The 48,767-nt window shown below is 63.4% G+C and carries 46 protein-coding genes, 1 tRNA gene and 2 pseudogenes; 6 read left to right on the top strand and 43 right to left on the bottom strand.

All coding sequences use genetic code 11. The annotated features are described in order from the left end of the window. The 16 genes from I6F35_RS36370 to I6F35_RS36300 all read right to left on the bottom strand — a co-directional run. A partial coding sequence (locus tag I6F35_RS36370; protein ID WP_225122440.1) for a transposase occupies positions 1-904 on the bottom strand: 904 nt, incomplete at its 3' end. A 573-nt stretch (positions 905-1,477) separates the two neighbouring features. Then, positions 1,478-1,553, bottom strand: a tRNA-Lys gene (locus I6F35_RS36365). A gap of 173 nt (positions 1,554-1,726) precedes the next feature. Beyond that, on the bottom strand, positions 1,727-2,275 hold the full coding sequence (locus I6F35_RS36360; protein ID WP_225122439.1) for a Spy/CpxP family protein refolding chaperone: 549 nt from the start codon (positions 2,273-2,275) through the stop codon (positions 1,727-1,729). Between the two features lie 112 nt (positions 2,276-2,387). Further along, positions 2,388-3,713: a TRAP transporter large permease subunit gene (locus tag I6F35_RS36355; protein ID WP_225122438.1), complete on the bottom strand. Its 1,326-nt coding sequence runs from the start codon at positions 3,711-3,713 to the stop codon at positions 2,388-2,390. Continuing rightward, positions 3,710-4,285 carry a TRAP transporter small permease gene (locus tag I6F35_RS36350; RefSeq protein ID WP_225122442.1) on the bottom strand — a complete coding sequence of 192 codons (576 nt, stop codon included), beginning with the start codon at positions 4,283-4,285 and terminating at the stop codon, positions 3,710-3,712. Before I6F35_RS36350 ends, I6F35_RS36355 begins: the two co-directional genes overlap by 4 nt. Positions 4,286-4,399: 114 nt before the next feature. Further along, positions 4,400-5,401: a TRAP transporter substrate-binding protein gene (locus I6F35_RS36345; protein WP_225122437.1), complete on the bottom strand. Its 1,002-nt coding sequence runs from the start codon at positions 5,399-5,401 to the stop codon at positions 4,400-4,402. Positions 5,402-6,596: 1,195 nt separating this feature from the next. After that, positions 6,597-7,181: a lytic transglycosylase domain-containing protein gene (locus I6F35_RS36340; protein ID WP_225122436.1), complete on the bottom strand. Its 585-nt coding sequence runs from the start codon at positions 7,179-7,181 to the stop codon at positions 6,597-6,599. Between the two features lie 179 nt (positions 7,182-7,360). Beyond that, the gene (locus I6F35_RS36335) at positions 7,361-7,852 is read right to left on the bottom strand and encodes a hypothetical protein (protein WP_225122435.1); all 492 of its coding nucleotides are present in this window, start codon (positions 7,850-7,852) and stop codon (positions 7,361-7,363) included. 264 nt (positions 7,853-8,116) lie between these two features. Next, positions 8,117-8,596, bottom strand: a complete 480-nt coding sequence (locus I6F35_RS36330; protein WP_225122434.1) for a hypothetical protein — start codon at positions 8,594-8,596, stop codon at positions 8,117-8,119. A 344-nt stretch (positions 8,597-8,940) separates the two neighbouring features. Next, positions 8,941-10,500 (bottom strand): 2-isopropylmalate synthase, encoded by a 1,560-nt coding sequence (locus I6F35_RS36325; RefSeq protein WP_225122433.1) that lies wholly within the window; start codon positions 10,498-10,500, stop codon positions 8,941-8,943. Positions 10,501-10,609: 109 nt separating this feature from the next. Beyond that, positions 10,610-10,732, bottom strand: a complete 123-nt coding sequence (locus I6F35_RS40345) for a hypothetical protein (protein ID WP_275945533.1) — start codon at positions 10,730-10,732, stop codon at positions 10,610-10,612. Positions 10,733-11,229: 497 nt separating this feature from the next. Further along, positions 11,230-12,168 (bottom strand): polyphosphate kinase 2 family protein, encoded by a 939-nt coding sequence (locus tag I6F35_RS36320; protein WP_225122432.1) that lies wholly within the window; start codon positions 12,166-12,168, stop codon positions 11,230-11,232. A gap of 10 nt (positions 12,169-12,178) precedes the next feature. Next, positions 12,179-12,880 (bottom strand): NUDIX hydrolase, encoded by a 702-nt coding sequence (locus I6F35_RS36315; protein WP_225122431.1) that lies wholly within the window; start codon positions 12,878-12,880, stop codon positions 12,179-12,181. A gap of 10 nt (positions 12,881-12,890) precedes the next feature. Continuing rightward, entirely contained in the window at positions 12,891-13,916 is a 1,026-nt protein-coding gene (locus I6F35_RS36310) for an ABC transporter substrate-binding protein (protein ID WP_225122430.1), read from the bottom strand. A gap of 132 nt (positions 13,917-14,048) precedes the next feature. Next, the gene (locus tag I6F35_RS36305) at positions 14,049-14,831 is read right to left on the bottom strand and encodes an ABC transporter permease (protein ID WP_225122429.1); all 783 of its coding nucleotides are present in this window, start codon (positions 14,829-14,831) and stop codon (positions 14,049-14,051) included. Next, a complete protein-coding gene (locus I6F35_RS36300; protein WP_225122428.1) occupies positions 14,831-15,655 on the bottom strand; it encodes an ABC transporter ATP-binding protein in 825 nt (274 codons plus the stop codon). Before I6F35_RS36300 ends, I6F35_RS36305 begins: the two co-directional genes overlap by 1 nt. Positions 15,656-15,780: 125 nt before the next feature. Here I6F35_RS36300 and I6F35_RS36295 point away from each other — a divergent pair, with 125 nt between their 5' ends. Together I6F35_RS36295 and I6F35_RS36290 are read left to right on the top strand one after the other, a co-directional pair. Further along, positions 15,781-16,569: an ATP-binding cassette domain-containing protein gene (locus I6F35_RS36295; RefSeq protein ID WP_225122427.1), complete on the top strand. Its 789-nt coding sequence runs from the start codon at positions 15,781-15,783 to the stop codon at positions 16,567-16,569. Then, a complete protein-coding gene (locus tag I6F35_RS36290; RefSeq protein ID WP_225122426.1) occupies positions 16,566-18,125 on the top strand; it encodes an ABC transporter permease/substrate-binding protein in 1,560 nt (519 codons plus the stop codon). Before I6F35_RS36295 ends, I6F35_RS36290 begins: the two co-directional genes overlap by 4 nt. Before the next feature lie 150 nt (positions 18,126-18,275). Here I6F35_RS36290 and I6F35_RS36285 read toward each other — a convergent pair whose 3' ends face one another. From I6F35_RS36285 to I6F35_RS36270, 4 genes and pseudogenes are all read right to left on the bottom strand, one after another. Next, positions 18,276-19,985, bottom strand: a complete 1,710-nt coding sequence (locus I6F35_RS36285; RefSeq protein WP_225122425.1) for a sulfatase-like hydrolase/transferase — start codon at positions 19,983-19,985, stop codon at positions 18,276-18,278. Positions 19,986-20,162: 177 nt separating this feature from the next. Continuing rightward, positions 20,163-20,738 carry a TetR/AcrR family transcriptional regulator gene (locus tag I6F35_RS36280; protein WP_225122424.1) on the bottom strand — a complete coding sequence of 192 codons (576 nt, stop codon included), beginning with the start codon at positions 20,736-20,738 and terminating at the stop codon, positions 20,163-20,165. 298 nt (positions 20,739-21,036) lie between these two features. Then, on the bottom strand, positions 21,037-22,719 hold the full coding sequence (locus tag I6F35_RS36275; protein WP_225122441.1) for an arylsulfatase: 1,683 nt from the start codon (positions 22,717-22,719) through the stop codon (positions 21,037-21,039). A gap of 29 nt (positions 22,720-22,748) precedes the next feature. After that, positions 22,749-22,895: pseudogene (locus I6F35_RS36270) on the bottom strand (SUMF1/EgtB/PvdO family nonheme iron enzyme); the annotation flags it as partial. Positions 22,896-22,999: 104 nt separating this feature from the next. On the opposite strand from I6F35_RS36270, the pseudogene I6F35_RS36265 reads away from it, so the two are divergent. Continuing rightward, a pseudogene (locus I6F35_RS36265) lies at positions 23,000-23,648 on the top strand (transposase); the annotation flags it as partial. Positions 23,649-24,039: 391 nt separating this feature from the next. Here I6F35_RS36265 and I6F35_RS36260 read toward each other — a convergent pair. Further along, entirely contained in the window at positions 24,040-24,813 is a 774-nt protein-coding gene (locus tag I6F35_RS36260; protein ID WP_225122423.1) for an MBL fold metallo-hydrolase, read from the bottom strand. Positions 24,814-24,925: 112 nt separating this feature from the next. Here I6F35_RS36260 and I6F35_RS36255 point away from each other — a divergent pair, with 112 nt between their 5' ends. Beyond that, positions 24,926-25,780, top strand: coding sequence for a LysR family transcriptional regulator (locus I6F35_RS36255; protein WP_346283237.1), 855 nt, complete (start codon positions 24,926-24,928; stop codon positions 25,778-25,780). Positions 25,781-25,834: 54 nt separating this feature from the next. Here the strand turns inward: I6F35_RS36255 and I6F35_RS36250 are convergent, their stop codons facing one another. Then, on the bottom strand, positions 25,835-26,575 hold the full coding sequence (locus tag I6F35_RS36250) for an SDR family oxidoreductase (RefSeq protein ID WP_225122421.1): 741 nt from the start codon (positions 26,573-26,575) through the stop codon (positions 25,835-25,837). 183 nt (positions 26,576-26,758) lie between these two features. Next, complete coding sequence (locus tag I6F35_RS36245; protein ID WP_225122420.1) at positions 26,759-27,007, bottom strand: hypothetical protein; 249 nt, start codon at positions 27,005-27,007, stop codon at positions 26,759-26,761. 240 nt (positions 27,008-27,247) lie between these two features. Here I6F35_RS36245 and I6F35_RS36240 point away from each other — a divergent pair, with 240 nt between their 5' ends. Beyond that, positions 27,248-28,363: a DUF2336 domain-containing protein gene (locus I6F35_RS36240; RefSeq protein ID WP_225122419.1), complete on the top strand. Its 1,116-nt coding sequence runs from the start codon at positions 27,248-27,250 to the stop codon at positions 28,361-28,363. A gap of 206 nt (positions 28,364-28,569) precedes the next feature. On the opposite strand, the gene ilvC is transcribed toward I6F35_RS36240, so the two are convergent. The 8 genes from ilvC to miaA all read right to left on the bottom strand — a co-directional run bounded on the left by ilvC (position 28,570) and on the right by miaA (position 36,898). Beyond that, entirely contained in the window at positions 28,570-29,589 is a 1,020-nt protein-coding gene (gene ilvC / locus I6F35_RS36235; RefSeq protein WP_027578129.1) for a ketol-acid reductoisomerase, read from the bottom strand. A gap of 148 nt (positions 29,590-29,737) precedes the next feature. Then, positions 29,738-30,343, bottom strand: a complete 606-nt coding sequence (locus I6F35_RS36230; protein WP_225122418.1) for a LysE family translocator — start codon at positions 30,341-30,343, stop codon at positions 29,738-29,740. 8 nt (positions 30,344-30,351) lie between these two features. Beyond that, a complete protein-coding gene (locus tag I6F35_RS36225; RefSeq protein WP_225122417.1) occupies positions 30,352-31,227 on the bottom strand; it encodes an EamA family transporter in 876 nt (291 codons plus the stop codon). A gap of 177 nt (positions 31,228-31,404) precedes the next feature. Further along, on the bottom strand, positions 31,405-32,094 hold the full coding sequence (locus tag I6F35_RS36220) for a class I SAM-dependent methyltransferase (RefSeq protein WP_225122416.1): 690 nt from the start codon (positions 32,092-32,094) through the stop codon (positions 31,405-31,407). Between the two features lie 3 nt (positions 32,095-32,097). Next, a complete protein-coding gene (gene ilvN / locus I6F35_RS36215; protein WP_225122415.1) occupies positions 32,098-32,640 on the bottom strand; it encodes an acetolactate synthase small subunit in 543 nt (180 codons plus the stop codon). A 150-nt stretch (positions 32,641-32,790) separates the two neighbouring features. Next, a complete protein-coding gene (locus I6F35_RS36210) occupies positions 32,791-33,780 on the bottom strand; it encodes a threonine dehydratase (protein ID WP_225122414.1) in 990 nt (329 codons plus the stop codon). A 9-nt stretch (positions 33,781-33,789) separates the two neighbouring features. Further along, the gene (locus tag I6F35_RS36205; protein ID WP_225122413.1) at positions 33,790-35,565 is read right to left on the bottom strand and encodes an acetolactate synthase 3 large subunit; all 1,776 of its coding nucleotides are present in this window, start codon (positions 35,563-35,565) and stop codon (positions 33,790-33,792) included. Between the two features lie 331 nt (positions 35,566-35,896). Beyond that, positions 35,897-36,898, bottom strand: coding sequence for a tRNA (adenosine(37)-N6)-dimethylallyltransferase MiaA (gene miaA, locus I6F35_RS36200; RefSeq protein ID WP_225122412.1), 1,002 nt, complete (start codon positions 36,896-36,898; stop codon positions 35,897-35,899). Between miaA and serB the strand changes: the two genes are divergently transcribed. Beyond that, on the top strand, positions 36,897-37,787 hold the full coding sequence (gene serB, locus I6F35_RS36195) for a phosphoserine phosphatase SerB (RefSeq protein WP_225122411.1): 891 nt from the start codon (positions 36,897-36,899) through the stop codon (positions 37,785-37,787). The two genes, miaA and serB, sit on opposite strands and share 2 nt — an antisense overlap. A gap of 129 nt (positions 37,788-37,916) precedes the next feature. Here the strand turns inward: serB and I6F35_RS36190 are convergent, their stop codons facing one another. From I6F35_RS36190 to I6F35_RS36135, 12 genes are all read right to left on the bottom strand, one after another. Next, positions 37,917-39,422 (bottom strand): Do family serine endopeptidase, encoded by a 1,506-nt coding sequence (locus I6F35_RS36190; RefSeq protein WP_225122410.1) that lies wholly within the window; start codon positions 39,420-39,422, stop codon positions 37,917-37,919. A gap of 195 nt (positions 39,423-39,617) precedes the next feature. Then, the gene (locus tag I6F35_RS36185; RefSeq protein WP_225122409.1) at positions 39,618-39,818 is read right to left on the bottom strand and encodes a DUF2065 domain-containing protein; all 201 of its coding nucleotides are present in this window, start codon (positions 39,816-39,818) and stop codon (positions 39,618-39,620) included. 92 nt (positions 39,819-39,910) lie between these two features. Beyond that, positions 39,911-40,813 (bottom strand): protease modulator HflC, encoded by a 903-nt coding sequence (locus I6F35_RS36180; RefSeq protein WP_225122408.1) that lies wholly within the window; start codon positions 40,811-40,813, stop codon positions 39,911-39,913. After that, on the bottom strand, positions 40,810-41,958 hold the full coding sequence (gene hflK, locus I6F35_RS36175) for an FtsH protease activity modulator HflK (RefSeq protein ID WP_225122407.1): 1,149 nt from the start codon (positions 41,956-41,958) through the stop codon (positions 40,810-40,812). Before hflK ends, I6F35_RS36180 begins: the two co-directional genes overlap by 4 nt. Positions 41,959-42,120: 162 nt before the next feature. Further along, complete coding sequence (locus I6F35_RS36170) at positions 42,121-42,633, bottom strand: dihydrofolate reductase (protein WP_225122406.1); 513 nt, start codon at positions 42,631-42,633, stop codon at positions 42,121-42,123. Further along, entirely contained in the window at positions 42,633-43,118 is a 486-nt protein-coding gene (locus tag I6F35_RS36165; RefSeq protein WP_225122405.1) for a GNAT family N-acetyltransferase, read from the bottom strand. Before I6F35_RS36165 ends, I6F35_RS36170 begins: the two co-directional genes overlap by 1 nt. A gap of 10 nt (positions 43,119-43,128) precedes the next feature. Continuing rightward, entirely contained in the window at positions 43,129-43,923 is a 795-nt protein-coding gene (locus I6F35_RS36160; protein WP_225122404.1) for a thymidylate synthase, read from the bottom strand. 196 nt (positions 43,924-44,119) lie between these two features. Then, complete coding sequence (locus I6F35_RS36155; RefSeq protein ID WP_225122403.1) at positions 44,120-45,103, bottom strand: tripartite tricarboxylate transporter substrate binding protein BugD; 984 nt, start codon at positions 45,101-45,103, stop codon at positions 44,120-44,122. Between the two features lie 208 nt (positions 45,104-45,311). Continuing rightward, positions 45,312-46,826 carry a tripartite tricarboxylate transporter permease gene (locus tag I6F35_RS36150; protein ID WP_225122402.1) on the bottom strand — a complete coding sequence of 505 codons (1,515 nt, stop codon included), beginning with the start codon at positions 46,824-46,826 and terminating at the stop codon, positions 45,312-45,314. Positions 46,827-46,833: 7 nt separating this feature from the next. Continuing rightward, the gene (locus I6F35_RS36145) at positions 46,834-47,598 is read right to left on the bottom strand and encodes a tripartite tricarboxylate transporter TctB family protein (protein WP_225122401.1); all 765 of its coding nucleotides are present in this window, start codon (positions 47,596-47,598) and stop codon (positions 46,834-46,836) included. A gap of 89 nt (positions 47,599-47,687) precedes the next feature. Next, entirely contained in the window at positions 47,688-48,221 is a 534-nt protein-coding gene (locus tag I6F35_RS36140; protein WP_225122400.1) for a chromate transporter, read from the bottom strand. Continuing rightward, positions 48,218-48,766, bottom strand: a complete 549-nt coding sequence (locus tag I6F35_RS36135; protein WP_225122399.1) for a chromate transporter — start codon at positions 48,764-48,766, stop codon at positions 48,218-48,220. Before I6F35_RS36135 ends, I6F35_RS36140 begins: the two co-directional genes overlap by 4 nt. Between the last annotated feature and the right edge of the window lies 1 nt (position 48,767).

Below are 48,767 nucleotides of genomic sequence, written 5' to 3'. Positions count from 1 at the left end.
GTGTTCTTCCCGAGATCGATGCCGATTGTGACAAGGTTCGTATTCGACATGGCTTGCGCTCCTGCTGCTGCCCCCCGCCGGGCTGCACGTTGCCGCTGAGAGCGGGCGTGGTCCATGCCATTAACTCGTAAGGCCGGTGGGCCTTGCCTTTGCCGATGCATTCGACCTCCGGCGCATGCAGGGAATAGACCTTCGGCCCACGCTGACGTTGCTGCTGCTCGCGCACGCGCCGCGCCAGCGCCAGCAGCTTTATGAACGCCGCTTCGAGTGCGCCGTTACCCTCGATTTTGCGGCCGATATCGCGGATCACGCGGCCCAGATAGGTGCGCAGCTTCTTGAGCATGCGGTTGGCGCGCTTGAACTGCTTGGCGTGGGCATAGCGCTGATGCTGGATCAGGGCGAGCTTGCCCACCCGCGCATAGGACTGGCGTAATGCAACCCCGTGAAGCTGCGCCAGCCGCACCAGTTTCTCGCGCGCCCGGTTCAGAAGCTTCGCATCGGTGGGGAACGTCACGTTCTTCGGCTGAACCGTGGTGTCGACGATCACCCGCGACATCCGGTTGCGCCAGCGCGTCAGCGACGAGCGGTCGAACACCAGCCGGTGCTGGAAGAACTCCTCGCCGCAGAAGTATTGGTAATAGGGGTTCTCGACCCACCGCTCGCACAGCATCTTGTCGGACAGGTCGTAGGTGTGCTTGAGGATCGCAAGCCCCGCCATCAAGCGCGTCGGCAGCGGCGGGCGGCCGGGATCATCGCTGTAGACCTCGCCGAACCGTTCCTCCAGGAACCTCCAATCCACCGTACGGCCCAGCGTTACCAGCGGATGCTTCATGTCGATGATCTGATCGAGCCGGGAGCGGAACAGGTCCCCTTCACCCGTCTCTCGTCGTTCTCGCGGCCGCATCGCGTCCCCCGCCGAAGTATTCCAAGGCGAGTGAATCACAAATCAAATTTGCAAGGAATCCCCTCCCGCAAACCCACTTTCCGGCAAATCCAGTCACGGCAAAATCCCGTTTCTGGATTCCAAATCAATGCCTTGGGAATTCTTCACGGACGACTATCTGATCAGGCGTCGAGCGAGCTCTTCACACGAGCGGCACAGCATCAATAAAGACGACTATTTCGCCCCGGCCGCGCTACGGAGTTGGCTGAAGTATCACGCTGTCGATAAGCCTCGTGCTGCTTTCGGGCCTTGGTTTTTCTGCGACCGTACTGATGAACCAGATCGAACGAGCCTTGCTCGATTGGCAGTGACAGTACATCACGTAAACACCCCTAGCTCCGACTATGTCCCAATAACTCGCCTCAATATCCTATTCTACGACGCGCGGATTTCGATCTTTATCGCGTTCACCGACGCATGCATCTTGCCGAGACGAAAGGCGCGGAGACCACATTCGGCTTTGGCATGATCGCAAATGAAAGTGGCCATACAGCCGTTGATCGACTGTCGGAATCCCTAAGCTATTGAAAAGCTTGGTGGGCGCACCAGGGCTCGAACCTGGGACCCGCTGATTAAGAGTCAGCTGCTCTACCAACTGAGCTATGCGCCCGGAACCGGTCCGGAAAACCTCACCGGGAGGGCCGTCGTTTAGCAAAGCGACCCGGCGATGTCCAGCAAGGTGGATGAGGTTTTCCCGTGCTTTGGAGGGGACGTCCCGGAACATGAGAACCGCCGGATTGCGGCGGTTCTTCCGATGGTTAGGCCGATTGCCGCTCGGCGGGGTCAGAGCCGGCCGGAACCGCGATCGTCGCGGTCGCCCCGATCGTCCCGGTCGAAGCCGCGCTCGAAGCGGTGGCGGCGCCAGCCCTCGCCACCGGGGCCGAACCGGCGGTCCATATGGGTCAGGACGGTGAGCCGCCGCTTCTGGTTGTCGTCGAGCGTCTTGTAGAGCGGATCGGCGGCATCGGCGATCTTCTTCAGCGCGGCGGCGCTGGCGGCCATATTGTCGGCGCGCTCGCGGAGCCGGGTGACCGGATCCGGCTTCTGCTGCGCATCCGCGCTCTTCTCCGCCTCCATCCGCGCATTGGCCCGGTCGATCCTGAGCTTGGCGAAATCGCGCACCGCGGCCTCGACCGGCGGCCACAGCTTCTCCTGATCGGCGTTGAGCTTCAGCCCGGCATGAACCGCGGCGATCCGTGCATCGAGGAAGGCCGCGCGGTCTTCCGGGTTCATCCGCATCTGGCCATGCATCCAGTGGCGATGCTGGGCGTAGGCGACCGTCGAACCGGCGATGGTGAGCGCGGCGACGCTGGCGAGCAGAACTTTCTTCATCCGAACCTCCTTTGGAGCTGCCTGAAGATGAGACCACCCTGCCCCCGCCGCAACTTACAGTTTGGACAGGGAACGTTCCCTTACCAAGATGTCATTCCCCATGGTTAAGCGTTCACAGCATGCCGAGCGCGCGCGGCAGCCACAGTGAGATCTCGGGAACGTAGGTGACGAGGCCGAGGAAGATCAGCATGGTCAAAAGCCACGGCCAGACCGCAACCGTCAGCTCCGTGATGCCCATCTTGGCGATGCCGGAGGCGACATAGAGGTTGAGGCCGACAGGCGGATGGCACATGCCGACCTCCATGTTGACAACCATCAGGATGCCCAGATGCACCGGATGGATCCCGAGCTTCACCGCCACCGGAAACAGGATCGGCGCCATGATCAGCACGATCGAGGAAGGCTCCATGAAGTTGCCGGCGACCAGCAGCAGCACATTGACGACGAGCAGGAAGATGATCCAGTCGACGCCGACGGAGGTAATCCAGGCCGCGATCTGCTGCGGAATGTTTTCGTTCGCCATCAGGAACGAGAACAGCACCGCATTGGTGATGATGTAGAGAATCATCGCACTCATATTAGCCGAGCCGAGCAGCACCTTCGGCACGTCCTTCAGCGACATGTCGCGATAGACAAACACCGCAATGACGAAGGCATAGACTGCACTGACGGCTGCCGCCTCCGTCGGAGTGAACCATCCAGCATAAATGCCGCCAAGTACGATCAGGATCAGCAGCAAGCCCCAGACGCAGTTGCGGAAGGCAGCAAATCGCTCCGCCCAGCTTGCGCGCGGCAGCCGCGGATAGTCGTTGCGCCAGGCGCGGTAAAATGTGGTGACGCCGAGCAGCGTCGCCAGCATCAGGCCGGGAATCACGCCAGCGATGAACATTTGGCCGACGGACGCCGATGATACGCGGTGGCCGGCAGGATCCAGCGCGATGCTGCCGCCGGTTGCCACGCAATAAATCACCATCACGATCGACGGCGGGATCAGGATGCCAAGCGCGCCGGATGTGGTGATGACGCCGGCGCCGAAGCGCTTTGGAAAGCCCTGGTTCACCATCGCTGGCAACATGATCGATCCGATCGCGATCACGGTTGCAGGCGAGGACCCCGACACCGCGGCAAACAGCGCGCAGGCCATCACGCCGGCGAGCCCCAGCCCGCCGTGCCAATGGCCGATCATCGAAGTGGCAAAGTTGATCATGCGCCGCGCGACGCCGCCATGGGTCAGGAAATTGCCGGCCAGAATGAAGAACGGGATCGCCATGATCTCGAAATTGTCGATCCCCGTGAACAGTTTCAGCGCCACCGACTCCGTCGGCACGTTGGTCATGGTGAAGATGAAGGTGAGCACCGTCAGGCCAAGCGCGATCGAGATCGGCATGCCCGTCAGCATCAGGGCGATGAGGAGCCCGAAGATGAAGAGGCTCGTCATCGCGTCACCTCCGCTACGCCAGCGCCGGGCGCATCGACGTCGACGCCCTCGACCCGGGCATGATCGTGATGCGGAAGTTGACCGGTCCAGTAATAGTGGTAGGCGACCTGCAGGAAGCGGAAGCACATCAAGTAAGAGCCGAGCGGAATGCAGAGGTAGACAAACCAGCTCGGTATCTCGAGGTCGGGCGAGACCTGGTCGGTCTGCATCAGCCCGTAGACAAATTTCGCGCCCATGGTGCCGATCACGGCCGTGAACAACGCGCCGCAGAACAGGCCGAACAGCACCACGATGTTGCGCCAGGGCGACCTCAACTGGTTGACCGCGACGTCGACGCCGACATGAATGCCGGTGCGCACGCCATAGGCCGCGCCGAACTTCGCCACCCACACGAACATGTAGATGCACAGCTCCTGCGCCCAGGACAGGTTGATCGGGAACAGGATCGGGTAGAGCAAGGGAATGCCGATCAAATAGCGATGGCAAACGGCCACGAAGATGATGAGCGTCGCGGCCGCCATCAGCGTCGCGATCAATATCTCCTCCAGCCGGTCGAGGATGCGGAGCAGTATCAATGGTCCCCCAGGAGTTAGCTCTCGGCGCCTTAGCGCGTGCTCCCTCTCCCCGTTCTTGCGGGGAGAGGCGATCGAGCTCGCTTTACGATTCGACGCAAGACCATCACGCGATCAGTTGGTCGCGCCCTTGGTCTCCTTCACGAATTCATCGATCAGGCCCTGGCCGACGCGCTTGGCGACATCCTTGTAGACCGGCTCCATCGCCTTGCGCATCGCGGCGTCCTGCTCCGCCGTCAGCGTGATGATCTCGCTCTTGCCGGTCTTCTTGATCTCGGCGAGCGCGTCGTCATTTTCCTTCTGCGACTGGCCGTTGCCGTAATCGGTCGCTTCCTTCATCGCCTTCTCGCAATTGGCCCGGATGTCGGCCGGCAGGCCTTCCCAGAACTTCTTGTTCACGACCACGATGTAGCCGATATAGCCGTGATGCGTGTTGGTGATGTACTTCTGCACCTCGTGCATCTTCTGGGTATAGATGTTCGACCAGGTGTTCTCCTGGCCGTCGACCACGCCGGTCTGCAGCGCCTGGTAGACTTCGGAGAACGCCATCACCTGCGGGATCGCACCGAGATTTCGGAACTGCGCCTCCAGCACCTTGGAGGACTGGATGCGGAATTTCAGGCCCTTGTAGTCAGCCGGTGCGATCAGCTTCCTGTTGGCGCTCATCTGCTTGAAGCCGTTGTCCCAGTAAGCGAGGCCGATCATGCCCTTCGGCTCGAGCAGCTTTAAGAGCTTCGCGCCGAGCGGACCGTCGGTGACTTTACGCAAGGTCGGGAGATCAGGGAGGATATAGGGGAGATCGAACACCTCGAACTCCTTCACGCCGATCGGGCCGAACTTGGCATTCGAGGGTGCCAGCATCTGCACGGCGCCGAGCTGCAGCGCCTCCAGCTCCTCCTTATCCTTGTAGAGCTGCGAGTTCGGGTAGACCTCAACCTTGACCTTGCCGCCCGTGTATTTCTCGGCCAGTTCCTTGAACTTCTCGGCCGCCTGCCCTTTTGGCGTGTTGGTCGCCACGACGTGGCTGAACTTGATGACGATCGGATCGTCCGCTGCCGCCGGCCCGGCAAAAGCAATCACTGCAACCGACGCCGCAGCCAACATCAACTTGCGCATGTATCCTCCCGCTTTACTGGGGAGCGCGCTCATGATCCCGCGCGCCCCGAGTTTTGTATGCCAGCCGAACCAATACAGAGAAGCCGGCGAAATTGCCATTGTCCGTTAGCAGGGTTTCGGCATCGAGCTGCATGCTGCGCCGCAAAAGTGCGACGTTCTGTCCGGACTGCTCATGATTGACCATCGTGCCGTCGTGTCTTGCACCGCTGTCGTCCGGCCGAAGGTGGTTGTTGTAGTAGCCCGTACGATGGGTAGAGCGCAGCGAAACCCATCGCGATGGAGCAAGCGGCGCGGATGACGGGTTTCGCTGCGCTCTACCTATCCTGCCGCTGTCGTCCTGGGTTTGGCCGGGGACAATGGGAGGAGAGATCTGATTCAATTGTCAAACAGCTTCTCCGCGGTCATCGTCCGGCTTGACCGGACGATCCAATATTCCAGAGGCGGTCGTGCTTACGCCGAGAGGGCGGTGGTTACTGGATGCCCCGCCTTCGCGGGCATGACGGTAGAATGGATGTGAGTTCGCGTTCTCGCGGCATGATGTGCCCGAGCTTTGCATCTCGTTTCACCCTCTCATTGAAGTGAGGGCGCAGGGAAAGCCGGGTGCCGGTTGCACCCGTGGGCCCCGTGCAACAAAAAGCACGGGGGTAGGACCACAGGTCAACCGAAGCAACTCCGGCTTTCCCTGCGCAGTGGTTTTACGGCTTACTTCGTGCTCTTCTCGGTGACCGGGCTTTCTTGCCACCGTCGCCTCTCGCGCAACCTTGTTTGCGCAAAAAACTTAGCGCCAGCGTCGGGGCGCCAGAACCACACGACTTCGCCGTCCGTGATGCCTGTGCTCGTCAGTCACACCTATCACGTCCACCGCATCTCACCGCAACGTTCGTGACGATCGCGAGCCGCCCCTCATTTGGATGAGACGCGCGGAGTCATAATGCTGATTTGCCCGACGACGGAAGCGGAATGTTTTTTGCGCGAGGGCTGGACGGGGCAAATCACGTTGGAATCACTCGCTAAATTCGTCTCGCCGCGCGCGCCATGTTAGACCCTCATGGTGAGGAGGCGCCCTTGCGCCGTCTCGAACCATGAGGCCCGATTCTCACCCGTGGCCCATCCTTCGAGACGCCGCTTCGCGGCTCCTCAGGATGAAGGTGTCGTCCTGGGCAATTCGAAGCGCGGCGCGGAATGACGGGAGCTGTCACGAGCGCCCTGGTGCATTGGCCACCGCCATCTTGCGATCGGCCCAGAGCTTGAGGTCGCGCACGGTCAACATCTTCAGGAATGGGTTGGCAGTGACCAGCTTCTCGCGGGTGGTCCGACCTGTCACGTCGGCGGCAGCCATCAGCGAAGCGGCGTCGGCGCCCTCTTCCGCGGTCAGCAACGCCACCGCGCCTGCCGGTCCGGCAAAATGCACAAGGTAGAGAGAACCCGGCGTGATCGGCAGGCCGCGCTTGCTCAGCATCGTGACATTTCGCTCGATCGTGCGCGCGGTGATTTCTCGCGCAAGCCCGGCGTCTCGACGCAGCTCCAGCACTTCCTTGTCGCTGCGTCCCTGGACCAGATCGCGTCGATGTCTGCGAACGGCCTCCAGCCAGGTATCGTCGAGAAACTGAGCGGCTCCGGTCGCACTGGAGCGCTTGTTCCTGGCATTCGGGTCGCCGCTGGATTCGGCGGCGATAATGCGCTCAACCAGCGCTCTGATGCCGGCCTGGTCAATCGGTTCGCTCGTCAGTGGACGATCGCGAAACAAGAACGGGCTCGCCGCGACGGCCAAGGCGATCACGACCGCCAGCGCAATGGCAATGACTTCCGCCGACCACCACCCCCGCTTCGGTGCAATGGCCCGACGTTCATCCGGATTGGGCGGCCTGATTTCATTGGCGCGGCTTGTCTGTCTCGACCTGGGCATGGGACGCTGCGGCTGAGCATCAGCCGCTTCCTCGAAGCAGAAGGATTGTTGGACTAGGTTTGACATCCCAGTGGAAGGTTCAATGCCTTGAACAGGCCGTCGAAAGCGCCGGGCTGACAGGACTTGGCCTCGACCGTCGGTTTGGCACGCGTGGTCTTCGCCGTCGCCTTGGCAACCTGGTGCTTGGGCAAAGGCTTGGACGGATGCTTGGACAGATTCTTCGACAGATCATTGGACAGACCCTTGGACAAATCCTTGGACAAATCTCTGGGCCGAGGCTTGGGCAGCACGACCACGGACTTTTCGGCGGGGACTGCGCGCTCAGGCTGTTCAACAATCGGCGCGGGTTCCGGTGCGGCAGCGGCGGGTTGAACCGGCGGCGCGATCGGCTCGGGCGAGAAGATCTGCTGCGTCGATGGCTGCTGTTGCGTGTGCGGGATTTCGAGTCGGTCTGCCGGCGTCAGCGTATCGCCGGAGGCGGCAATCCCCACGGTGCGAGCCAGCGGCGCATCGACAGGCTTGGTCGCGCGCGGCGGAGTCTGCATCTCCATCACCGCAAGCGTACCGAGGCCAACAAGGATGAGAGCCGTCCTCATCTGATCTCGCGTTTCATCGGGAGACCCAAGGCTAGGTTTCAATGCGGCGGCTTGGCGGCGGAAGTGAACGCCTTGGAACGCGGAGCGGAAAGATCAGGGATTAAGGTTAACGTGGGTCACACGTTCGCTCACCTCTCCCGCAAGCGGGAGAGGTGACGCATAAGCAAAACCTCTTCTCACGGCACTGGAGTTGCCCGAGGCGCGGTTGTCCTATTACGTACCGGGCGTTTTAACGACCAGTTTTATGTTCAAGAGGTTGACGCCCTTGAACGGGTTCGGCGCGCTTTCGATAGTGCCCGTGCCCGTAGCGTTCGCATAGGTACCCGTGCCCGAGAGGATCGTATACTCGCCCGTCGACTTGCCGTCCTTGACCGCGCCGGTATAACGCGCCGTGATCGAGCCGTCCTCGAAGGTGTAGGTGCTGTAGCCGAAAAAGGATCCCGCGCCTTTGAGCATGTCTGAGGCATTGACGAACTCTTTCACTCCGATACGGCCGTCCTTGAAAACGGCGACGCCGAACAATTTGCCGGACGCGACCGTCTGGCCTTCGATGTTTGCTGCCTCTGTTACTTTGAAATCGATCGGCTTAGTGACCAGCTTGAACTCAAGCACCTGCTCACCAGCGAGAGCATTCGAAGCCGCGGCGGCGGCAAGCGCGGCTGACAAAAAATAAGAAGCGGAGCGCATTCGCATGGTTTCCCCTCCAAAATAAATGGAAAAAAATAACGTCACGCTTTTGCGTGACGTCGATTTTTAGCACAACCACAAGGAGAGATGGGCCAGTGGTCCTGACGCGGATATTGGTTTTTCTGAAAGGCCCGCGCCGGCTTGGGTCCTTCAGATAGATCAGCGCGAGGCGCTCGCCGCAATTTCCCGTAGCGCCGGGTAAAAGCTCTCTCACAAAGATGGTGAATCGCAGAGACACTCCCGCCCCCGCCCGCAAGCGGGAGACGGAAGGCAGTAAGCCGAATGTTGGAGGGTGAGCACGCTTCGCCGTGCCCACCCTACGATTTTCGCGATGACGGAGACGGTCGCGATCAACCCGCGACGGCGGCCGGGATGTCGCGCTGGCGCTTCATGACGATCTTGTTGAGGGCGCCGAGATACGCCTTCGCCGAGGCAACCAAGGTGTCCGGATCGGCGGCGCGGGCGGTCATCGAGCGGCCGTCATGAGCGAGGCGCACCGACACTTCGGCTTGCGCGTCGGTGCCTTCGGTCACCGCGTGCACCTGGTACAGCTCGAGCTTCGCATCATGCGGTACCAGGCGCTTGATACAGTTGAAGACGGCATCGACCGGGCCGTTGCCCTCGGCTTCCTCGATCCTGACCTGGCCGTCGACGTCGAGCTTCATGGTTGCGCGCTGCGGGCCATGGGTACCGGCGATCACGGTCAGCGAGGTCAGCTTGATGCGGTCGTGGGCGGCCGCGATCTCCTCGTCGAGCAGCGCCTCGATGTCCTCGTCGTAGATGTCCTTCTTGCGGTCGGCCAGCGCCTTCATCCGCGCGAACGCATCCTCCAACTGGTTGGGGCCCAGCTTGTAGCCCATCTCCTCCAGCTTATGGACGAAGGCATGGCGGCCGGAGTGCTTGCCGAGCACCAGCGACGACTGCTTCAACCCGACCATCTCGGGCCGCATGATCTCGTAAGTGGAGGCATCCTTGAGCACGCCGTCCTGATGGATGCCGCTCTCATGCGCAAAGGCGTTACGGCCGACGATAGCCTTGTTGTACTGCACCGGGAACGAGGTCGCCGCCGACACCAGCTTCGAGGCACGCGTCAATTGCGTGGTGTCGATCTTGTTCCAGTACGGAAACTTGTCGTTGCGCACATTGATCGCCATCACGATCTCTTCGAGCGCGGCGTTGCCGGCGCGCTCACCGATGCCGTTGACGGTGCATTCGACCTGACGGGCACCGCCGACGATGCCGGCCAGCGAGTTCGCCACGGCCATGCCGAGGTCGTTGTGGCAATGGACCGAGAAGATCGCCTTGTCGGAGTTCGGCACTCGCTCGATCAGCGTGCGCATGAAGTGGGTGTATTCGTCGGGCGTGGTGTAGCCGACCGTATCAGGGATGTTCACAGTGGTGGCGCCGGCCTTGATCACGGCTTCCACGATGCGGCAGAGGAAATCCATCTCGCTGCGGGTGCCGTCCTCGGCCGACCATTCGACGTCGTCGATCTGGTTGCGGGCGCGGGTGACGTTGGCGATCGAGGTCTCGATCACCTGCTCCGGCGTCATGTTCAGCTTCACCCGCATGTGCAGCGGCGAGGTCGCAATGACAGTGTGGACGCGGCCGCGCTTGGCGAATTTCACCGCTTCCGCACAGCGGTCGATGTCCTTCGGATGGGCACGGGACAGGCCGGCGATGACAGCGTTCTTGGAGCGGCGGGCGATCTCGCTGACCGCCTGGAAGTCGCCCTCGGAGGTGATGGGAAAGCCGGCCTCGATGACGTCGACGCCCATGTCGTCGAGCAACTCGGCGACCTCGAGCTTTTCCTCGAAGGTCATGGTGGCGCCGGGACACTGCTCGCCGTCACGCAAGGTGGTGTCGAAAATGATTACACGGTCCTTCTCGGACTTGCTCGCGGTGGTCATCTGCAAAGTTCCTTTGGGTAGATCGCGCTATCTTATCACTGAGCGCTAAAGGGTTTCTGATGTTCTCACGCAACCCCTGAGTGCCCAGGCGCAACCGCCCAGACGGCCCTCAGGGGCCGATAAGAAGCAGAATCCCGCCAAGAAGGAGGGTCGGCAGCGACGCAGCCGGAATCGCCGGGGCGGCTTTGGCCGTTCCCGTCAGAATTCCATGGTTTTCGCTGCGAATCAGCATTGCCGGTACCCTGTGGAGGCCAAAATCCTCGGTCAAAACCGTTGATGGTTGGTTGCCAAGGCATCTCCGCGCCGTTTCTAGACGAAGACGGCGGCCGCAGGCAACGGTAAAAAGATGGTCAGTGGGACTGACCTAAATACTCCAAATTCCACTGTCATTGTCCGGCTTGACCAGACGATCCAGTATTCCTGCGGGAGTTCGAGCCGAGAGGCCGGCGCGTACTGGATTCCCCGCCTTCGCGGGGAATGACGGCGGCAACGCCAAATCAACGCCGTCATTCCGGGGCGCGCTTGGCGCGAGCCCGGAATCCGTCGACCCGCGGCCGGCGGCGGAGCAATGGATTCCGGGTTCTCGCTTCGCGAGCCCCGGAATGACGGCTCACTCCACTGTCATCGTCCGGCTTGACCGGACGATCCAGTATTCCAGAGACGGGAATCTGAGCCGAGAGCCCGCCGCGTACTGGATTCCCCGCCTTCGCGGGGAATGACGGCGGGGAGCTACTTCGCGCTCTTGCCGGCCTTCCTCGCACCGTTCTTCCCCTCCGCCAGCAGCGCCTCGCGGACGCGCTTGAATTCGCTGCGTTCGGACTTGTCGACCGTCGGGAAGTGCAGATCGAGCTTCTCGAGCGCGCTCACGATGGTGGAGCCGATCACCACGCGGGCGAACCATTTGTGATCGGCCGGCACCACGTGCCAGGGCGCGGCGCGGGTTGCGGTATGGCGGATCATGTCCTGGTAGGCGGCCATGTAGCGGGGCCACAGCGCGCGCTCGCTGACGTCGGCCATCGAGAACTTCCAGTTCTTCGCCGGCTCCTCCAGCCGCTCCAGGAAACGCGCGCGCTGTTCCTGCCTGGAGACGTTGAGGAAGAATTTCAGGACCACGATGCCGTTGCGCGAGAGGTAGCGCTCGATCGCCGAAATATCCTCGAAGCGCTCGCGCCAGATATTCTTGGTCACCAGCCGCGGCGGAATCTTCTGCTTGGCGAGGATTTCGGAATGCACGCGCACCACCAGGCATTCCTCGTAATAGGAGCGGTTGAAGATGCCCATGCGGCCGCGCTCGGGCAACGCGATCATCGAACGCCACATGAAATCGTGGTCGAGCTCCCTGGACGACGGCTGCTTGAAGGAGGTGACCTCGCAGCCCTGCGGATTGACACCCTCGAACACGCTCTTGATCGCCGAATCCTTGCCGGCGGCATCCATGCCCTGGAAGACCAGGAGCAGTGACCAGCGGTCCTGGGCATAGAGCTTCTCCTGGAAATCGTTCAGCCGCCTGCGATTGGCGTCGATGATCTCTTCGCCCGCGGCCTTGTCGATGCCGCCCTTCTCGTCGGTCTTGAGCGATTTGAGGTGAAAGTGGTCCGATCCGTCGACGCGGAACGGCGCCACGAAAGGCTTCAACTCGTCGGCCAGCAGCTTCGATTTCTTGCCCATGGGCCCTTTCTTACCTGCTCAGATGCATTTCGATAAAAGCGGTGACGAAGCGCGGCATCGCGGCGGTGAAGTCAGAGACATCCCGCACCAGGCGGATCGCCGCAAGTTCGGGGTCTTGCTGCATGGCCAGATTGCGTTCAATCCGCTCGCGCAAGGCATCGCCGGGCATGTCGACATACAGTATCCGCATCATGGCGATGGCGACGCCGGTGAAGACGCAATCCCAATGTGCATCGGGGCGGTAGTCGGCGGGCGTCAGCCCGGTCTCCTCCTCCACCTCGCGCGCGACGCTGGCGGCGATATCGAGCGTATCGCCCCTGATGTCGTCGAGATCGGGCGTGCCCGACGGGAAGTAGACGCGCCCAGGATTGGAGGTGTGGTGGCCCATCTCACCGAGCACGAACGCGCCATCGCTTGCGAGCAGCGCCCCCATGCCAAAGCCGTTGAACACGCCTTTGTCCGGATAGCCCCAGTCACGCCAGGAGAGGAAGCTCGCGAAATCGGTCTCGAAATAGCTCGCGCTCAGGCGCTCGCCTTCGAACGTGGCGCTGCGCCCGAGCAGCACCCGGCCGTTCCAGAGGTTCGGCCGTTCGCGCTGCGCTTCCGCGAAATGCGCATCGATTTCGGCGCGGCGCGCCTCGGCAAACGGCCACGCCGATGGCTGCACCTTCAGATCGAGCGCGGTGACGCGATGAATGGAGGGTGGCGTCATCAACGCTAAGCTACTTCGCACCCTGCCCTGTGGTCTTGGCCTGCTCGACGAACCTGTTGGTGTAGGTCTTGCCGACGTCGATATTGGCCTTGGCGACTTCCGGCGAGCCTTCGCTGAACACCGCCAGCACCGCGTCGGCGCCCTTCGGGTCCATCCTGCCGGTCTCCGAATACATCGCAAGCGTGTTCTTCAGCGCGGCGAGATAGAGCTCCTTGTTCTTGCCGACCATCTGCTCGGGCATCTTCGCCATGATGTCTTCTGGCGAATGCGAGTGGATCCAGGCCAGCGTGGCGAGGATCGCATTGGTGAGCGCCTGAGCTTCCTTCTCGTGTGACTTGACCCAGGCCGCGGTCGAATAGAGCGCGCCGCCCGGATATTCGCCGCCGAACACGGCGAGCGTGTCGTGCTGGGTGCGGGTGTCGCTCAGGATCTTCAGGTCGGCATGGCTGCCCTGCAGCACGGTGACGGAGGGATCGAGCATCACGGCGGCATCGATCTGGCCCTGCTCCATCGCCGCGACCGCGGTCGCCCCCAGGCCGACGCCGATCACGGAGGCGCTGGTCGGGTCGAGCCCGTTTTTCTTGAGCAGATATTTCAGGAAGAAATCGGTCGAGGAGCCCGGCGCGCTGACGCCGACCTTCTTGCCGGCGAGATCCTTGATCGAATTGATCTCTGCGGTGTGCTTCGGCGACACCACCAGCACGAGGCCCGGATAGCGGTCATAGACCACGAAGGATTGCAGCTCCTGGCGCTTGGCGGCGAGGTTGACGCAGTGATCGAAATAGCCGGAGACGACGTCGGCGCTGCCGCCGAGCACGGCTTTGAGCGCATCCGAACCGCCCTTGAGATCGACCAGCTCGACCGCGAGCCCCGCCTTCTCATATTCGCCGAGCTGCTTGGCAAGAACCGTCGGCAGGTAGCACAGGCAGGCGCCGCCGCCGACCGCGATCGTGACCTTGCTTTGCGCCGCGGCGAGACCCGAGCTCAGCACCAGCGCGACAAGCGCGCCGGTGAGACGGCCAAACAGTTTTGTCATGGTATACTCCATTCCGTCGGATGCAGGATAAAGCAGCGCGTGAGCGTTGAGAAGGCTCCGCCGTCATTGCGAAGTGCAGCTCCCGCAGGGTGGGCAAAGCGCTTCGTGGTGGTCACGATTCGCTTTGCCACCCTATGACTCGCGCACCGTCGGCCGCCAGACCAGCAACCGCCGCTCGACTAGCGTTACGGCCATGTCGATCAGGATCACGAAGGCCGACAGCACGAACATGCCGGCGAACACGCCGGCGACGTCGAACACGCCCTCCGCCTGCTGGATCAGATAGCCGAGGCCGGCGGCCGCGCCGAGATATTCGCCGACGACGGCGCCGACCACCGCAAAACCCACGGACGTATGCAGCGAGGAGAACATCCACGACAGCGCCGACGGCCAGTAAACATGCCGCATCAATTGCCGCTCGTTCATGCCGAGCATGCGGCCATTGTCGAGCACCGTCGTGCTCACTTCCTTGACGCCCTGATAGACGTTGAAGAACACGATGAAGAAAACCAGCGTCACGCCGAGCGCGACCTTGGACCAGATGCCAAGTCCGAACCACAGCGCGAAGATCGGCGCCAGCACCACGCGCGGCAGAGCGTTCGTCATCTTCACGTAGGGATCGAATACGGCGGCGACGCGCGGCTGGCGCGCGAACCAGAAGCCGACCAGGATGCCGGCCACCGAGCCGATCACGAAGGCGAGGATCGATTCCCACAGCGTGATCGCAAGATGTTTCCAGATCACGCCGCTCGAGAACCATTTGACGATCTGGCTGAACACGTCGATGGGATTGGAGAAGAAGAATGGCGGCAGCAGGATGCGGCCGAACACCGGCACTGTGGTGAAGGCCTGCCACAGCGCCAGCACGATGACCGCGACCATGACCTGGCAGAACAGCAGCGTGACGCGGGACATCAAGCGGCTCCCCCACGTTGCGATGATTGCGCGTAACCCTTCATCACCTCTTCCTTCAGCACGCCCCAGATTTCGCGATGCAATTCGTGGAATTGCTTGTCCAGCCGCACCTCGAAGATGTCACGCGGACGCGGCAGCTCCACGCGCCAGTCGCCGATGATGCGCGAGCCGGGGCCGGCCGACATGATGACGACACGATCGGCGAGCGCGATCGCTTCCTCCAGGTCATGGGTGACGAACAGCACCGCCTTGCGGTCGGCACTCCACAGTTCGAGCAGCAGATTGCCCATCACCTGGCGGGTCTGGGCATCGAGCGGCCCGAACGGTTCGTCCATCAGGAGGATCTTTGGGTCGCGGATCAGGACCTGCGCCAGGCCGACGCGCTTGCGCTGGCCGCCCGAAAGCATGTGCGGATAGCGGTTCGCGAACGCACCTAAGCCGACCGAGGTCAGCCAGGCCTGCGCCTGTTCCAGCGCCTTGCCCCGCGGCGCGCCCTTGATCTCAAGACCGATTGCGACATTGTCGATCGCGGTCTTCCAGGGGAACAGCGCATCGGCCTGGAACAGGTAGCCGGCGTCGCGGTTCAATCCGGCGAGCGGCTGATCGAAGATCCTGACCGAGCCCGCGGCCGGCTTGAGCAGGCCGGCGGCCACATTGAGCAAAGTCGACTTGCCACAGCCGGTGGGGCCCACTATCGCGACGAACTCGCCGTGGGCGACCGCAAGGCGCGCTTTCTCGACTGCGGTGAAGATGCGGCTATCCGCCAGCCGAAACGCCACCGTCGCATCCTCGAGCGCCACCGCTGTTGGCTTGGCCTTGTCCACCACGTTCACTCCCTGTTCGGGAAGATGCCTTAGCCTCTCGTGCGGACAAGTTCAACGCAGCATCGCAACGTGCTAGTTGATCTGTGATCTCCCAAGATGGGGCGCAGCGCGAGGCTTGAACAGCATTGTCCCACGGACCGCTCATTGCCTACACCAATGTCGGCAAGACCTTCGCCAACGGTGACGTGGTCGCGGTCGACGACGTAACGCTCGAGGTCGCCGAGGGCGAGTTCCTCGCCATCGTCGGCGGCTCCGGCTCGGGCAAAACCACATTGCTGCGGCTCGCCAACCGGTTGATCGAGGCCGACAGCGGCCGCGTCACGGTCGAGGGCGAGGACGTGCGCAATGTCGATCCGATCCTGCTGCGGCGGCGCATCGGCTATGTGTTCCAGAGCGGCGGACTGTTTCCGCACCTCGCCGTCGGCGCCAATATCGGCATCACGCCAAAACTGCTCGGCTGGCCGGCGGCGGAGATCGCAGCGCGCGTCGACGAACTGCTCGAACTGGTGCAGCTCGACCGCGCGCAGTATCGCGAACGGCTGCCGAGTGAACTCTCCGGCGGGCAGCGGCAGCGCGTCGGCGTGGCGCGGGCACTCGCTGCACGGCCGCGCATCGTGCTGATGGACGAGCCGTTCGGTGCGCTCGATCCGCTCACCCGCGATGCGCTCGGCGATGATTTCCGCGAATTGCATCGCCGGCTCGGACTGACGACCGTCATGATCACCCACGACATGACGGAGGCGCTCTTGCTCGCCGACCGCGTCGCGGTGATGCATGGCGGCCGGCTGCTGGCGCAGGGCACGCCGGCGGAGCTTTCCGGGAGCAGCGATCCTTACGTCGAAAAGCTCCTGCACACGCCGCGGCGGCAGGCGGAACGGCTCGGCAAATTGCTGCCGCGGGACGGCGCCGCATGAGCCTGTTCTCCGATCCGCGCTGGACCGAGGCGCTCGCGCATCTGCCCGACTATCTCGGCAACCACGTGCGCGTCAGCCTCGCCGCGCTCGCGCTCGGGCTCATCGTCAGCCTGCCGCTGGCGATCCTCGCACGCAACCGGCCAGTGCTGCGCGGCGCGCTGCTCGGCTTTGCCTCGATCGTGCAGACCGTGCCGGGGCTGGCGCTGCTGGCGCTGTTCTATCCGCTGCTGCTCGTGCTGGCGGCGCTGACGCTGTCCTGGTTCGGCTTCGATTTTTCCGCGTTCGGATTCCTGCCGGCGGTGCTGGCGCTCGCGCTCTATTCGATGCTGCCGGTGCTGCGCAACACCATCACCGGACTGTCGGGCGTCGACCCGGCGCTGACGGAGGCGGCGCAGGGCGTCGGCATGACGGAGCGGCAATCGCTGTTCATGGTGGAGCTGCCGCTGGCGCTGCCGGTGATGATGGCGGGCATCCGCACCGCCGCGGTGTGGGTGATCGGCACCGCGACGCTGTCGACGCCGATCGGGCAGACCAGCCTCGGCAATTACATCTTTGCGGGGCTGCAGACCCAGAACTGGGTGTTCGTCGTGTTCGGCTGCCTCGCCGCTGCAGCACTGGCGCTCGCGGTCGACCAGCTGCTGGCGCTGATCGAGAACGGCCTGCGCCATCGCAGCCGGCTCCGCACCGCGCTCGGCGGCGCCGGCATCGCGGCACTGGTCGCAGCGACGCTGGTGCCGGCGATGGCGCGCTCGGCGTCGGGCTATGTCGTGGGCGCGAAAACCTTCGCCGAGCAATATGTGCTGGCGGCCTTGATCGCGCAGCGGCTGAACGCGGACGGCCTATACGCGACCACGCGCGCCGGTCTCGGCTCCAGCGTGATCTTCGACGCGCTGAAAGCCGGCGACATCGACGTCTATGTCGACTATTCCGGCACGCTGTGGGCCAACCAGTTCCACCACACCGACGTCCGCCCGCGCGAAGAGCTGCTCGCCGACTTGAACTCGATCCTGGCGAAACAGGACATCACTCTGCTCGGTGAACTCGGCTTTGCCAACGCCTATGCACTCATCATGCCGAAGCAGCGCGCCGAGCAGCTCGGCATCCGCACCATCGCCGATCTCGCCGCGCGCGCGCCGTCGATGTCGATCGCCGGCGACTACGAGTTCTTCTCGCGGCCGGAATGGGCCGGCATCAAGCAAGACTATGGATTGTCTTTCCGCACCCAGCGGCAGATGCAGCCGGATTTCATGTACGCCGCCGTCGCCTCCGGTGAGGTCGACGTGATCGCGGGCTATACCAGCGACGGGCTGATCGCGAAATATGATCTTGCGGTGCTCGACGATCCCAGGCACGCGATCCCGCCCTATGATGCGGTGATGCTGCTGGCGCCGAAGCGCAAGGATGACACCAGGCTGCGCGCGGCCTTGCAGCCGCTGCTCGGGCGCATCGACATCGCCGCGATGCGCGAGGCGAACCTGCGCGCCGCCGGCAATGATGCATCCTCATCGCCGGACGCGGTGGCGCGCTGGCTCTGGGAGAAGATCGGGAAGAAGTGATTCCCTCCGTCATTGCGAGGAGCGAAGCGACGAAGCAATCCATGCCTCCGCTTGTGGCGAGATGGATGCTTTCGCGGAGCCTGTCATCGGGCAGCGCTTTGCGCTGACCCGTTGGCTCGCAATGACGGAGACGTGGGCGGTGGCGAGTTGCTACAACCCCTTGATCATGCCGGCGTCGATCAGGAGGCGGTTGAAGCGGCGTGCTTCGGCGCCGTCCTTGCAGGCATAGAACAGGCCGTTGCAGCGGAGCATGATGTTCTTCTGCTCCTCGAACGACGGATCGAGCGGGATGCCGGCGGCTTCCTGGATCACCAGCGGCAGATAGGCCGCATCGATCGTCTCCATCACGGCCGGCGACTTCACCGGTTCGAAATTGATGGCGTCGATCGCGTAATAGGTGGCGAAATAGCGCGGATCGTACTTCTCGAGCTTCTTGCCGACGCCGGCCTCATCCAGGCTCGGGTCGAGAAGATGCGGCGCGAATTCAGGCTGGTGATCGCCATAGCGAACGATCAGGAACGGCTGCGCCGGAAACCTCTTCTTCAGTCCGGCAACGAAGCCGGCGTAGTCGCTCGCGCTCATCGCCTGCCGACGCAGATATTCGTCGATGACGGGCGCGTTGCCGAACGGCCGCCAGGACGGCGTCAGGTCCGGCCGCAACGGCGTCTGCCACGGGAAATGGTTGGCGGCGAGATAGACGAAGGTGAACAGCGGCGCACCGGGCGGCTGCTCCGCCATCAGCCGCAGCGCCTTGTCGTAGAAGAAGCGATCGGGCTCGACATCCCTGGCGCCGAGATCGCGCGCGTCGTAGAAGCGCTGGATGCCGGTCGTGGCCTGGAAGCTGCGCGCGCTCATGAAGGCGCCGAATGCCGGATAGAGCGAAAGCGTGTTGTAGCCGCAGCGGCGCAGCGCAAGCGGCAGCCCACGCTCGACGCGGCCGGAGGCGATACGGGTGACGAAATAGGCGAAGCGGCCGAACGAGCGCGACGAGAGCCCCGCGAGCACGTTGTATTCGGTGAACCAGCTCGGCCCGCCATTGCTCTCGGCCAGGAATTTTCGCTCGACGCCGTCATAGGACTTGAACTGCGCGCCGTAGCCCGGCGGCACCTTGACGCCTTCGGCTGCGCGGATATCGAAGCTCGATTCATCGTGGATCAGGATGATGTTCGGCCGGCGGCCAGCCGGATGACAGGAATCCACCAGCGGGATCTTGAGCTGCTCGCTCGCGACCGCATCCGACTCCATGAAGCCATAGCTGACGAAATCGGACACCGCCGTGACGCCCGAGCGGGCGAATTTCGAGAGATAGCCGTCGTCGTAATAGCCGCGCCAATCCTCGTCCGGCCAGATGACGGCGTATCCCGCCAGCGTGGCAAGGCACGCCAGCTTGCAGGCCAGCGCCGGCAGGCGGCGGACGCGGAACGGATCGAGCCACCACAGCGCATACATCAAGGGCAGCGTGACGAGGGCCGCGCCGACCAGCGACCAGCGCAGGTTCGGGAAGATCGTCAGCAGGAAGGACGCGGTGTCATGGTCGATCACCATCAGGTCGACGAAATTCGCGGTCATCTGCACGACTTCGTGCTTGAACCGCGACAGCAGCACGAGCGCCACGACCAGCGTCAGCGACAGCGCGCCCGAGAGCGCCGGCCGCCGCACCAGCGCAATGAAGAAGAAGTTCAGGGTGCCCCAGGACAAGAGGAAGCACAGACGCGAGCCGAAATCGGTCTCGGTCTGCACCATGATCCCGAGCGCCGCCATTTGCGGCGCGGCGACGGCAAGCAGGCGCCAGATGCCGATCGCAGCCAGGCCGCCGGCAATGGCGGCAATCGAAGAACCTTGATTTGGCGCGGGCGCCATGGGTGACGACGCAACATTCCCCGGCGCGGTAGTTTTGCCTTGGCTGGAGGTGACCAGGAGACGGACGACGCAGCCGGACCCCACGTCGCGTCACAAAACCGTAATGTAAGCGTCATGAATGCGCAATGAATTTGCGGCCGCGAGCGTGACGCACGGTAAATCCACGGGCTCGGCGGCTCAGCGCTTCGCGATCCCTTCGACGAAGAGGTCGATGATCGCTGCCGCGGTGCGCTCGGCATCGTCATCCGCGACACCCCAGCGCGGCAAATGACCATCGATGTTCATGCGGGCAAAGCCATAGACCAGCGCGCGGCCGGCGATCTGGATCTGCTTCAGGTCGGACGCACGGAGCTGCCCCTGCGCGAAAGCTTCCGCCAGCGTCCGTTCGGTCAGCGCAATCAGCTCGGCATTGTCGCGGGAGACTCCGGCCGACCTGTCATGGTCAAAAAAGCGGCGGCTGGAGATGATCTCGAAATGGGCCGGGTTCTTCATCGCCCAGTGTACATAGGCGAGCCCAAAGGCGCGAAACCGGGCCAACGGATCGCCAGCCTTCGTCGCATCCAGCGCCGCCTGAATCTCGGCCCGGAAACGGCGCTGCGCCTCTTCCGCCACCGCATTCATCAGCGCATCGCGGCTCGGAAAATGCCGGAACGGTGCGCCCGGCGAGACCCCGGCGCGGCGCGCCGCTTCGCGCACGCTGACGGCGTCCGGCCCGCCCTCGTCCACCAATTGCAGTGCGGCGTCGACCAGCACCCGCCGGAGATCGCCATGGTGATAGGGCCGCGTTGCAGCCGCCGGCGAATTGCGGCGGCGTGGTTTCGCCGCGGATGATTTCGTAGCTCGACGCATGCCCTCCTCCTAGCATCACCGGCTGGTGAATGTAAGCACCGATTACACCGGATTGACCACGCCGTCGGAAGCAATGTAATCAATGATTACACTTACGCAGCGAGAGGGAGGCGGAACATGCCGCTGGGCCAGGAGGAGAAACATTTTTCTTGGTGCAGTGTGGGGCGGCCCAGAGGCCGCCCGACCATGACGATCATGAATCTTATTTTGCCATCGCTGTCCTGGCGGCCTCGATTTTCGCTTTCACGGCATCGAGGTTGAAGCTTGCGCCCTTCTGCATCGGCGGAAACTCGATTGCGGTCATGGCCAGCTTTTCCACCTGCTGCTGGACAAACACAAAGCGCCAGAATTCGTATTTGAACCAGTCGAAATATTGTTGAGCGCCTTCTTTGCTTCCGCTCTCGGGCCAGCCCGTGCGCTCGAACGGATCGAGGCGAAGGTTAGTCAGATAGGGCACGTCGACCTTCGTTTTCTCGCCGAGCCAGCCTTTAGGCTGGTCGATGAAGCGATACTTGTAGTCGTCGATGCGGACGGCACCGAGTTCACTCTCTCCGAAGTAAAATATCTCGTGCCGGTTCGACGGCCCCTTGCCGGTGATCATGTCCATCTGGTTGTAGCCGTCCAGATAGCACTTGTAGGTCCTGTCACCGATCGTCTTGCCCTTCTTCAGCTCCTCCGCAATGTTCGGGTTGCCGGCCGCCGCCAGGAAGGTCGGAAACCAATCCAGACCGGAGATGATGCCGTTCTCGACCTTGCCGGCCGGCACCTTGCCTGGCCAACGGATCATGCAGGGCACGCGGAAGCCGCCTTCCATGACCGTGCCCTTGCTCTGCGCAAACGGTGTCTGGCCGCCATCAGGCCAGGTGAAGACTTCTGTTCCGTTGTCGGTGGTGAAGACGACAATCGTGTTGTCGTCGACGCCCATATCCTTGAGCTTCTGCATCACGATGCCGACGTCATCGTCGAGCTGCGCCATGCCGGCTTCATGTATCGACCAGCCGTTCTTGGAGTTGCGCATCGCCTGGTACTTTGGCGAAAGATGCGTGACGATGTGCATCCGGGTTGGATTGAGCCACAGGAAGAACGGCTTGTTGTCGGCCTTGGCCTTCTCGATGAACTTCAGGGCCAGATCGCGAATTTCGTCGTCTACCGTTTCCATCCTCTTGGGATAGAGCGTCCCGGCATCCTCGATCCTCTGCTTGCCGACCTTGCCCCAACGTGGATCCAGGGTCGGGTCGTCAACGTCGGTGGCGTATGTGTGCAGCATGTTGCGCGGGCCGACGGTGTTCAAAAGGTCTTGCGGGTAATTCGGATGCGCAGGGTCTTCCATTGCGTCGAGGTGATAGAGGTAGCCGAAGAATTCGTCGAAGCCATGTACGGTCGGCAGAAATTCGTTCTTGTCGCCAAGGTGGTTCTTGCCAAACTGGCCGGTGGCGTAGCCCATCCCTTTCAATGCGGTGGCAATCGTAACCGCCTGCGCGGGTATGCCGATCGCTGCGCCAGCTTGGCCAACTGTGGTCATGCCGGTTCGGATGGGCAACTCACCGGTGATGAAGTTGGCGCGACCTGCGGTGCAGCTTGCCTCCGCATAATAGTCGGTAAACAACATGCCTTCGGCCGCGAGCTTGTCGAGATTGGGCGTTCGGCCGGCCATCAGGCCGCGGTGATATGCCCCGATATTCCACATGCCGATGTCGTCACCCATGATAACAACGATATTGGGCCGCTGCCCGGCCGACGTGCTTACCGGGGCCGCAGTTGGTTGCTGCGCTTGCGCGAGGCTTGTCGCACCGACGGCAGAGAGTGCTGAAGCCGCGATGAGAGAACTACCGCTCAACAGGAGATCGCGGCGTTTCAATCCTACGCCGGTTGGTCCCGCGTTCATCGCGGGCTTTGCCGGAATCGTATCGCTACTCATGACATGATCCTTTTCCTGGCGGTGCACCTGAAGCCGATATGGCTTGCGGAGGTGTTGATCGGCTCGGCACTATGCGCGGCCGGGCGATAGCGGCGGCAATAGTCGTGCGCGCAACGATGCCTGCCCCCTTTAAGCACCTAGCGCATATTTCGGTATCGGCTCTTTAGCCTCAGGCGAACAAAGCCGAGCGGTTCCTGTCAGGGTTGATCTAGATCAAAGGATATCGAGCTGGGTCTTGGCCGAGAGCGGCTTCTTCCTCCCCGTGCGCGTGCTCTCCCGCCTGTTCCGCTGGCTCTTCCTCACGGCGCTCTCGGCCGCTCACGCGGCCGGCCGCCTCAGCTTCTTCGGCGGTTACGCCCATCTCGCCCAGGCGCAATCCTTCGCGGCTTATCTCGCACCGCTGCGCAAGGCCGAATGGGTGGTCTACGCCAAGCGGCCGTTCGGCGGGCCAGAGGCAGTGCTGGCCTATCTGTCGCGTTACACCCATCGTGTCGCCATCGCCAACAGCCGCCTGATCGCCTGCGACCAGCAGGGCGTTACCTTCACATGGAAGGACTACCGCGTCGCGGGCCGCGATCGCTACAAGCAGATGACGCGCGAGACCTTCGAGTTCATCCGCCGCTTCCTCATCCACGTGCTGCCCAAGGGCTTGCATCCCATCCGCCACTACGGCCTGTTCGCCAAAGGCGCTTGCGCCGGCAACATCGCACGCGCCCGTGAGCTGCTTGCCGTTGCAACCTGAAGGTCAGCCCACCGCGGCCGCCGTCGATCCCAGCAAGCCGGCTTGTCCATGCTGCGGCGGTCGCATGACCATCATCGAAGTATTCGAGCGCGGTGCAATGCCACGGCATCGGCCGACAGCTCCAACGAACCACATCAGGATCGACACCTCATGACCGTGCCGCAATCCCGCAAATCCGCTCGCCGCGCTCGCTGGCCCTCGACCGGCCACGGCAGAGCACGCCCAGATATCCACCAGCCGTCGCAAATCGTCGGACAACTTGTGGAGTTCAAGGCCATCCGCCGCGCATTCGTCAGCGACTTCACCGTCGCGCAACTCGTCGGGCCGACTCGATCCCAATCAACGAGCTCGCCCGCGGCGCTCAAATCCCCATAGCGCCTGCCGCACCGCCTTACGTTTCCTCACACGCGGTTTCCTCCCTTGGAGGCTTTCGGACGCCGGCCGCCGAATACGCCGCGCCGTCTCTCATGCGGCCTGCATCCGAAACCCTTCACAGTAGCAGACGTCGGGGCAGTGAAACCTTGCGGCATGGTCTCGAACCATCACTACCAAGAGATGATCAATGGTTTCCCCTTCTCAAATCGGGTCAAACGTCTCGATAAGTTTAATGAAGCGAACACGTCGACGAGTTGATCCTGGCTTTCGCGTAAATGCGCCCAACCCTCGTTGTGTACAGAGACTAATGCCGCATCAGGAAAAGCGTGCGCAGCCTCCAGCGCATCCTCGCTCCCCATCGTCATGTGAAATCGCCCGCGAGGTTCGGCTGCACCGGTATGCAGAATGACGATCCTAGGCGAAAACCTACGCGCGACCTCAGCCGTACCATTGAACCAGAGAGTGTCGCCTGTGATGTAGACTAGGTCGCCAGGCTTCTCCATTCCAATTGCAAATCCCACGACATCACCAACATCGATACCGATGGGGCCATGGCGCGCTGGCGTGGCGGTCACCAGCAACTTTTGCCGATCTTCTCCTTCGAGAAATCGACTCTCGAAAGGATCGAGGCCGATGGCGTTCCCACCAAGACGTTGAGCTCCAGAAACAGTCGTATAAACCGTGCCGACCTTCGGTAACAATGACCGACCCGAGTTATCGAGGTTGTCAAAATGATGATCGTGGCTCAACAGGACTGCATCCAGTTTGCCAAGATCGTCAATTGAGATGCTCGGTCCTTCAGTCTTGACGTGCTTCACGGGACTGTGCGGGCCTTGATATTGCCCCGGGGGATCGAACGTAGGATCAGTCAATAGACGATAGCCGCCGTACTCGATGAGTACCGTTGGTCCACCGATCAAGGTGAGGGTGATTGTACCGGACATGTTGCTCTCTCAATGTTGACGCGATCAGAGATAATCCGCTGGTCATCTGAGTAAAATTTACTATCCTCTCTCAATGGCTGTTAAAAATCGCACAACGCTCGATTGGGAGGACGTGCGTGTTTTTCTCGCGCTCGCTCGCCACGGTAGCTTGTCAGCTGCCGCGCGCGCCCTTTCGATCAATCATGCGACGGTCGCTCGGCGCGTACAGTCGTTTGAACGCTCTTTGGGCGAACGGCTTGTCGAGCGGCGTCTCGACGGCTACGTGCTCACCCCAGCAGGCGCACGCTTGCTTGGGCCAGCCAATGATATGGAGACGGCGGCGGCAAACTTGAGCCGCCAGGGAAAAGAGCACCAGCCTGCTGGGCTTGTTCGAGTCAATGCACCACCGAGTCTCTCGCAGCATTTTCTCGCTTCTCGCCTTGCTGAGCTATGTAGAAACTATCCAGGGATCGACATCGACCTTGCTACCGACTTTCGGACGGTTAGTTTGGAGCGACATGAAGCGGACATTGCTTTGCGTTTTGGACGCCCACAAGATGGTGACGTCCTTGCGAAGCGGCTGCGACCGATTGCATTCGGCTTCTACGCTACTGCAGAATACCGGCGTCGGATTGAAGCCGGCGCCGATCCGGCTTTTGTCGGGTTTGATGAGTCTAATGCCCATTTGCCCGAAGCGCTCTGGCTATCCAAGCATTTTGGCCGCAAGCGCTTATCGTTTCGGACAAATGGTCAGTCCACCCAGGCGGCCGCAGCCAAGGCGGGAGCAGGCATTGCGCTTCTTCCGCACTTCATTGGCCAACTGGACGACGAACTCGTCATTTGCGATCTGGAGCCTGAACCGCCAGCCCGCGAGCTTTGGTTGGTCATGAGACGCCCAAGCCGACAAAGCCTGCACATCAAGACCGTCACGGATCACATTGCTTTCGTCTTCGCCAACGAGTCATCGTTTTTTGAAAAGAAACGATAACCCGTGCTCACTATATTTCGTCATCCTCAGTTTGTGTTTTGAGGCTGCGATTAGTTAGATTGCTTGAGCTGTTGGACGAACCACAATTTCGTTTACATCGACATTGGCAGGTTGCTCCATGGCAAACGCAATCGCACGAGCCACGGCTTCAGCCGGGATCGCATTTCTGTAGATCTCAAGCATGCGGGCGCTGTCGGAGCCGGTTGTCTTGTATTGGATGCCGGTATCAACGGCGCCTGGCGTAATCAGAGTCGACCGTATGGGCGTACTTGCAACCTCTGCCCGTAGCCCCTCCGATAGCGCGCGGAGAGCAAACTTGGAGGCTGAATGTACAGCGCCGCCCGGCGAGAAAACTTTGAGGCCGTGAACCGAACTTAGATTGATGATATGCCCCCGCTGCTGTTTCAGGAATACAGGTAAAACGGCCGCTATAGCCCACAAAGCTCCTTTCAGATTCAAGTCAATGGTGGTCTCCCATTCGGCCGTGTTGACCTCAATAAGTGGGCGGATGAACATTATTCCAGCACAATTGATCAGTGCGTCCAGCGAACCAAGATCGTGAACAACGTGTTCAACAAGCGCCTTGACCTGATCTTTCTCCGTCACATCGACCAGATAGGCGCGGCCTTCGCCACCAGAGCTCCGTATTGCGCCTGCGACCGCCTCAGCTTTCGCTTCATTGATATCGGCAATCGCGATCGTTGCTCCTCTTGCTGCGAGATCCTCCGCCGTTGCTGATCCGATGCCGCCGGCACCTCCAAGGATAAGAACAACCTTTCCTCTGATGTCGCTCACTTGCCATTCCCTCTCAATCACCTGAAGAAAGTAGCCGGCGGTGCGACGTTGTTGAATGAGCGTTTTTCCACAGTCGGCGCGAAAAAATGCGGGGCCAAAGATGACCCAGGAGGTCCGCAACGAGTGCGACCGATTCAGCAGGGGTGGTCTGCCGGCTGATGTCCGCTCTGCCTCAAAAGCGCTCTAAGCCTCGCCCCCGACGAGATGGAATCTGCGGCCGAGCTGGTGATGCACGGTGATGACGGCGCGGTCGACGTCGCTGATCAGGCTGTCGCCGAGGACGACGTTCGGAATTTCCCAGTTGCGGCCTGCGCCGGCGTCAGGCCGGGCGGAGACAGCGGTAACTTGCGCCGTCTCGCATCCGGGCTGGCTGCGCAGCGCCTCGTTCGCGAGATGAGTGAGTTCCGTGCTGCTCTTTCCGATTGTCGCCATTGCTGCTCCTGACAGGCCGAACGTCCGGTGTGCAACAGGCCTGCGGCACGTTTTGGGCAGCTCAGGTGCATCAATACCGCGCCGCGCGCGTGGTCAGGCGATGTTGAGTTGAATGGGTTACGTCCTGCTAACCTTCCCGGCGAGCTCCGCCGGGGACCGGGTTCCCGCTTAACGCAGGCGTAAGACCGCGCTTGCCATTTTGCCGGCCAACCAGAGAAACCTGCAACAAGAACAATGCCAATGATGGTGCAAACGCCGGCCCACTCGATCATCGCCGAACTCGAGGAAGCCGTGAGAGGCGGCTCGTCGGCGAAGCGGATCAAGACGCTTCGCCGGGTGACCGACCTGTTCCTGAACGACGGCGACCGTTTGAACGACGAACAGGTCCAGGTGTTCGACGACGTCCTGTGCCTCCTGATCACGCGCGTCGAGAGCCGGGCCAAGGCCGAGCTCAGCAAGCGCCTCGCGCCGATCGACTATGCGCCGCTTGAGTTGATCCAGCGCCTCGCCAAGGACGACAAGATCGAGGTCGCGGGCGAAGTGCTGGCGCATTCGAGCCGCGTCTCCACGGAAACCCTGGTCGAGGTTGCCAGCACCAAGGGCCAGGACCACCTGCTTGCGATCTCCGGCCGCGCCGATATTCCCGAAGAGGTCACCGACGTGATCGTCGACCGCGGCGAGGTGCGCGTGATCCGCCGGCTCGCCAACAACGCCGGGGCGCGCTTCTCGGAGGCCGGCTATTCCGGCATCGTCGCGCGCGCGGAAGGCGACGATGAACTGGTCGAGATCCTCGGATTGCGCATCGATCTTCCGGTCAAATTCCTGCGCGACCTCCTGCACCGCGCCACGGACGCCGTGCGCGCCCGCCTGCTGGCGATCGCGCCGCCGGCGCTGCAGGAAGACATTCGCGAGGTGCTCGACGAGATCGCGCGCGAGGAGCCCGCGGTGCGCCGCAGCTTCGGCATTGCCGAACAGCTCGTCAGGCTGATGAAGGAGTTGAACGAGCTTGATGATGCGGCCGTGTTCAAGTTCGCCGAAGCCAACAAGTTCGACGAGGTGACGGTTGCGATTGGCCTCCTCACCGATGTTGCGCCCGAAATGATCGCGCGGGTGATGGAAGGGCACCGTTCCGACCTGATCCTGATCCCCTGCCGCGCCGCTCGGTTGAACTGGCCGACGGTGGAGACGATCCTGCGCAACCGGCCGGCGGCGCAGCCGATCGCCGCGGAAACCATGGAGCAGGCACAGCGCGATTTCCGCCGCCTGTCGATCGAAACCGCCCAGCGCACCGTGCGCTTCTGGCAGCTCCACAACCGGATCGAGAAGCCGGCGGAGGCGCGTACGAGCGCGAGCTAACTCGCGTCATCCGTCATTGCGAGCGGAACCCCGCATTCCAACCTATTCCCTCACCCTGAGGAGCGCGCAGCGCGTCTCGAAGGCGGGGCCACCGGCGCGGGCCTCATGGTTCGAGACGGCGCGAAGGCGCGCCTCCTCACCATGAGGGGCGACATCGCCGACGAGAGTGGGCACGCTTGCGCTATGCCCACCCCACCGACCGCGGCTTAGTTCTTCGTCTTGTCGACCAGGGCGCCCTTCTTGATCCAGGGCATCATGTCGCGCAGCTTGGCGCCGACTTCCTCGATCGGGTGCTGGGCGAGCTTGGCGCGCGTGGCCTTGAACGAGGTCTGGTTGACCTTGTTCTCCAGCATCCAGTCGCGGGCGAACTTGCCGCCCTGGATGTCGGCGAGAACGCGCTTCATCTCGGCCTTGGTCTCCGCGGTCACGATGCGCGGCCCGGTGACATATTCGCCGTACTCCGCGGTGTTGGAGATCGAGTAGTTCATGTTGGCGATGCCGCCTTCATAGATCAGGTCGACGATCAGCTTCACTTCGTGCAGGCACTCGAAATAGGCCATCTCCGGCGCATAGCCGGCTTCGACCAGCGTCTCGTAGCCGCCCTTGATCAGTTCGACCAGGCCGCCGCAGAGCACCACCTGCTCGCCGAACAGGTCGGTCTCGCATTCTTCCTTGAACGTCGTCTCGATGATGCCGGCGCGGCCGCCGCCGATCGCCGAGGCGTAGCTCAGGCCGAGATCGTGCGCATTGCCGGAAACGTCCTTGGCGATCGCGATCAGACAGGGTACGCCGCCGCCGCGCTGATATTCGGAGCGCACGGTGTGGCCGGGGCCCTTGGGGGCGATCATCAGGACGTCGAGATCGGGACGCGGGTCGAGCAGGTTGAAGTGCACGTTGAGGCCGTGCGCGAACACCAGCGCGGCGCCCTTCTTCATGTTGTCGTGCAGGTGCTCGCGGTAGATGTCGCCCTGCAATTCGTCGGGGGTGAGCATCATCACGAGGTCAGCCCATTTCGCGGCGTCGGCAACGCTCAGCACCTTGAAGCCGGCGGCCTCCGCCTTCTTGGCCGAGGCTGAACCGGGACGCAGCGCGATCGACACTTCCTTGACGCCGGAATCCTTCAGGTTGAGCGCGTGGGCGTGGCCCTGGCTGCCATAGCCGACGATGGCGACCTTCTTGCCCTTGATCAGGTTCAGGTCGGCATCGCGATCGTAGTAAACTCGCATCGTGGTTTCCTCTTCAGGGGGTGGCCGGATTGGCCGATGGGTCAGGCTTACAGGTGGATCAAGACCGCCGGCGCCCGGAAATTTCCGGCGTTGTGTAGAGCTTTTCCCCGTCAGGGGAAACCCCGTTCTCGCATGGCGCGGTGCGGCATCATGCGTCCATGAACACCGGATAGAGCGAGGCGAGCAACAGGATCGCCATCACGATATTGAAAGCACGCACCGCCAGGCGCGAGGTCAGAACCGGCCGCAGCGCGGTGCCGAACAGCGCCCAGGCAATGCAGGACAAGGTACCGAGGATCAGGCTCAAAGTGACCTGGATTGCGATATTCCAGGGGAAGGCCGCGATCGCCGCATAGGCGGTGATGGTGCCGATCACCATCACCCAGCCCTTGGCGTTGACCCATTGGAACATGGCCGCGCCCCAGAACGTCATCGGGCGGCCGCGGCTGTCGCCGCCTTCCGGCGTGGACGGCTCGGCAAGCGCGATCGCGGCGGCGAGATAGATCAGGTAGACGACGCCGATATATTTGAGGATGGTCTGCAGCACGGGATAGGCGATGAAGACGGTGCCAAGGCCGAGGCCGACGGCGCCGACCATGAACGCGAATCCAACCGTGATCCCCGCGATATGCGGCACCGTGCGGCGGAAGCCGTAGGTCAGCCCGGAGGACAGCAGCATGATGTTGTTCGGCCCCGGCGTGAAGAACATCACCACGGCGAACATGACGAAAGCAACCAGAAGCGACTGCGACATGGCCCCACTCATGCGATCTTCGCCAGCGATCGTGGACGTCTTGAAAGCAGCATGATGGCGATGCCGCCGATCACCGCGGCCATGCCCGCAAGCCGCAGCGGCCCGAACCTCTCGCCAAACACGATGCTGGAGGCGGCAGAGCCGACGAACGGCACCAGCAGCGCGAACGGGACCACCTGCGCCGCCGGATAGTCGCGCAGCAGCCGGCCCCACAGCCAGTAGGCGATGCTGGTCGAGACCGCGCCGATGAACAGCATACAGGCGATGCCGGTTGCCGACATCTGCGACAGCGCCTGCCATATCGGCTTGGGGCCGATCGTGACCAGCGACAGCGCGAACAGGGGAACGGCGGCACAGAGGCACAGCCATGCGAACAGATCGAACATGCGCGCGCCCTGCGCCGGCCGCAGCAACAGGTTGCCGATCGCGAAACAGATCGGCGAGATCATCAGGATCGCGAATGCGCTGGCACTGAAATCATGACCGACGGTGCCCGCGATCATCAACAGGCCGATCGCGGCAATGCCGATGCCGACCATCTGCATCCGTGTCGGCCATTCACCGAACACGACAGCGGCGAACGCGATCGTGAACAGCGCCTGGCTCTGCACGATCACGCTGGTGAGCCCGACCGGCATGCCATGCGCGATCGCGATCGACTGCGCCAGGAACTGGCCGAGGAACAGGTTCAGGCTGATCGCGATCAGAAGCGGCCAGGACACTTTCGGCTTGCGCAGGAACAGGCACGGCAGCGCCGCGATGCCGAAGCGCAGCGCCGTCATCAACTCCGGCGGCAATTCGTCAAGCGCGATCCGGCTCGCGACGAAGGCTAGCCCCCAGATCACCGCGACCATGACGGCGATGCAGACGTCGGCCGGTTTCATTGGCGAACTCGCTCACCTCTCCCGCTTGCAGGAGAGGTCGGCGCTTGGCGCCGGGTGAGGGCTCTCTCCCCATGGAAAGTCCCATCGCGGAGACACCCTCACCCCAGCCCTCTCCCGCAAGCGGCAGAGGGGGCGCGGCTTCACCGTCGATGCAGCTCGATGCGATCTCATCGCGGCCTAACTCGTCTTCTCTGGCTTGCGCAGGAGGTAGGTGCCGTGCAGCGGGGCGTGGTAGTCGGCGGAGACCAGCGTGAAGCCGACTTCGGTCAGCATGCGTTCCATGACCCAGCCGAAGGTCGAATATTCGTCGCGCATATGCGTCACCACGCCCTCGCGCTCGAAATCGTGGTTCTTGATGGAAAAATCGGCCCAGCCCTCGACGTCGCGCTCGAGGCCGTCGGGCATGCTGACGAACACGATGTCGCGGAGATAGAACTCAGAGCCCGGCTTCAGCGCATTGAAGATCCGCGACAGCGCCACCGCTTTCCAGAAGTCCGGCAGATGATGCAGCGTGAATTCGCTGACGATCAGGTCATAGGAATCCGGCTGATAGGCGAAGCTGAGAAGGCCGGCCGGCTGGGTGCGGATGCGCGCCTTGCGGTCGCGCGCATAGATGTTGGCGAGCGTCAGCATCGCCGGCGAGATGTCGATCGCATCGACATCGGCCCCCATCAGCGCCGCTTCGCAGGCCAGCACACCGTTGCCGCAGCCGATATCGGCGACGCGCCAGCCCGGCTTGACGCCGAGCATCTTGAGCGTCTGGCGGGCACGGAGATCGTTGTCGTCATGACGGCCATAGATCGAGGCGACCGCGGTGTCGATGCCGACCCGCCGCCTTTGCGTGTAATACCAGTCGCGCGCCAACATGGTTCACATCCCTTCCGGCCCGCGCCCGATCGCGGCAACGCCCGTGCGTGACACCTCGACCAGGCCGAGCGGACGCATCAGGTCGATGAACTGATTGATCTTGGCGGTATTGCCGGTGATCTCGAACACAAAGCTCTCGGTAGTGGCATCGATGACCCGAGCCCGGAAGGCATCCGCCAGCCGCAGCGCCTCGACGCGATGGTCGCCGGTGCCGCGCACCTTCACCATTGCGAGCTCGCGCTCGATCGAGCGGCCGGTCAGCGTCATGTCGACGACGCGGTAGACCGGGATCATGCGGTCGAGCTGATGCTTGATCTGCTCGATCACCATCGGCGTGCCCGTGGTGACGATGGTGATGCGCGAGAGATGTTTCTGGCTTTCGGTCTCGGAGACAGTGAGACTTTCGATGTTATAGCCGCGGCCGGAGAACAGCCCGATCACGCGCGCGAGCACGCCCGGCTCGTTCTGCACGAGCACCGAGAGCGTGTGCGACTCGCTCGGATCGTGGCGCTCTTCGAGGAAATAGGCGGATGCGGGCTGGTTCATCTTAAGTCCCCATGGTCATTGCTCGTCATCCCCGCGAAAGCGGGCATCCAGTATCACTGCCGCCTGAGAACAGCACGGGAGCCGCAGTGTACTGGATCGTCCGGTCCAGCCGGACGATGACGGTGGAGTTCTCGGTTCGCGTTTGCCTCATCACGGCATCACCGTTTCATCGGCGTGAGGCGCGGCGTTCGTCCCGACCCACTGGCTGAACAGGTCGAAATCGATATTGCCGCCGCTCAGGACTAGGCCGACGCGCTTGCCTCGCAGCCTGTCCCGCTCCTGCAGCGCGGCGGCGAGCGCGGCGGCGCCGGCGCCTTCGGCGAGGTTGTGCGTATCGGTCCAGTAGTGGCCGATGGCGGCGCCGACCTCGTCGTCGGTCACCTGCACGATGCGGGACGCGCCCTTGCGGATCATGGCGAGCGCGGCGGCATCGGGGATGCGGGTCGCCATGCCGTCGGCGCGGGTGTTGGCGGTCTCGGTGGTGACGAGAGCGCCGGCCGCGAACGACAGCGCATAGGACGGCGCCTCCGTCGACTGCACGCCGACAATCTCGGTCTTCAGGCCGAGGAGATCGCGAACACGGATGCAGCCGCAGATGCCCGAGCCCTGCCCGATCGGCACGTAGAGAACATCGAGATCGGGAGCCGTCTTGAACAGTTCGAGCGCGTAGGTCGCAACGCCCAGCACCAGGTCGGGATGGAACGACGGCACCATGTGCAGGCCCGCGCTCTCGGCGCGCCGCACCGCCTCCTCGCGCGCGGCCTGAAAATCCTGGCCGTGCTCGACCAGCTCGGCGCCGAAGGCGCGCATGGCGCGGTTCTTCTCGACCGAATTGCCATGCGGCACGTAGATCGTCGCCGGCAAGCCATGACGGCGCGCGGCGAAGGCGAGGCTCTGGCCGTGATTGCCGCGCGTCGCCGAGATGATCCCGGGCGTATCGGGCTGCCCGCGCCTTAAGTGATCGAGATAGACGAGCCCGCCGCGCACCTTGAAGGCGCCGGTCGGCGTGTGGTTCTCATGCTTGACCAGAACGCTCGTGCCCAGCCGCTCGCCAAGCAGCGGCCAGGCATGCACGGGCGTCGGCGGCACCGCAGTGCCGACGATCGCCTGTGCGCGCTCGAGCTGTCCCAGGTCGAACATCAGTCCATCTCACACCAGCGCCTTGCCGCCGGCGAAGGCGGTCGCGGTCGCGTCGTCGGTCGCCTCCTCCGGCAGCAGCATTTCGTTGTGCGCCTTGCCGGAGGGGATCATCGGGAAGCAGTTTTCGAGCGCCGCGACGCGGCAGTCGAACAGCACCGGGCGCTTGATCGCGATCATCTCCTTGATCGCGCCGTCGAGATCGGCCGGCTTCAGCACCTGCAGGCCAACGCAGCCATAGGCCTCGGCGAGCTTGACGAAATCCGGCAGCGCCTCGGTATAGGAATGCGACAGGCGGTTTCCGTGCAGGAGCTGCTGCCACTGCCGCACCATGCCCATGTACTGGTTGTTGAGGATGAAGATCTTGATCGGCAGTTCGTACTGAACCGCGGTCGACATCTCCTGGATCGTCATCTGCACCGAGGCGTCCCCGGCGATGTCGATGACGAGGCTGTCGGGATGGGCCACCTGGACGCCGACCGCGGCCGGCAGCCCATAGCCCATGGTGCCGAGACCGCCGGAGGTCATCCAGCGGTGCGGCTCCTCGAAGCCGTAGAACTGCGCGGCCCACATCTGGTGCTGGCCGACTTCGGTGGTGATGTAGGTGTCCTTGCCGCGCGTCAGGTCGAACAGGCGCTGGATCGCGTATTGCGGCAGGATGATGTCGTTGTTCTTGCGGTAGGACAGCGAGTTGCGCGCGCGCCATTGTGCGATCTGCTGCCACCACGCCTTGATGTCCGGGCGCTTTGCTTCGGCCTTGAACACCTGCAAGAGGTCGCCGAGCACGTTGGCGCAATCGCCGATGATCGGCACGTCGACGCGGATGTTCTTGTTGATCGAGGACGGGTCGATGTCGATGTGGATCTTCTTCGAGCCCGGCGAGAACGCGTCGGTGCGGCCCGTGATGCGGTCGTCGAAGCGCGCGCCGACGCACAGCATGACGTCGCAATCATGCATGGTCATGTTGGCTTCGTAGGTGCCGTGCATGCCGAGCATGCCGAGCCAGTTCTTGCCGGAGGCCGGATAGGCGCCGAGGCCCATCAAGGTCGAGGTGATCGGGAAGCCGGTGAACTCGACAAGATCCCGCAGCAGCTTCGAAGCCTCGGGGCCGGAATTGATGACGCCGCCGCCGCTGTAGATCACGGGACGCTTGGCGGAGGCGAGCAGCGCCACGGCTTTCCGGATCTGGCTCGCATCGCCCTTCACGCGCGGCGCGTAGGAGATGTGCACATCCGACTTGCGCGGCGGATGATAGGTACCGACCGCGAACTGCACGTCCTTCGGCACGTCGACCACGACCGGGCCCGGACGGCCGGAGGTCGCGACATAGAACGCCTCATGCAGGACTTTCGCGAGGTCGTTGACGTTGCGCACCAGCCAGTTGTGCTTGGTGCAGGGGCGCGTGATGCCCACGGTGTCGCATTCCTGGAACGCGTCGTTGCCGATCAGATGCGTCGGCACCTGGCCGGTGATGCAGACCAAGGGAATCGAATCCATCAGCGCGTCGGTGAGCGCCGTCACCATGTTGGTGGCGCCGGGACCGGAGGTCACCAGCACCACGCCGGGCTTGCCGGTCGAGCGCGCATAGCCCTCGGCCGCATGGCCGGCGCCCTGCTCGTGGCGCACCAGGATGTGCTCGACCTCGCTCTGCTGGAAAATCTCGTCATAGATCGGTAGCACGGCGCCACCGGGATAGCCGAAAAGGTGCTGCACGCCGTGATCGATCAGCGCGCGGACGATCATCGCGGCTCCCGTCATCTGGTTCGGATCGTGGCTCTTGTCTTTCATGGCTGGCTCCGGATGCGCTGTTTGGCGCGGCGTTAAGTCTTTGATTTGGGAAATAAAAAAGGGCCCGAGAGGCCCCATGCACACCGCCTGTCTGTCAGATGGCCGCTAGCCATCCCCGGCGGTGTGCCTGGGTACGACGACGATGAGTTTGGTAATAATGTTACGCATAGAGCGGCTCAGGCTTCCCAAAGGTTGCGCGACCATACCGGCCAATGCCCGAATGTCAAGGCAGGGACGCGTTCAGCGCGACTTTTCGTACTGTAACGGGGTTCCTGGCGTTCGGCGAGTATTTTTGCGCGCATGGCAGAAGCGCCCGTAGCTCGGATGGAGCTTACGACGACGTCATTCCGGGATGGTCCGAAGGACCAGACCCGGAATCTCGAGATTCCGGGTTCGCTTCGCGCCCCGGAATGACGGCATCCAGCCACCCCCGCGCGGCTTCCGGCGCCACCCATTCGAATTCCGGCAATTGGTGGCGAAACCAGGTGAATTGCCGTTTTGCATAATGGCGGGTATCGGCACGGCCGATCTCGGACGCTTCCTCGCGGCTGAACTCGCCCTTCAGGTGCCGGATCAGGGCCGGCACGCCGTGGGCCTTCATCGCCGGCAGCAAGGGATCGAGATCGCGCGCCGCAAGCCGCGCGACCTCTTCCAGCGCGCCGGCGTTCAGCATCGCCTCGAACCGGGCATCGATCCGCGCATAGAGCTTGTCACGCGCGGGCGCGAGGAACAGGGCGGAGAATTCGCCCGATGGCAATAGCGGCGGCAGGCCCTCGCGGTGCCAATCGGTCAGCGAGCGGCCCGTTGCCTCGACCACTTCGAGCGCGCGTGCGATCCGGGTGCGGTCGCGCGGCTTCAGGCGCTCGGCATAGGCGGGGTCGCGGCGAGCGAGTTCCGCATGCAGCGCCTCGACGCCGTCGCGCTCCAGCCGCGCGCGGACATTATCGCGAATCTCGGCAGGGATCGGCGGCACCGCCGACAGCCCACGCGTGAGCGCCTTGAAATACAGGCCCGAACCGCCGATGAAGATCGGCAGGCGGCCCTCGGCGCGCGCCTCGGAAAGCACCTTCGCGGCATCCGCGATCCAGGCACCGGCAGAGAAATTCACGCTCGCATCGACATGGCCGTAGAGCCGGTGCGGGACCAGCGCCTCCTCCTCCGGTGTCGGCCGCGCCGTGATGATGCGGAGGTCGCGGTAGACCTGCATCGAGTCGGTGTTGATCACGACACCGCGGGCTTTCTGCGCAAGATCGAGCGCCAGCGCCGACTTGCCGCTGGCGGTCGGCCCTGCGATAAGCACCGCTCTTGTCCCGGCTTGGGAAGTCGCCGCCATGTCGCTTGTCGCCACCCTCATCTGCAATCCCGCCAATCCCGCGCTCGACTCCACCATCGTCGACGGCGCGCTGGCCGTCCTGCCCTCGCCCGGCGCGGCGGAGTGGCTATTCAACGAGGTCGCCGTCGACATCCCCTTTGACGGCAGCGAGGATATCAAGGCGATCGAAACCCGCCTGCAACAGGCGCGCGGCGACCTGCCGATCGACATTGTCGTGCAGCCTCGCGCCTTCAGGCGCAAGAAACTTTTTCTCGCCGACATGGATTCCACCATGATCGGCCAGGAATGCGTCGACGAGCTCGCCGATTTCGCCGGGTTGAAGGAACACGTCTCAAAGATCACCGAACGCGCCATGCGCGGCGAGATCGCCTTCGAGCCGGCGCTGCGCGAGCGCGTCGCGCTGTTGAAGGACCTGCCGCTCAGCGTGGTCGACGAAGTCCTGGAAAAACGCATCACCCCGACGCCGGGCAGCCGCGAACTGGTGATGACGATGCGAGCGAACGGCGCCTGGACCTGCCTGATCTCGGGCGGCTTCACGCTGTTCACCAATCAGGTGGCGGCCAAGATCGGCTTCCAGGAGAATCGCGCCAACGAGCTGATCGCACGCGATGGCAAGCTTGTGGGCGAGGTGAAGGAGCCGATCCTCGGCCGCGCCACCAAGCTCGCCACGCTGCTCGAGCTGCGCGAGGCCTTCGACCTCGATGCCATCGACACGCTGGTGGTCGGCGACGGCGCCAACGACCTCGGCATGATCGAGGCCGCCGGCCTCGGCGTCGCCTATCACGCCAAGCCCGCGGTCGCAGCCGCCGCGGCGGCGCGGATCGACTATGGCGATCTCACCGCACTGCTCTACGCACAGGGCTATCGGCGGGATGAATTCGTGGTGTAACGCCTCGCTCGTCATCACTCGCGAAGGCGGGTGATCCAATATTCCAGCGCGGCCAATAATTCACGCCGGTGATTACTGGATGCTCCGCCTTCGCGGAGCATGACGGCCAAACGTATGCGGCGTGCAGTGCTACTGCACGCTCAGCGCCACGAAGCGCAGTTCGCCGTCACCGTTGGAGACGAGCAGGAGGACCGACTTCTTGCCGTCCTTCTTGAGCTGATCGACGCGCTTCTTGATGTCGGCGGCGCTGGCGACCGCTTCCTGCGCCACTTCGACGATGACGTCGCCGGCCGACAGGCGCTTTTCGGCAGCGTCGGACGCGCCGTCGACGCCGGTGATAATGACGCCCTTCACGCTCTCCTTGATCTTGTACTTGGTGCGGAGATCCTTGTTCAGCGCCGCAAGATCAAGCCCGAGCGCCTTTTGCGTCACCGGCTTCTCCGCGGGCTCGTCCTTGGTCTTGGCGTTAGCCTGCTGCACCTTTTCGGTGTCCTCGAGCCGGCCGAGCGTGACGCGCTTGGTCTCCTCATTGCCCTTGCGTATGACCACGACGTCGACTTCCTTGCCGACCGCGGTGTCGGCGACGACGCGCGAGAGATCCTTGGGATCCTTGACGTCCTTGCCGTCGAATTTGACGACGACATCGCCGGGCTCGATGCCGGCGGGCTTCGCCGGCCCCTTGTCGTCAACGCCCGCAACCAGCGCGCCACGCGCCGGCTTGATGTTGAGGCTGTCGGCGATCTCGTCGGTGACCTGCTGGATTCGCACGCCGAGCCAGCCGCGGCGCAGCTCGCCGTATTTCTGGAGCTGATCGACGACGGCGGCAACCGTCTTCGACGGCACAGCAAAGCCGAGGCCGATCGAGCCGCCGGTCGGCGAGATGATCAGCGTGTTGACGCCGATCACTTCGCCTTCGAGGTTGAACAACGGTCCGCCGGAATTACCGCGGTTGATGGCGGCGTCGGTCTGGATGTAGCTGTCATAGGGACCCTGGCTGATGTCGCGGTTGCGCGCCGACACGATGCCGGCGGTCACCGAGCCGCCGAGGCTGAAGGGGTTGCCGATCGCGATCACCCACTCGCCAAGCCTGAGCTTGTCGGAATCGCCGAACTTCACTGCGGTCAGCGGCTTCGGCGGCTTGAACTTCAGGACGGCAAGATCGGTCTTCTTGTCGACGCCGACCAGCTCCGCCTTGACCTTGGTGCCGTCGTTCAGGATGACGTTGATCTCGTCGGCATCGGCAATGACGTGGTTGTTGGTCACGACGATGCCGGCGGTGTCGACGATGAAGCCGGAGCCGAGCGAGTTGGTCTTGCGCGGTTGAAACTCGCCGTTCTTTTCCCCACCCTTGCCGCCGCCGGGGCCACGGCGGTTCTTGAAGAAGTCGTCGAAGAACTCCTCGAACGGCGAGCCCGGCGGCAGTTGCGGCATGGCGCCGCCGCCCTTGGCCTCGACCGTCTGCGAGGTCGAAATATTCACGACCGCATCGATCACCTTCTCGGCGATATCGGCGATGCCTTCGGGCCCTCGCGCGAGGGCCGCAGGCGGTGACGCAAGCACGCCGGCGGCGCCGATCGCGATCGCGGCTCCAATCAGGCGCAGGCGACGGCTCAGGGCGGATCTGGCACCGGTCATGTCAGCTTCTCTCCAGGAAAGGCAAATATTGCGCTCACACTGCGCCCGAAGGGGGTGGCCGCGCAAGCATTTGAGACAACCATTTCGGCGAAAAACCGACGCCTTACGGCTCACGATTGCGTTGGACCAACAAGTTCCGAACTGTCGTTTCCTGCGTCCCGGCCGGGCTCGTCAGGCGTCAGAGCGCAATGCTGCTTACCGCCTCACCAGCCAGATCAGGATCAGGCCCCCCACTGCCGACGCGATCCCGACCACGCGCAAGACGTTGTCCGGGGTCGCCAGCGCGCTTTTCATCGCGCGCCGCATCCAGGTCGGGCTTGCCGCGAACATCAGGCCTTCCAGCACGAACAGAATTCCCAGACCGATGAGGAAGTCGGCGAACGCTATGGACCTCATCGGATGGCGACCTCCCGTGCGAACGTTTCTTCTTGGCTAACGGGCGAAGCGGATGCTTCGCCCTGGTGATGCCGTTACTGTTGCTTCGGCTACTACTGCTTCGGCGCTGCCGCGGCGGCCGCCGAATGGCCGGACGCGCTGCCGAAATATTTGAAGAAATCGGAGTCCGGGCGCAACAGGAAACGCGTGTCGTTGGCGCGCAGGCCGTTTTCATAGGCCGTCATCGAACGGTAGAACGAGAAGAAATCCGCGTCCTTGCCGTAGGCTTCGGCGAACAGCCGGTTACGCTCGGCATCGCCCTCGCCGCGCACCTGCTCCGCGGACGAATTGGCGTCGGCGACGATAACGGTGCCCTCGCGGTCCGCCCTGGAGCGGATTTCCTGCGCCTTCTGGCCGCCCTGGGCGCGGAACTCCGCGGCCTCGCGCTGACGCTCGGTCTGCATGCGCTGATAGACCGCCTGGCTGTTCTGCTCCGGCAGATCGGCGCGGCGGATGCGGACGTCGACCACCTGGATGCCATAGCCGTCGGCTTCATGGTCGAGCTGCTCGCGGATCCGCTGCATCAGCCTCTCACGCTCATCCCGCACCACCGTGATGAAGGTGACCTCGCCGAGCACGCGGCGCAGCGCCGCGTTCAAGAGCGTGGTCAACTGCACATTGGCCGCCTGGATCGTGCCGATGCTCTGATAGAAGCGCAGCGCATTCTTGATGCGGTAGCGGGCGAAGGCATCGACCACCAGTCGCTTCTGGTCGGAGGCGATCACTTCCTGCGACGGGTTTTCCAGGTCGAGGATGCGCTTGTCGATCGAGATGACGGAATCGATGAACGGCGCCTTGAAGTTGAGGCCGGGCTCGGTGACGACGCGGACGGGTTCGCCGAGCCGGACCACCAGGACCTGCTCGGTCTGCTGCACGGTGAAGACCGAGCTGTAGCCGATGATGATCAGCACCAGGAGGATGATCAGGGCGGCAATGCCGGTGACGGGTGACCTCATCGCGTGCCTCCGCCCGGCTGCTGCTGGCCGGTGGTGGCGGACGGACGTCGCGGCGTCAGTTCGCTCAGCGGCAAATACGGCACGATGCTCTGGCCGGACGCGCCGTTGCCGCCGTCATAGACCAGCTTCTCGGAACCGCCGAGGATGCGTTCCATCGTCTCCAGGTAAATGCGTTGCCGCGTCACGTCGGGCGCCTTCTTGTACTCGTCATAGACTTTCAGGAAGCGCGCGCTCTGGCCCTTGGCCTCCGCCACCGCCTGCTCCTTGTAACCTTCGGCCGCCTGGATGATCTGGGCGGCACGGCCGCGCGCCTCGGGTACGACGCGATTGGCGTAGGTCTGCGCCTCGTTCTGCAACCGCTCGCTATCGGCGCGCGCCGCCTGGACGTCGCGGAACGCGTCGATCACCTGCTGCGGCGGATCGACCTTCTGCAGCTGCACCTGGGTGATCAGGACGCCGGCGCCATAGGTGTCGAGCGTCTTCTGCATCAATTCCTGCACGTTTTGCTCGGTCGTGGTGCGCGCGCCGGTCAGGATCGGCTGGATCTGCGACCGGCCGATCACCTCGCGCATCGCGCTCTCGGCCACCGCCTTCACGGTGCCCTCGGGGTTCTGGATGTTGAACAGGAAGTTGCCGACGCCATCGGGCTTGATGCGCCACAGCACGGTGAAATCGACGTCGACGATGTTCTCGTCGCCGGTCAGCATCAGGCTCTCTTCCGGCACGTCGCGCATGGTGCGGCCGCGCCGCGCCGGGTCGTCGATCAGGGTCATGCCGATCGAAATGGTGGAGACGCGCAGCGCCTTCGGCAGCAGCACGGTCTCGATCGGATAGGGCAAATGATAGTTCAGGCCGGGCTGCACGGTGCGCACATGCTTGCCGAAGCGGAGGACGACGCCGAGTTCTTCCGACTGGACCCGGAAGAAGCCGGAAAGGCCCCAGATCGCGAGCGCGCCGACCACGACGAGCGCGATCCCCATGCCGCTGAAGTGCCCGCCGGGCAGGAGTTGCTGCAGCCGGTCCTGGCCGCGGCGCAGGAGGTCCTCAAGATCCGGCGGGCGCGGCCCGACCGATTGCGGACCGGTGCCCCATGGGCCCTTCGGACCCGAGCCCCACGGCCCTCCACCTTGATTCTTCCACGGCATTAAAGCTTCTCCTCGGCAAGCCCGGGATGGATGATGGACGCCCGGCCTCGTCAGTCCGCCCGGCTTTATAGGGGACCGAATGCCCCCTTACAACGCAAGCTTCCAAGCCGAACGAGCTATGCCTGCGGACATAATTGTCAATGCAAACATTGGCTAGCGGGGTTAACGCTTGATGCGCCGACGATATGTCACATAGGAAAAATCGACGCTGTCATCCGGCCCGGCCGGACTTCGCACCCGCGCCACTTCCTCCCATTTCGCCGCGTCAATTGTGGCGAAATACGTATCACCTTCCGGCCGCGCATGCACTTCGGTGATTTCGAGCCGATCGGCGCTGTCGATCCATTGCGCGTAGATCTCCGCGCCGCCGATGACGGCGATTTCGGTGACGAAACGCCGCAGCGCATCGCCGAGCGCGATCGCCCGGGCGTTCTCGAACGACTGGGTGACGATCGCACCGCGGGCGCGATAGTTCGCCTCGCGCGTCACGACGATGTTGGTCCGGCCGGGAAGCGGCCTGCGCAGCGACTCGAAGGTTTTGCGGCCCATCACCACCGGCCGGTTCATGGTCATGGCCTTGAAGCGTTGCTGGTCGCTCTTCAAGCGCCACGGGATCGCATTGTCGCGCCCGATCACGCCGTTCTCGGCGACTGCAGCGATGAGCACGACCTCCATCAGCGCGCCCCGCCCGCCAGCGCCTGCAGCGCCGGGCCGGTGACGCGGCACAGCGTCCACTCGTCCATCATGACGGCGCCGAGCGATTTGTAGAATTCGATCGAGGGCGTATTCCAGTCGAGCACCGCCCACTGCAATCGCTCCCAGCCGTTGGCGATGCATTCGTTGGCGAGATGGACCAGCAGCGCCCTGCCGATGCCCTTGCCGCGCAGCGCCGGACGGACGAACAGATCCTCCAGATAGATGCCGTGCTTGCCGGCGAAGCTGGAAAAATTGACGAACCAGAGCGCAAAGCCCGCCGGCTTCCCGTCCCACTCGGCGATATCGCAAGTGAGACGTGGATTGTCACCGAACAGGGCCGCAGCGATGTCGGCCTCGGTGGCCTTCACCTCGTGGAGCAGCTTCTCGTACTCGGCAAGCTCGCGGACAAGCGCGTAAACGAGGCCGGCTTCATCGGCACGCGCGCGGCGGATGGTCAGCGACATCCTTGAGCGCTCACACCGCGACTTCGGCCTTGATGTGCGGGTGCGGGTCGTAGCCCTCGAGTTGGAAATCCTCGTAGCGGAAGGCGAAGATGTCCTTAACGTCCGGGTTGATCTTCATTGTCGGCAGCGGACGCGTCGGGCGGGTGAGTTGCAGCCGGGCCTGATCAAGGTGATTGGAATAGAGATGCGCATCGCCGAGCGAGTGCACGAAATCGCCCGGCTTCAATCCCGTCACCTGCGCCACCATCATGGTGAGCAGCGCGTAGGAGGCGATGTTGAAGGGCACGCCGAGGAAGACGTCGCCGGAGCGCTGGTAGAGCTGGCAGGACAGCTTGCCGTTCGCGACATAGAACTGGAACAGGCAATGGCAGGGCGGCAGCGCCATCTTGTCGACGTCCGCCGGATTCCAGGCGCTGACGATCAGGCGGCGCGAGTCCGGGTTGCGCTTGATCATCTCGATCACGTTCGAGATCTGGTCGATGCTGCGGCCGTCGGGCGCCGGCCAGGACCGCCATTGCGAGCCGTAGACCGGGCCGAGATCGCCGTTGGCGTCGGCCCATTCGTCCCAGATAGTGACGCCGTTGTCGCGCAGATATTTGATGTTGGTGTCGCCGGCCAGGAACCAGAGCAGTTCATGCACGATCGCCTTCAGCGGCAGCCGCTTGGTCGTCAGCATCGGGAAGGCGGCCGACAGGTTGAAGCGCATCTGGTGGCCGAAGATCGACAGCGTCCCGGTGCCGGTGCGGTCATGCTTTTCCGCGCCGTCGGCGAGAATGCGTTCGAGCAGGTCGTGATACTGGTTCATGGCGTCGCTTCGGGCCTTTAGGGAAAGGCGAATGTAGCGGCGGCCGATCATGGTCGACACCGCGATTCGGCCTTCGATAGCTGATTATACCCGGAAAAATGATGGGCCGCTCTTAAACAGCAAGGGCGGAACCTGCGTTCCGCCCTCCTTGAACAGCTCGTAGACCCAGGTGAAGCGCAGCGTAAGCCGGGACCGGCTAGCCGGCCGGCTTGAGCACCGGGGTCCACTTCTTGATCTCGTTGCCCACCAGCGTTCCCAGCGCCTCCGACGTGCGGTCCGAGGGCTGCGGAATGACACTGCCGAGTTCGAGCAGGCGCTTGCGGACGGTCTCGTCCTCCAGCGCCTTGGCGGCCGCGGCGTTCAACTTGGCGATGATCGGCGCCGGGGTGCCCTTCGGCGCGAAGATCGCATTCCAGGCCTGGGCCTGGAAGGCCGGCAGGCCGGCCTCCGCGGTGGTTGGGACATTCGGCAGCGACGGGTTCCGCTCGGGGGTCGCGACCGCGTAGGCCTTGATGGTGCCGGCATTGATCTGCGGCACGGCATTGACGATCTGGTCGCACATATAGTCGACCTGCCCGGCGACCAGCGCGTTCATCGCCGGGCCGGTGCCGTTGAAGGGCACGCCGACCGGCTCGATGCCGAGAATCGAGTTCAGGAGCTGGCAGGAGACATGCGAGACCGAACCGACGCCGGCATGCGCCGCGTTGACCTTCTCGGCATTGGCCTTCACGTAGGCCACGAATTCCTTGAGGTCCTTCGGCGGAAAGTCCTTGCGCGCCAGGATCAGGATCGGCGTGCCGGCCAGCAGCCCGACCGGCTCGAAGCTCTTCTCCGGGTGGTAGGCCAGGTTGGGATAGAGTGGCACCGAGGCGGCGTGCGTCCCCATGTGACCCGTGATCAGGGTATAGCCGTCGTTGGCGGCGCGCGCAGCGCGGGCGCTCGCCGTGGTGCCGCCGGCGCCGACCACGTTCTCGATGATGATGCTCTGGCCGAGCGTCTGCGCCATATGCCCAGTAACGATGCGCGCGATAACGTCCGTCGGGCCGCCGGCCGCGAACGGCACGATCATGGTGATGCTGCGCGTCGGATAGTCCTGCGCGCGCGCCGGCGCCACAACAGCCGACAGCAAGGCTGCCAGCACCACACAAGCGCCCGCGAGCGAGCGACCGTACCAATTCATCGAAATCCCCTGAGAGCGTTTTCCCGTTGCAAGAAGTGACGGTCAGGAGCGTGCCGCGACGTTTCCGAGAACTGTCGCCACGCTCCGGCTTCTGCTCGGGCATGATCCTTCCCGGATCATGCCCTCGACCGTCATGTTCCTTTCACAACGAACTTCCGCGCGAGTCGATACGACTTCCGCCTGCGACACGCGGCCGCAGGCGAGAGCCTCACCCTTCGGACTCCACGAACACCTCGTCACGCTTGGCGCGCAGGGCCGGCAACACCGCGAGCACCAGAAGTGCGGCGGCGATCGCGAGCAGCACCGCCGACAGCGGGCGGCTCACGAACACGCTCCAGTCGCCGCGCGAGATCAGCAGCGCCCGGCGCAGGTTCTCCTCCATCAGCGGCCCGAGCACCATCCCGAGCAGCAGCGGCGCCGGCTCGAAATCATGCTTGATCAGCCAGTAGCCGACGAGGCCGAACACGCCCGCCATGATGACATCGACCGGCGCGTTGTTCACCGAATAGATGCCGATCGCGCAGAAGATCACGATGGAGGGGAACATCAGCCGATACGGCACGCGGAGCAGCCGCACCCAGATGCCGACCAGCGGCAGGTTGATGATGACCAGCATCAGGTTGCCGATCCACATCGAGGCGATCATGCCCCAGACCAGATCGGGCTGTTTCTGCATCACCTGCGGTCCCGGCACGATGCCATGGATGGTCATCGCGCCGACCATCAGCGCCATCACCGCATTGGGCGGGATGCCGAGCGTGAGCAGCGGGATGAACGAGGTCTGCGCCGCGGCGTTGTTGGCGCTCTCCGGCGCCGCCACACCCTCGATCGCGCCGCGGCCGAAGCGCGACGGATTCTTCGAGAGCTTCTTCTCCAGCGTATAGGCGGCGAAGGAGGCGATGACAGCGCCGCCGCCCGGCAGGATGCCGAGGATCGACCCCAACACCGTGCCGCGTCCGATCGCGGGCGCGGAGTCGGCAAGGTCCTTCCTGGTCGGCATCAGGCCGGTGATCTTCTGCTGCACGAGATCGCGGCCCATCTCGGCGCCGTGATCGAGATTGCGGATGATCTCGGCGAAGCCGAACACGCCCATCGCCACCGTGGCGAAGCCAAGGCCGTCGGCGAGTTCGGGGATATTGAAGGCCATGCGGGACGCGCCGGTCTCGATGTCGGAGCCGACCATAGAGAGCAACAGTCCCAAAACGATCATCGCGATCGCCTTCAGCACCGAACCCTTTGCCAGCACCACCGCAAAGATCAGGCCGAGCACCATCAGCGAGAAATATTCGGCCGGTCCGAACGCCAGCGCGAGCTTTGTCAGCGGTGCGCCCAGCACTGCGATCAGGACAGTGGCGACGCAGCCGGCGAAGAACGAGCCCATTGCGGCGATCGCCAGAGCCGGTCCGGCACGGCCTTGTTTTGCCATTTGATGGCCGTCAAGGGCGGTGACGACCGAGCCCGCCTCGCCCGGGATATTGACCAGGATCGACGTGGTCGAGCCGCCATATTGGGCGCCGTAATAGATGCCGGCGAGCATGATCAGCGCGCCGACCGGCGGTAGGCCGAAGGTGATCGGCAGCAGCATCGCCACCGTGGCGATGGTGCCGATGCCCGGCAACACGCCGACCAGCGTGCCGACAAGCGCGCCGATCAGGCACATCAGGAGATTGATCGGCGAGAAGGCGACGGCGAAGCCGTGGGCGAGGTTAGCAAAGAGGTCCATCACGCCCTCACTGAATCAAGAAACGCGGGAACATCGGCATCGGCAGCCCCAGCACATAGGGGAAGAGGAGCGCGCAACCGAGCGTCAGGCAGGCGCCGACAATGGCGGCCTCGATCCATCGGGTCTCATGCGAGCCGAGCGCTGCGATCATGAAGCTTGCGAAGGCCGACACGACCAGACCGAGCGGGCGGATCGCCAATGCAAAGAAAATGATCGCGGCGCAAACGAACAGCGGGCCGCGCCAGGAATAGTGCGACAGTTCTGGTCCGTCGCTGAACAGCCCCATCACGGCAATGCCGGCGCCGAGCGCCACCAGCAATACGCCGAACATCCGCGGCGCGGTGCCGGCGCCGAACGAAAAGCCGCGCATGCCCTGCAGGTCGCTCGAGGCCCACAGCGCAAACAGCGCGAGCGCAAACAGCACGACACCGCCGATATAGTCCTGCGGCGCTCGGATCTTCACGAACAGCGTGACGATCGCGACCGCGAACACGGGATAAGAATAGATCAGCGCCAACAGCACGTCCGAGGACAAGCCCTTCTTGGCGTCGGCGGCGACCGATCCGAACACCGCGTTGGGAGCGGCCGACAACAGCGCCCCGCCATGAGCGAGCAGCACCTGTGCCGGACCCCGGCCCGTGCCCAGTCCAAAGATCGTGCCGAACGACCACACCAGCTCGAAAAGCTGCGGCGCCAGCGCCAGCACGACAATGCCGAGGGCGGCCTTGGTGTTACGTGTGCTTGATGCGGTTTGGCCCATCGTTTCGGCCATGCATGTCTCCTCCGTGCCCGCACCGCGGGCCCTGTTATTCTATCGGCTGGAAATTGTACCCTGCGCCCGGCCTTGCCTAGCGATTTTCGTCAGATAACGCCAGCGAAACCAAGGACGCCGCCGGCCAGCAACAGCCAGAAAGGATTGAGGCGCGTCGCAAAGGCCACAATGGCCGTTATCACGGTCGTAACGGCGGCGATCCAACTTTGGTCGGAGGTCCGCGCCAAAATCAACCCGCTCGCGGCCATCAATCCGATCGAAAGTGGAACCAGCGCTGCCTGGATGAGCGCCGGCCAGCGCGACTGGCGCGGGCGCGTGAGCAAGCGGCTCACATAATAGGCAAGCAGCGCGGTCGGCCCGCACATCGCCAGCGTCGCCGCCAGCGCACCGGCAATGCCGCCGACAGAGTAGCCAATCAGTGTCACGATCAGCACGTTCGGCCCCGGCGACAATTGCGAGATCGCGAAAACGTCGGCGAACTCCTTGTCGGTCATCCAGTGTCGCACCTCAACGGCGATCCGATGCATTTCGGGGATGGCCGCATTCGCGCCGCCGACGGCAAAAAACGACATCAGGCCGAACGTCCAGACCAGCGTCCAGATCGGGTTGGCATCCTGGTTCATGACCGCTGCCCCCGACGCACCAGGAGGGTGACCGCAAGGCTGGCAGGAACGGCAATCAGCAGCACGGCCGGCAAGGGCAGCCGCAACCATCCGATCGCGATGAAGACCGCCGCGAGGATGAGGAGCCCGGCAATGTCGCGCCGCCTGACCAGTGGCATCATCATCTTCAGCACCACTGACAGCAGAAGCCCGACCGCGGCGCAGGCGACCCCGGCGAGCGTCCGCCGCAGCGCTTCGATCTCGCCATAATTCGTGTAGAGCGCCGCCAGCCCGATTGCGATCAGCATCGGCGGGCCGACCAGCCCGGCGAAGGCCGCGATCCCGCCGGCCAATCCGCGGAAGCGGGAGCCGAATACGAAGGACAGATTGACGATGTTCGGCCCCGGCAGGAAATGGCACAGGGCGAAGGTCTCGTTGAACTCGTCGGCGGTCATCCAGCGGTGCTGCTCGACGATGGCGCGGCGCGCCCAGACCAGAACCCCGCCGAAGCCGGCCAACGACATCTTTGCAAAGGCCACGAACAGTTCCCCCAGGCCGGGCTGGATG

Source organism: Bradyrhizobium sp. BRP22 (assembly GCF_020194175.1).
Classification (GTDB): Bacteria; Pseudomonadota; Alphaproteobacteria; order Rhizobiales; family Xanthobacteraceae; genus Bradyrhizobium.
This window is presented reverse-complemented; position numbering and strand designations above follow the sequence as displayed.

Excerpts from the sequence above, each read along its gene's own strand:
- I6F35_RS36185 (WP_225122409.1), bottom strand. The coding sequence starts at position 39,818 with ATGAGGTCCATAGCGTTCGCCGACTTCCTCATCGGTCTGGGAATTCTG.
- I6F35_RS36140 (WP_225122400.1), bottom strand. The coding sequence starts at position 48,221 with ATGAACCAGGATGCCAACCCGATCTGGACGCTGGTCTGGACGTTCGGC.
- I6F35_RS36165 (WP_225122405.1), bottom strand. The coding sequence starts at position 43,118 with ATGTCGCTGACCATCCGCCGCGCGCGTGCCGATGAAGCCGGCCTCGTT.
- I6F35_RS36335 (WP_225122435.1), bottom strand. The coding sequence starts at position 7,852 with ATGCAGACTCCGCCGCGCGCGACCAAGCCTGTCGATGCGCCGCTGGCT.
- I6F35_RS36355 (WP_225122438.1), bottom strand. The coding sequence starts at position 3,713 with ATGACGAGCCTCTTCATCTTCGGGCTCCTCATCGCCCTGATGCTGACG.
- miaA (WP_225122412.1), bottom strand. The coding sequence starts at position 36,898 with ATGGCGGCGACTTCCCAAGCCGGGACAAGAGCGGTGCTTATCGCAGGG.
- I6F35_RS36155 (WP_225122403.1), bottom strand. The coding sequence starts at position 45,103 with ATGAATTGGTACGGTCGCTCGCTCGCGGGCGCTTGTGTGGTGCTGGCA.
- I6F35_RS36325 (WP_225122433.1), bottom strand. The coding sequence starts at position 10,500 with ATGACCACCGCGAGCAAGTCCGAGAAGGACCGTGTAATCATTTTCGAC.
- I6F35_RS36275 (WP_225122441.1), bottom strand. The coding sequence starts at position 22,719 with ATGAACGCGGGACCAACCGGCGTAGGATTGAAACGCCGCGATCTCCTG.
- I6F35_RS36180 (WP_225122408.1), bottom strand. The coding sequence starts at position 40,813 with ATGAGGTCACCCGTCACCGGCATTGCCGCCCTGATCATCCTCCTGGTG.
- ilvC (WP_027578129.1), bottom strand. The coding sequence starts at position 29,589 with ATGCGAGTTTACTACGATCGCGATGCCGACCTGAACCTGATCAAGGGC.
- I6F35_RS36170 (WP_225122406.1), bottom strand. The coding sequence starts at position 42,633 with ATGGAGGTCGTGCTCATCGCTGCAGTCGCCGAGAACGGCGTGATCGGG.
- I6F35_RS36160 (WP_225122404.1), bottom strand. The coding sequence starts at position 43,923 with ATGAACCAGTATCACGACCTGCTCGAACGCATTCTCGCCGACGGCGCG.
- I6F35_RS36240 (WP_225122419.1), top strand. The coding sequence starts at position 27,248 with ATGATGGTGCAAACGCCGGCCCACTCGATCATCGCCGAACTCGAGGAA.
- I6F35_RS36320 (WP_225122432.1), bottom strand. The coding sequence starts at position 12,168 with ATGGGCAAGAAATCGAAGCTGCTGGCCGACGAGTTGAAGCCTTTCGTG.
- ilvN (WP_225122415.1), bottom strand. The coding sequence starts at position 32,640 with ATGAACCAGCCCGCATCCGCCTATTTCCTCGAAGAGCGCCACGATCCG.
- I6F35_RS36190 (WP_225122410.1), bottom strand. The coding sequence starts at position 39,422 with ATGACCGGTGCCAGATCCGCCCTGAGCCGTCGCCTGCGCCTGATTGGA.
- I6F35_RS36360 (WP_225122439.1), bottom strand. The coding sequence starts at position 2,275 with ATGAAGAAAGTTCTGCTCGCCAGCGTCGCCGCGCTCACCATCGCCGGT.
- I6F35_RS36245 (WP_225122420.1), bottom strand. The coding sequence starts at position 27,007 with ATGGCGACAATCGGAAAGAGCAGCACGGAACTCACTCATCTCGCGAAC.
- serB (WP_225122411.1), top strand. The coding sequence starts at position 36,897 with ATGTCGCTTGTCGCCACCCTCATCTGCAATCCCGCCAATCCCGCGCTC.
- I6F35_RS36145 (WP_225122401.1), bottom strand. The coding sequence starts at position 47,598 with ATGGCCGAAACGATGGGCCAAACCGCATCAAGCACACGTAACACCAAG.
- I6F35_RS36225 (WP_225122417.1), bottom strand. The coding sequence starts at position 31,227 with ATGAAACCGGCCGACGTCTGCATCGCCGTCATGGTCGCGGTGATCTGG.
- I6F35_RS36285 (WP_225122425.1), bottom strand. The coding sequence starts at position 19,985 with ATGGCGCCCGCGCCAAATCAAGGTTCTTCGATTGCCGCCATTGCCGGC.
- I6F35_RS36260 (WP_225122423.1), bottom strand. The coding sequence starts at position 24,813 with ATGTCCGGTACAATCACCCTCACCTTGATCGGTGGACCAACGGTACTC.
- I6F35_RS36345 (WP_225122437.1), bottom strand. The coding sequence starts at position 5,401 with ATGCGCAAGTTGATGTTGGCTGCGGCGTCGGTTGCAGTGATTGCTTTT.
- hflK (WP_225122407.1), bottom strand. The coding sequence starts at position 41,958 with ATGCCGTGGAAGAATCAAGGTGGAGGGCCGTGGGGCTCGGGTCCGAAG.
- I6F35_RS36205 (WP_225122413.1), bottom strand. The coding sequence starts at position 35,565 with ATGAAAGACAAGAGCCACGATCCGAACCAGATGACGGGAGCCGCGATG.
- I6F35_RS36315 (WP_225122431.1), bottom strand. The coding sequence starts at position 12,880 with ATGACGCCACCCTCCATTCATCGCGTCACCGCGCTCGATCTGAAGGTG.
- I6F35_RS36220 (WP_225122416.1), bottom strand. The coding sequence starts at position 32,094 with ATGTTGGCGCGCGACTGGTATTACACGCAAAGGCGGCGGGTCGGCATC.
- I6F35_RS36210 (WP_225122414.1), bottom strand. The coding sequence starts at position 33,780 with ATGTTCGACCTGGGACAGCTCGAGCGCGCACAGGCGATCGTCGGCACT.
- I6F35_RS36330 (WP_225122434.1), bottom strand. The coding sequence starts at position 8,596 with ATGCGAATGCGCTCCGCTTCTTATTTTTTGTCAGCCGCGCTTGCCGCC.
- I6F35_RS36290 (WP_225122426.1), top strand. The coding sequence starts at position 16,566 with ATGAGCCTGTTCTCCGATCCGCGCTGGACCGAGGCGCTCGCGCATCTG.
- I6F35_RS36310 (WP_225122430.1), bottom strand. The coding sequence starts at position 13,916 with ATGACAAAACTGTTTGGCCGTCTCACCGGCGCGCTTGTCGCGCTGGTG.
- I6F35_RS36230 (WP_225122418.1), bottom strand. The coding sequence starts at position 30,343 with ATGTCGCAGTCGCTTCTGGTTGCTTTCGTCATGTTCGCCGTGGTGATG.
- I6F35_RS36305 (WP_225122429.1), bottom strand. The coding sequence starts at position 14,831 with ATGTCCCGCGTCACGCTGCTGTTCTGCCAGGTCATGGTCGCGGTCATC.
- I6F35_RS36150 (WP_225122402.1), bottom strand. The coding sequence starts at position 46,826 with ATGGACCTCTTTGCTAACCTCGCCCACGGCTTCGCCGTCGCCTTCTCG.
- I6F35_RS40345 (WP_275945533.1), bottom strand. The coding sequence starts at position 10,732 with ATGCTGATTCGCAGCGAAAACCATGGAATTCTGACGGGAACGGCCAAA.